Below are 57,671 nucleotides of genomic sequence, written 5' to 3'. Positions count from 1 at the left end.
AAGGATATTGGCTTTAGCGCACTGGCTCTTTCCAATAATCATGCGTTCGATCTTGGGCCCGCAGGAGTGCTTTCGACACTTGAGGAAGTAGACGAGCGTGAGTTTCTGCGTGCAGGAATTGGCGTTGACGCCAGTGACGCGAGCAAAGCCGGCATCAAGCAACTCGGCAAGAGGAAGGTCGCCCTCATCGCGATGGATGCCGGACCAGGGCCAGCCACAATGTACGCTGACAATGCGGCAGGTACCCGTCCCGCTCGACCGGGGGTGAACAAACTCGATGTCTCGCGGGTATTCGAGGTTGACGATGAGAAATTCGCGAACCTGCGTTCCATTCAGGAAACGTTTTTAAGCAACTCTATGGAGCGCGGAACCTACACGCAGCCGGACGATCCTCGCGAACTGACATCGTCCGATGAAATCGACTTTTACGGAACCATTTTTCGCCGATCCTCCGAGAACTGCCGAAGGATCATCTTCAACGAGCAAAGTTTACGAGGTCAGCTCGCCGCAATCCGGAAGGCCTCGTTGGCCGGTGCCTTTGTCATCGCCTATCTTCATCATCATCATTGGGAACCAGATTGGCGCGAGGTTCCCGAATGGGTTCAATTCTTCGCGCGATCCTGCATTGATGCGGGAGCGAATGCGTTCGCCAGCCACGGCGCACCGGTGCTGCAGCCGATCGAAATCTACCGCGGGGCTCCGATCTTCTACGGATTGGGAAATTTCCTGTTTCATCTACCCGAAGGTGAGGACGAATGGAGTTCACCAGATATCTGGAAAAGTATCGTCGCGACGTGCAGCTTCGATGGCAACAACCACTTGGAGTCAATCGACCTCGCTCCAATCGTGATTGGAGGGGAGCAGCGGCTGAGCAGCAACAGGTATCATGAGCGTCTTGTGCCCGTGCCCGCATCAAAAGAGCTGGCTGGTTCAATGCTCGAAGACCTATCTCGACGCTCGCAAAAGTATGGAACCGAAATAGTGCTGGAAGATGCTCGCGTTCTTCTGCCAAAAGCTAATTCCCGCAGCGTCGAGGTCGCCGCCAACAGGTAGCGTCGTCCATGCACGTCAACCTGGCCCGCATCCTGATGATCGTGTCGTATAGTGCCAATGCACTGATGACGGGGCGCCCCCTTACAGCCGAACGGTTCCAAATGCGCATTTGGACAATGAGGAGAACCGAACATGCATAACGATGGGCTGGGCGTCTATGAAATCGCCCGGCGCGTGGACACCAAGAGCGCCGACTACTGTGCGCTCAGCGACCGCATCTGGGCCATGCCGGAACTCGCCTTCGAGGAGCATCGCGCGGTCGCCGAGCAGATCGCCTTGCTGGAGCACGAGGGCTTTCGCATTACCAAAAAGCTCTGCGGCATGGCCACTGCCTTCGTGGCGGAACATGGAAGCGGTAGCCCAACAGTCGGTTTTCTGGGGGAGTTCGATGCGCTGCCGGCTCTCGGGCAAGTTTCGGGCATTACCGAGCGCATGCCTACCACGGAGGGCGCATCTGGGCATGGTTGCGGGCACAATCTTCTCGGTTCCGGATCTGCGCTCGCAGCCGTGGCCTTGAAGGATGCGCTTGCATCGGGCGCCATCGCGGGCACGGTGCGCTATTACGGCTGCCCGGCGGAAGAGAGCGGATCGGGCAAGACTTTCATGGCACGGGCCGGTCTCTTCGATGATCTCGATGCCGCCTTCTGCTGGCATCCAAACGTCGTCAACGAGGTGCAGTCCACCTCGTTTCTCGCGTGCATTCAGGCTAGCTTCCGCTTCACGGGTCAGGCGTCGCATGCGGCGGTTTCTCCCCATCTTGGCCGCAGCGCGCTCGACGCGGTGGAGCTGATGAATGTGGGCGTAAATTACATGCGCGAGCACATGGCCTCGGATGCGCGCGTCCACTATGCCGTTACGAATACGGGTGGCGATGCGCCGAACGTGGTACAGGCTTTTGCGGAATCACTCTACCTGGTGCGTTCGCCGCATTTGCCGGATGCAGAGCACCTGTTCCAGCGCGTCAAGAAGATCGCCGATGGCGCCGCGCTGATGACGGAAACCACCGTTGAGGTGCAGATCATGGATGCAAACTCGAACGTTCTGCCTAACAAAGTGCTGCAGGAGGTTATGTACGAAAACATGAGTCGCCTCGGCGGCCCGGGCTTCGACGATACGGATTATGCCTTCGCCGAACAACTGCGGAAGAACGCGTTTACGAACGAGGAGATTGTGGCGAGCGTTGCGCTCTACGACCGTTCGCTGGCGAGCCAGGTGCTGCATGACGGGCTACTTCCCATTCCTGCGCGCGAAGGGATGATGATGGGCAGCACTGACGTCGGCGACGTGAGCTGGATCGTGCCCACGGTTCAGTGCAGCACTGCCTGCTTCGCTATAGGTACGCCGTTCCACACTTGGCAGCTCGTCACGCAAGGGAATCTGCCAGCAGCCCATAAAGGAATGGTGCTCGCGGCGAAAGCAATGGCGACCACCGCGGCAGATTGCCTGCGCAATCCCGATCTTATCGCCCGGGCAAAAGCGGAATTGAAGGAGCGTACTGGCGGGCGACGCTACATTTGCCCAATTCCGCCCGAGATCACGGTCGACAACTTGCGCGGTAAGGCAGCGGCTTTTGCATAGGTGCAAGAAGACCTTACGCTCGGCGGCCTCGCTTGCAGAGTTTCATTATCTGGCGGACAACGCTCCGTCACAGTTGGGTTCATCAAGTTCCGCGAATGGCGTCGCAATGACATCGACTGTCTGCTGCGCCCCGGGGGTTAGCAGAACAGGGAACCGCAGCGCGTTCAAGCGATGAATGTCCCCAGGCCTTTCCTTCTCTGCGCTCGCGCAAATGGTCCGTATTGAAGTAGCGGTTCGCCTCGGCCACCTCTCATGAATTTCTCACCCCAGCTCTGCGCCAAGCTTCGAGTTTTTGGTTTTCCGCTTGGCGAACCACAGCGCTAGGCTAAGTCGTGCACATGCTATCCGTTGGGGCCGCACTTCCTGAACGCGCCCTGAGGGCCGGATGGCCGTCGGAGACCGCGAACTCGACATTGGCAAGTCCGCGCTGCTTGAGCCCTGTCGTGAACCCGCGCCTGTAATGGTGCTGTCACTCCCGTAGCCAGCTCGACCACCAGCACCTAGCGCAGCCCCCAGTCCATTCTGATCGCCCACAGCACCGCCTGGCTGGATGACCCGGCCAGGCGGGCCCGAAGCGCCGCGTCCATAATGAGGAACAAGCAAGGTGTCGGCAAGCCGTCGCTCAAAGATGCTTGCAGGCTGCTGATCAGGCCTGCCAGGCAGCAGCCCTGCATCGCGGAGCGTCATCCAGCCATTTGCCTGCCTCGTGTGTGTGGCCATATCAGTAAAATTAATAGGGTGTCACAAAAACTTAATAAATTGACGGTTTTGGCGATTCCTCGCATCGTTTCGCATGCAAACAAGCAATAAAAAGCGGTTGGGAAAAACGTCAGAACCTATGTGCGCGTTAACGTCTATTGCGACGGTGCAGAGCAAAAAGGCGGCGTCCCGGGAGGCCTGCTACGAGATCGACCTCGGCGCGATCAGGCACAATTACCGTCAGCTGCGTAGGCATCTTCCCCGGACAGTGAAGATTTTCGCCTGCTTAAAGCGCAATGGATATGGCTGTGGAGCGGGACCTGTCGCCCGCACACTGGCAACAGAGGGGGCTGACGGCTTTGCTGTCGCAACCTTGCCCGATGCTATGGCCATCCGGGAAATGGGCATCGATCTCCCGGTTTTGCTTTATCCCGGTCCCCTACCGACATCGGCGAAAACAATTGAAGCGCTCGGACTCACCGTTACCGTTTCCAGCCTCAATGAGCTGGAGTCCTGGCGCGCCGCCATGAGCGTCACCCGTATTTTCGTCAAGGCGGATCTCGGGTTCTTCAGGGCTGGGGCCACGCCGCAGGAGATAGGCCGGCTTCTCGCAGCCGCGCACGTCTGCAACGACGTTGAAGTACAGGGGCTCTACGCCCATCTCAGCGAGCTGCCCACATCAGTGACTTCGGATGCTAGCGAGCAATTTTCCCGCCTGCAGCGGATTCTACAGGATGCCGAGGCGTCCGGCACCCGTCCCCCGATCATTATGATGTCGAGTACTGCCGGTGTGCTTCGGCATCCCGCGATGGATCTCGATGCCGTCGATCCCGGGGCCCTGTTTATCGGTCTTCCCGAGACGGATCGACCCATGCGGGCCGTCACCCTGCGGCCGGCGCTCAAGGCCATTTCGACATGCCTCGTTTCCGTCAAGCGGATCGACGCTTCTCTCGGTCCTATACCAGACATACCCGGTTTTCGGTCGGGAATGACCATCGGCGTCCTAGGTATGGGGTGGGGGGATGGCCTTCCGCGTCACGTGCCAGCCCAGGCCGAGGCGCTGGTGAGGGGGCAGCGCGCGCGCCTGCTCCCTCCCGCGCATCTCGAGCACCTGCGCATCGATCTGACGGACGTGCCTGATGCAAGATTTGGCGACCAAGTGCTCCTGCTCGGACAGCAAGCGCACCAGACCATCACTCACGAGGAAGTCGCCGCTCAATGGGGCACGGACCTCATCGGTCTCTATGCCCAGCTCCGCGACCACATCCCGCGCGTCTATGTCTGAGACATTGGCGCAGAAATAGAGGAAACGAAATGAAGGCGCTCAGAACAGTGCTGTTGGTCTCGCCCTTTCATGTTGTGCTCGGCGATACAGGCGCACAGCAATGACGGCCACGATCATGGCAATTCCTCGCCACGCGGTGACGGACACGGCCGCGGAGGCGATCCATGTCGAGGACTTGCACAAGAAGTTTGGCGCCCTTCATGTGTTGAAGGGGGTCTCGCTATCTGCGCGCGACGGCGATGTGGTGGCGATTATCGGGGGCAGCGGCTCCGGCAAATCCACTTTACTTCGCTGCATCAACTGCCTGGAAAACCCCACCAGCGGCGTTATCAGGGTGAACGGCGAGGAAATACGTCTCAAGCCTGACGGAAATGGCAGCACCCTCCCGGCGGACCGAAAGCAGATTGAACGTGTACGTTCCCGGCTCGGCATGGTCTTTCAGAGCTTCAATCTCTGGACCCACATGACCTTGATCGAAAATGTGATCGAGGTTCCGGTCCATGTGCTTGGCGTCAAGCGTGAAATGGCGATCATCGAAGCCGAGAAACTGCTTGCGAGAGTGGGGCTTCTGGAAAAACGGCACGTATACCCGGCATTTTTATCCGGCGGACAGCAGCAGCGCGGCGCGATCGCGCGCGCTCTCGCGGTCCAGCCACGCGTGATGCTCTTCGACGAACCGACTTCATCACTCGATCCCGAACTCATCGGTGAGGTTCTGGGCGTAATCGGCGATTTGGCCCGCGAAGGTCGCACCATGATCCTGGTCACGCATGAAATGAAATTTGCCCGCGAGGTCGCGACCCGCGTGGTATTTCTCCACGAGGGCCGCGTCGAGGAAGAAGGGCCACCAGACGCAATCTTCGGATCTCCGAAATCGGAGCGGCTTCAACAATTCATCCGCAGAGTGGGCTAGCGCCTGAAAAACAGACTAAACCATCTGACTTATAGGGGAAAACAATGAGAATACTTTCCAAATTGACGGCCGCAGCGGCAATCTTCTGCGCATCTACTTTGATGGCGCAAGCTGAACAGGTGAAGGTCGGAATCGCGGCCGAGCCCTACCCTCCATTCTCGTCCCTGGACGCCTCTGGAAAATGGGTCGGCTGGGAAATTGAGATCATTGATGCGATCTGCGCCGAGGCAAAACTCGATTGTGTCATCACTCCGGTCGCCTGGGACGGGATCATTCCTTCCCTGACGTCAAAGAAAATCGATGTCATCATGAGTTCGATGTCAATCACAGAGAAGCGCAAGAAGACGATCGATTTCTCCGACAAGTACTATAGCGATAACGGGTACACGATTGCCGGTCCCAAGGGCGTTGCAGTGGATCCTACCCCTGAGGGCCTCAAGGGCAGGATCCTCGGTATTCAGGTCTCGACCAATGCCGAGGTCTATGCCAGCAAGCATTTCAAAGACAGCTTGGCCGAGATGAAGACGTACCAGACACAGGATGAGGCCAACCAGGACTTGGTCGCCGGCAGGATCGACGCCATTCTGGCTAGCCCGCTTACCATTGATCAATTCATGAAGACTGACCAGGGTAAGGCCTGCTGCGAGATAAAGGGCAAGGTTGCCAATGACCCCGAGATTTTCGCGCCGGGCGCGGGCGCGGGTCTGCGCAAGGGAGACACCATGCTCAAGGAAAAGATAAACGCCGCAATCAAGGGGATTCGCGCGAACGGGAAGTACAATGAAATTACGAAAAAGTACTTCTCATTCGACATTTACGGCGAATGACAGACGAAATTCTCCTGTTACGTAGACCCTCGAAATACTTCTGCCTGTTGAGTCGGAGGCAGGCGGCCTCCTTCGTCACGCACCAGTGAACGGCAGGCTCTTGGCGAGGGTCAATCCTCAAGGTGGAGGCGTTCTTGACCGATTCTGTCTTTTTGTCGCTGGCGCAGACCAGCATGTTCGAGTTGCTTGCACCTACGCCGCCTGGCTGGGGCGGAAATCTGGTTCGCGGATTCATTAATTCAATTGGGATCGGTGTCGGCGCATTCGCCTTGGGATTGGTTATTGGCATTGGCGGTGCTTTTGGCAAGCTTTACGGCGGACCTGTGCGCCGCGACTTGCTTCAAGTCTACACCACCCTCATCCGCGCGGTACCGGAACTTGTGCTAATTCTGCTTATCTATTTCGCGGTTCCGGACCTGATCAACCGCCTCCTGGAAACTCTCGGTTACGGACGGATCGACGTCAGCGGGCCGATGGCAGGCATCGTTGCGCTCGGCTTCGTACAGGGCGCGTACGCAACGGAGGTGCTGCGCGGCGCGATCCTCGCGGTGCCGCAAGGCCAAATCGAGGCCGGGCGAGCCTTTGGTATGAACCCAAGGATGCTGATGCGACGCATTACTCTGCCGGCGATGCTGCCCTTCGCGATCCCGGGTCTCGCAAATCTCTGGCTGGTTGCGTTCAAAGGCACAGCACTTCTGGCCGTTGTGGGCTTCAATGAACTGACTCTGGAAACACGGCAGGCTGCGGGCACTACAAAGGCCTATTTCACCTTCTTCATGGCCGCTGGCGTGCTTTATCTACTGCTCACTTTGATCTCCAACGTCCTCATCGGACGGGTCGAGCATTGGGCAAGGCGCGGCCGGCAGCCGATAGCGGAGAGCCGCTGATGGCCTATTTCACGACTGTTGCGGCAAACTGCCGCCCATTCGCACGGTTGGAGCCACACCGCGTCGTATTGATCGTGATCGGCCTTGTCTTGATCACCGCAGCAGCCGTCTTCATGCGTTGGGACTGGTTGGCCGACTACTACATGCTTGCGATTGCTGGTTTATGGCGTTCGATCTGGATCCTCATCGTGACCTGCGTCTTCGGCTTCGTTCTGGCATTGCCACTTGGGCTCGCTCAAGTAGTGGGCCCTAGTTGGCTCAGTCTTCCAGCGAAAGCTTTCTGCACCGTCATTCGAGGCACACCGTTGCTTCTGCAAATTTGGCTGCTCTATTACGGGCTTGGCTCGCTCTTCCCGCAATATCCATGGATTCGCGAATCCGATATCTGGCCTCTCGTTCGCCAGGCGTGGCCATACGCTGTACTGGCTCTAACGCTGTCCTTCGCAGGCTATGTAGGCGAGGTTATGCGCGGTGCTTTTGCCGGCGTGCCGAGCGGCCAGCTCGAGGCGGGACGCGCTTTCGGTATGAACCGCTGGAAGCTTTTTCGCCGGGTCTGGTTGCCGCAGGCAATCCACAAGGCGTTGCCCACGTTGGCCGGTGAAACAGTAATGCAACTCAAATCGACACCGCTCGTCGCTACTATCACGGTTGTCGACCTTTATGCAGTTTCAGCTCGCGTTCGCCAGGATACATTGGTGATATACGAGCCATTGCTTCTGCTTGCATTGACATACATGGTTCTCACGGGATTGCTCGTATGGATTTTCAGCCGTATCGAGGCTCGCATCCCGGTTCGAGTGGGGTGACGCGCCGAACCAGCGCGCTGCCAGCAGCAATAGGGAGCGGCGACATGCTGTGTAGGATCGTTGGCGCGGCGGTCCAGGACGGGGCCGGACGCATGGGCTGTGATATGGGACCGAGCGCGTTGCGCGCCGCGGGACTCGCGCAGGCGCTGACGGAACTCGGCCATGAAGTGGAGGACGCAGGGGCGGTCGCGCCCGGACCGCTTCCGCCCGTGGCGCATGAGAACCTCGGCCTGAAGGCGCTGCCGCAGGTCTCGGCGTGGACCGGAGCGATCGCCGAAGCTGCCTATGCGGCGAGCCGAGAAGCAATGCCGATCTTTCTCGGCGGCGATCACAGTATCTCTGCCGGCACGCTGTCCGGAGTTGCCCGTCGTGCCAAGGAGTTGGGCCGGCCGCTCTTCGTGCTTTGGCTGGATGCCCACCCGGACTTTCACACGCTCGACACTACGGTCAGCGGCAACTTGCACGGCGTCCCGCTCGCCTACGCCAGCGGGCAAAAAGGCTTTCACGGCTATTTCCCAGACCTGCCAGCTGCGGTCGATCCGGCGCGCATCTGCACGCTTGGTGTGCGCAGCGTCGATCCGGCCGAGCGTGAGGCGCTGAAACTCGCCGGGGTGACAGTCCACGACATGCGCATGATCGACGAGCACGGGATCGCTCCTCTGCTACGCGCTTTTCTCCAGCGCATCCTGGCTGAGGACGGCATGCTTCATGTCAGCCTGGACGTCGATTTCCTAGACCCGTCAATCGCCCCGGCCGTGGGCACGACCGTGCCGGGCGGGGCGACCTTCCGCGAGGCGCATCTGGTGATGGAGATGCTGCACGATTCCGGCCTCGTCACCAGCCTCGATCTCGTCGAGCTCAACCCCTTCCTCGACGAGCGCGGCCGCACCGCGATCCTGATGGTCGACCTCACCGCCAGTCTAATGGGCCGCCGCATCATGGACCGCCCGACAAGGAACCACTGAACCATGCCCGAGAAGCTAAACATCGTTCCCTTCGTGAGCGTGGACAATATGATGAAGCTGGTTCTGACGATCGGCGTGGAGCGCTTCCTGACCGACCTCGCCGGCTATATCGAGGAAGACTTCGGCCGCTGGGAGCTGTTCGACAAGACGCCGCGTGTGGCGTCCCACAGCGTGGACGGCGTCATCGAGCTGATGCCGACGAGCGACGGCGAAACCTACGGCTTCAAATATGTCAACGGCCATCCCAAGAACACGCGCTCCGGCCGCCAGACCGTCACCGCCTTCGGCGTTCTGGCCGATGTCGGAAGCGGCTATCCAATGCTGCTCACGGAGATGACCATCCTCACCGCGCTCCGCACCGCGGCCATGTCGGCGGTCGCGGCGAAGCATCTCGCGCCGAAGGGCGTTCGCACCATGGCGATCATCGGCAACGGCGCACAGTCCGAGTTCCAGGCGATCGCCTTCAAGGCCATCGTCGGCGTCGATCGACTGCGCCTCTACGACGTCGATCCTGCTGCCACGCGCCGCTGCGCGAAGAACCTCGCCGGCATCGGCCTGGACATCACCGCCTGCGCCTCCTCGCAGGAGGCCGTGGAAGGCGCCGATATCATTACCACCGTCACCGCCGACAAGCAGTGTGCCACCATCCTTACAGACAACATGGTTGGCCCCGGCGTCCACATCAACGCGGTCGGCGGCGACTGTCCAGGCAAGACCGAACTGCACCGCGACATTCTTCTGCGCTCCGACATCTTCGTGGAATACGCCCCACAGACCCGCATCGAAGGCGAAATCCAACAGCTCGCGCCCGAGCACTTGGTGGTCGAGCTCTGGCAGGTGATCGCCGGCAACGAGCCCGGCCGCCGCGACGAGCGCCAAATCACTTTGTTCGATTCCGTGGGCTTCGCGATCGAGGATTTTTCGGCCCTGCGCTATGTGCGCGACCGCCTCAAGGACACCGGACTCTACGAAGAACTCGATCTCCTCGCCGACCCGGATGAACCCCGCGACTTGTACGGCATGATCCTGCGCGCCGCCCAACCGGCTCCAGTGCGGCTGAGCGGTGCATTGGGATGAGCAAAGTATCCATGCAGGCGCCGAGGGCCGTCGTGATGATCCGCCCTCATCACTTCACGCCGAATCCGGTCACTGCGGCAGACAATACGTTCCAGGTGCGCGATGAAACGCGGAAGCCGGATGATCTGGTCGCTCTGGCATATCAAGAAGCCACGCGTATGGCGGACGGCCTCGCTGAGGCCGGGATCACTGTCCACCTCTATGAGGATGAGTCGGCCGCAACACCCGACTCCGTCTTTCCGAACAACTGGTTTTCGACCCATTCTGGCGGGCATGTCGCGATCTATCCGATGTACTCGGAGAATCGAAGGCAAGAGCGCCGGACCGACATCATCGAGATGCTCAAGGCTGAGTACCGGGTTCAGGATGTCATCGATTATTCCGGCCTCGAGAAGGACGGGGTCTTCCTCGAAGGGACCGGTGCGATGGTGCTCGACCACATTGCCCGTGTCGCCTACGTGGTGCGTTCCAACAGGGCAAACGAGGTTGCGCTCGAACGGTTCTGCACGCACTTCAATTTCGAGCCAATGATCTTTGACGCAGTCGATCGCAGCGGCAAGGCGGTCTATCACACCAATGTCCTGATGTGCGTCGGCACCGATTTCGCGTTGTTAGGGGCGCAGTCGATCCCTGATCCCTGGCGGCGGCGGGAAGTCGTCGCGAGGTTGGAGGAAACCGGTCGTCAGATCGTGGAGCTTTCGATCGAGCAGATCGAAGACTTCGCCGGCAATGCCATTGAACTGGAGGGCACGGATGGTCGCATTGTTGCCATTTCCGGGCGAGCACATGCGGCGCTGCAGGCGAAGCAGATATCGGCAATCGAGCAGTCCGCGCGACTATTGCCGTTCGATGTCTCGACAATCGAACTCGCGGGTGGATCGGTCCGGTGCATGCTTGCAGGGATTCACCTGTCGAAGCGCAGGGCGCAGCCCGCACAGACGTCATTCACCGCCCAAGCAAGCCGCACAGCGAAACACTACTGACAAATAGGATTGGAAATGTCGCAAACCAGATCGGTCTATCAGTTCAACTCGGCAATCGTTCGCGAACCCTCGATCTCGGTCGTCAACGGCCTACGCGCCGATGATCGGGGCGGTCCTACCTATGAAGGCGTCAAGGGCGAGCACGACGCATACGTTGCGGCCTTGCGGCATGCAGGTGTCGAAGTGAGCGTCCTGCCGTCTCTTGAGGCCTTTCCAGACTCCCTGTTTGTCGAAGACCCGGCGCTCGTTTTCACCGGGGGCGCCATCCTGCTCCGTCCCGGCACGCCAAGCCGGGTCGCCGAGACCGCGGAGATCGCGCCGATCCTGCGCGATATGTTCGACACCGTGCTAGAACTCCCTACCCCGGGACAAGCGGACGGCGGGGATATCATGTACACCCCAAATAGCGTCCTGATAGGCCTTTCCGATCGCACCGACAAGGCCGGGGCAGAGGCCCTTGTCTCCTGTATCGAGCAACTCGGCGGGAAGGCCCAGATTGCCGAGACTCCGAAAGGCGTTCTGCATTTCAAGACGGCCTCCTCGCTGCTCGACGATGAAACCGTGATTTCGACCGCTGCCCTCGCGAAGGCTTCCGTATTCAAGGAATTCCGCCAGTTCATCGTCCCGGAAGGCGAAGAGCCTGCGGCGAACGTGCTGCGCGTCAACGACATCGTCATGGTCAGCGCGGGCTACCCGCGCACGATTGAGATGCTCGAAAAGGCGAGTTACAAGGTCGTGCCTCTGAAGACCGCCGAGATCGAGAGGATCGATGCCGGGCTTTCCTGTATGTCGCTGCGCTGGTACCGGGATTGCAGGTAGGTCATTCAACCCCCCTTGTTACCCCAGACGTCTAGACGACAAACAGAACTCGTGCTTTCCCCTCGATCGTGATTGTCGCGCCGCCACGCTTTCTCTCCGGGTAAAGCGACGGAGTATTCGGCGACACGCTCGAGGCTCGGGGCGACTACCAGCTAAGGAACTCAGGCCGAAAGATGACCGTGTCGGGGATTCGACAAATCGGCACTGAGTTCAGGTACCCGGCGCATTCCCAAAACTGGTGCAGACTCACGCACTCTTTGTAGGCGACGGAATTGGCAGGCCGGGTCTCTAGCGCTTGCGTGCCTTGGCACCATTCTTGCTGCTTCCCCTTCGCAAGCTGCAACACTCATTCGCTCGTCTCAGAGGATTGACAGGCAGCCCTACAATGCGCGCGACGCCCTCGATCGCTGTTCGCGATGAGATCGTTGGCTTTTATTCACCCACCATAGGGGTTTAGAGGGTATTAAAAATGCACGAAATCCCATCCCGCGCTCACGCAGATTCCCAGGTTCCCAACTGGCATTTCAGAATGATGCGCGACTCCGCACGAAATGCAGCAATAGAGGCGGCCATTGCATCCTGTAATCTCAGAGGAAAGACCGTCGTGGAAATCGGGACCGGGGCTGGCCTTCCGGCGATGCTCTTCGCCAGGCATGGCGCCCGAAAGGTATTCACATGCGAGATGGATGAGCGAATTGCTGAGGCGGCGCGGGAGATTATCCGGAACAACGATTTGCAGGATCGCATCGCGGTGATTGCAAAGTCCTCAAGGCAAGCAATTCTGGACGGCGACCTTCCTTCGGCGCCTGACATAATTTTTACGGAAACATTGGATTCTGGGGTAGTTGGTGAGGGATATGAATCGATAGCGGAAGACATCCGCCAAATCGCCAGTCCTGCTACAGTAGTGATGCCATATCGGATTCAGCAATTCGGGTTCCTCTGCACCGACGTGCAAGCCTTTGAGGAAAATTCCGTCTTTAACCAATGCGGATTTGATCTTTCGGGATTTAACCTGTTTGCTGAACGTTCATATTTCTCGGTGATCCAGACGCTACACGATCCGGTATGTCTCTCGCCAACCGTGCTTTTCAGGAGCTATGATTATCTAGACCCAAGCGCTCTGGACCCGGTAGAACACCAAGTTACCGTTCACAGTTCTGGCCTCTGCCATGGAATGACCTCATATTTTGTCGCCCAATTTGGGAAATTTCTCATCTCTTCTAGGGAGCGGAAGAGTCATTGGCGAACGGCTTTTCACCCTCTACGAGTACCTATGCCGGTCGAATCTGGGCGGAGATATTATTTGAGAGGCGATAAATCTGGGTCGATCGATTTGGTTTCGACATGAAGTTCAGGGCAAGCGACAAGCGGCTCTTGGTTCATGTGTGAAGGTTCTGCTGACAGGGCGGCTGCAGGGGGGCTGGTGATGCTAACGTTACCTGATCCCCCGTGAGCACAGGCCATCACGATCCAGTATTGAATATACGACCTCTGACCGGACCTTTTACCGGGCAGACTCGGCTACCGCTCCGCCTGTTTGGGTCGCATGCTGATAACGGGTCAACATGCTGGGATTGTCGGCGATGCAGGCGCCGGTCGCTTCTCCGGTGTCGAGCTCAATCAGTGCTTCAACGCGGAGGATGCTGACGCGGGAGATCAAAGCGATCACCCCATGTTGGCGACAACGTGATCATTGCCCGGGACCGGCAAGCTCGACCAGGCGATACCGGTCAACGCGTGAGTAACTCATGTGCACATCCAATTTTGAGGTCTGCGGACTAAGTCTAACACTCCTTGCGCAGATTGTTAATTAATGTCCAGAGTGTGTTGTTTCCAAGTCGCGACCTATATTTGATTTTAGCTTAACTTTTACATTAGTACTTATTGTGATGTGATATAACTATGGCGAAGCCGGCCTGCCTCGGATGCGTCTAGTGACGGAGCCATGCGCGAAGTACCGGAGCTGTGCGTCGAACAATTCACTTGGGAAGAGCGGAATGGAACAGCGGGTGGGAGACTTTTTCAAGGACTGCGATAAGGCACCACGATTGAATGAAATGGCCGATTTCTTTTCGGCGACCGCAGCAGGGCGATCAGGAGCCCCGATCAAAGTTCCGAGCGTTGATGCGCGCCTTTTCCAAGGGGATGCGTCGCTGCAAAGCTTCACCGGCGCGCATCGCCAGATCTGGGGCCGCTTCGACCCTCACTATCATGCCAGCATTCCTTATCGTCTTGAGGAGGAGGTTCGAGTTGGCGATGCCTTCTTGCGATATGCAGACGCTATCGCGGATGAGACCCTCCCGGCTCGGTTCTATCTGCTGGGGGCCGCCGAAGGCACACTCGCTCGAACGCTTGCCCAGCTGGGTAACGGCAAGATTCAGACCCTTTCATGCAGTCCCAATAAGGAAAACGAGGAAAGCTTCTTTCTGCACGGACGGCCCGCGCATGCAACATTCTTCCTCGGCCCATTTCATCACTTGACCCGGAGCCGAATGGTTGGGACGTTGGCGCTCAGGCACTTTGCCGACGGATTCGACATCATCTTGGAGGACACCACATTTCAAATGTATTCGCCCAATCGAAAGGCGCAGATTGGCTTTGTGAAACGTCACTTGAAAGACGGTGGGATATTCTTCTTCTTCGAAAAATTTCGGCAAGACGACGACATCTCATACTTGAGCCGGGAGCTCCAGAAAGACTACGGATATAAAGCGCGCTTCTTCACTCAGGATGATATCAAAAAGAAAACTGAATCCATTCTTAAGCAAATGAACCTCAATGAGACGACGCTATCTGAAATGTCAGAGTCGGTGGCCGCGCACTTCAAATACGGATGCGTGACATGGAATTCTGGCAATTTCTACACACTTGCCGCTAGCAACAACGCGGACAATCTTCGGCGTGTAATTTCGGCGATGGCCCCACCCTGCATTCCAAATGAATACGTCTATACAGAAACCCCGGCTTCGCTGCCGGGATTGGCCTTCGAACCCCCGCCGTTCCGCCGCCTGGCAGCGTCCGGAAGCTGAGCGAAGCCGGCCAACGACCAACGCGTCCTAAAATGCCATTGTTACGACCAGTACATTCTTGGCCAGTGGCTTGCCTCCAATATCGGCAGGTACTCGTATTTCATGTCCGCGACATGGCTCGCGCTTCTTGAAACCAACAGCGTACAGACAGTCACCTCATTACTTTGTCGGGAAGGATGATCCAATTGTTACCAGCGGCGCAGTCGGCTTTATTGCGGTTCCCGTCGATCGGCCAGCGCGCATCCAAACCCTTGCAACGGGGTTTGGATTGGTTGTGTATGGTTTGACTGCACTTGCCGGCGATACGCTGTTGCCCTCGGCCGGGCTCCCGTATTTCGGAGTTGTCATCGTCGTGGTTTGGACAGTCGGTATTCTCATCTGTCCACCAAGCAAAACGGTAGCCCAACAGCCCACCGGATGACGTGTTATGAAATCGCCATCTCCAAAACCCGTCGCTGAAGCATTGGTTTGGCTTATGCCACACATCTCGCGTTACTCGACGCTTCCGACACGTGCGTATGCGCATGCCGCTTATGACGCTAAGCCCGCCGCCGCCGATCCTGTCCGTATGCATGCTCTAGAGCAGATGGAGTTACGACTTGCAGATTGTGCCTCTCGTCTGGGCTATGGGCATCAGCAGATTGAAAAACTCGGTGCACAGCTTCGAAGCCGACCGGTCATTCAGACCGGCCCACACTGTTACCTGGCTTTTGAACCCGATGCGTTCTACACGCATATCTTTAGTGCCATGGGGCTGCGCTCCCATAAAGACAGCTGGTATGTGACTCATTCGAGTTCAACTGTAAAATTCCAAGAAAGCGACAAGAAAGGCCCCGGTTGGCTGCGGCTTGGAGGTCAGCACTTCAATCTCTTCGGGCTGTCAAACAGAAAAATGGGTCGACTCAGTGTTTGCGGACGTCATGCGCCGCAGCGCTTTGCTCTGACGAGCGCCAAACAGACGAGGATCGCGAGCCAACTGGCCGCGCAATTGAAAAGAGCCCTGCCCGATGATGAGTTTCTCTCGGCCGCCGATGCTATCAAGACAGCCAATCAGAGCCTCTGGCGCCGTTTCTTCGCATCGGATCTACAGTTGTTGCAGTTCGATGATTTGGACGTGGGCGACCTAGTCGCCCAGCATCTTCGCGACCCGTCATCGTGGCTTTCGTCAACGCTGTTTGGACCAAGCTCTTTTGCGAAGAGGCTGCTCAATCATTTCGTGTCGTTTGATTGCGGCCAATGGGCCGGCTGGGCAAAGACGACAACCGACTTCTTTTGGCATTTTTTAGGGGGGCGCATATTTCCCCTGCGGCTGCGCGATGGCCTGTTTTTGAACGAAAGCGGGACCTTCTCTGTACAGTGCGCACCTGACGCGCTTCTCCAATCGTTGAACGAGCATGAAATCATACCCAGTATGCTCCTGTCATTCTTTGTAACATCGATACTCCCTGGAGTGCGGGTGCTCGGCGGCAGTCGCCAGATCGTTTACTATCCGATTATGCGCTATGCCTTGCTGTCTACTCTCTCTGAGTTTCCGTCACCTGCAAATAGTAGCTTGTCCGTCTCGCTGGGGTCTGACCAAGAGCCGAGTCTGTGGGGGCATCGCACGATCTCGCCGGGTCGAATCGATCCGTTCAGTCTTATGACCCAGCTTGGCTGCGATTTTGGGCGGTTAATCGACTGCTATGGCGAGATACCTTTGAGGGAGGCATGGGGCAGCTTGCCAGCATTCGCCGGCGATCCCCTCTGGCAAACGTTGTGCAAACGGCTTGCAAAGGAAACAGCATTGGAGGATCGCCCCATTTGGCTCGCTGGCGCTCAGCAGCCAGAACAGGATGTAATTGGACCCTCCCGTTGATCTGTGAGCGCGAAGCTGACGCCGTTCAGATTTGGTCATTTCACTGAAGGCATGGACATCGCTGTTGGGCCTTCCATCGCCGATGCGCTTTGAAGACCTGTGCGAGCCATGCGTGCGCATTGGCGATTGCCGACGGCCGAATTATGCTGACAGCACTTTCCGATCGAAGTGGCCTTCGGCGTCAGGTGGTCAAGTGCTTGCAGGAAGCCAGCGAGGTCGTTCGGCGCGCGATCGAGTTGTTAAGGCATCGGAGTTCGTGAGCCGCGCTTGTTCGCTGATGCACGTTCGCGCTTCGCGCTGCTGACTCCTACAGACCATATTGCGAATAGGTAGAACCGATCATAGACTCTTATGCCGCCAAGCTCGCTTGTTCCGCTCACATCAACCTCACGGTCGTTTCAATGAGGCTCTGCCAGGCTTTATCACCCGCCCGGGGGGGGGTTGCCTTACATTAGTTGGAGATAACTCATTTTATAGACCGGTCGTCGCTCGGCGGTAAACAGAGATATGACGTTTGGACTGTTCGGTGAACGCACCTCCTGCCCAATCTCCCCAACGCTCCGCCAGCTTGAGCCCTACGCATTCGGCCATGGTATCGAGTTCCTGATGATAGACGTAACGAACGCGATTGGGCAATCGTTTGACCGACGTACCAGAAAACCAGAGGAGGGTTGAGACCAATTTTTGGGTTAGCGGATCGTGCACATCAGCAGCGATGATCGTATTCTCATGATCCACAACGAGCGTGGAAATTTTCTGGCCGTTGACGAAACCATCCAAGGGCGGCACGCCTACATCTATCACCAAATTCCCTCCATCATCTAACGCCTCCACGGCAGATCGGAGGCAAGCTATTTGCGCTTCGCGCGTGACGGCCTGCGTGAATGTATTCCAAACGCAATACACCAAGTTGTAGCGGTGCTCCGATCTAAATCTTGAAATATCTGCCTTCCAAAACTTAATCAGGCCAGTACGCTTGGCGAGAAGGTTCAACATGCTGTCCGAATTGTCGATACCTTCGACCTTGACGCCTCGCTCGCTCAACGGCACCGCCACGCGTCCGTCGCCAATGCCGAGTTCAAGAGCACTCCCTCCGCTGGAAAATCGCTGAAGAAAGGCGACAGTCTCGCCGACCTCATCATTCTTACCTCGCAGCAATGTAAGTAGCTCATACATTGCCGACCAATTTTCGTCGTAGATGAATTCGTCAGCCATTTCTCCTCCTGTGAGATTGATTTAAAGATTTTAGCAATTACTTCGTATGCAATCGGCTCGGAAATAACGCCGCTCGTTCCGCAACAGGAAATGGTCGAAGGGTGTCGCTCTGGTCGGGCTCCGGACATCGAACGGCTCCGTTGCGGAATGAACGCCGATTCAAAATGCAAGAGCCAAGCCAATTCAAAGAGTCGGTTTAGTTCACTATATTGGCTCTTAGTCTCCGCTTCTGTCTGTTTGCAACGACACGGCTTTGTCAGGGTTCCGACAAAAGATCAGACGATTCTGGTCGCGAAAGGCGCCTCTGAGGGACACCGCGTGCGGGGAGTGGCAACTCTGGCCTGACCTTTACGTCATCACAAACGTTTTGGCCCATAACGAGGCGGTTCCTTTGAAGTCGCCGTGCCGAAGATACATCCATAGTCCCCGGCGGATTCCGATTTCAGCCGTGAGCACTTGCTCAAAAGCTTCGGTTGCACTTTGCGACTGTTCCCCATCGAGGTGCGGATCGCAGGGTTAAATCCTGCTTCCGAGAGCCGGGGGCAAGGACTCGAACCGCGTCCCAGTCTCCTGGCCCGTTCCTGGCTTGGACGAAATCGTTCTGGAGCGGCCGTGCTGCCACGGCCGTAGTGAATTCGGCCCGAGTGTTCTTGCGCCCAGTTTCCCTCTCACGAGGTCGTTTCGACGTATCCCGAATCCACCAGGAATCTCAGGGTGTAGTGATGGACTCCAAGGAAGGGGGGCGGCCTCCGTCATCGTCATGACGCCCTCCGGGTGCGGGGCCTGCGCCGCTGTGACGCGCCTCCAGCCCACGAGCACGGCACCCAGCCCGTGCCTGCCCTCCAGGAGTCCTGCGGGGGGCATTTTCCTGCAACCTCAGCACCACTCCGCTTGAATCGGCGGGTCGGGCCGGCGCAGCGCCGCACGAGATCGTCGAGGTTCGCCTTCATAAAGCGTCTGCTACAATAGACCGCTGTATTGATTGCGCTGCCCGCGAGATTGCAGCAGGCAGGTCCAGCCACCTCCGGCGAGGTCACGGCCGGGATATCAGCGGCCTCTTCGTCTGCTGCGACAGCCAATCCAATGACATGATGCATCAGGAACACGTCCACGAAGTACGCAGCGTCGTCCCGTGAAATCGGCAACATGTCTGCGGTGATTTCATTATGGATATAGGACTCGGCATCCCAAAGGGTGCGAGTCAGCTTCTCGTTGGCGGGCTCAATGCGCTTATGGCTCTTTCGAGCGCGGTGTTGGCGGCCTCGATAAGGACAGTACGGTCGGCCCCGGCGACTGGCAGGGACGCAATAACGGCATGGGAATGCATGACGAACTTTTCATTCTGGAGTGGCGGTCTCTTGCCTCAGCATTTCGGTCGCCATCCCGACGCTGGTTTTTGTGGGGTGGCTCGTCGAAGCGCCGGCGCCACCTTGTGCTCACATGCGCGGCCGCAGGATACGCGAGAATTCGGCAGATTTAATCAAAGAGCACGGCAGCGCCAGGGACAGAACGGTGTCGGCACAGTAGGCGAAAGGGCGATCTCGAGCTTTAGCTCCCCGCACGAAGCGGTCTGGAACCAAGCCTGATCTCCGGAGCCGCCGTCGCGCGTCCCGCCATGCGCAGGCGCGCGCAGTCCGCAAGGGCTTGAGCGGAGCGTCCCTTGCGGACGAGCACGGCTGGGCGAGAGACAGAGCGCGTCGGAGGCAGCGGGTTCAGGCGCCTGATCCTTGGTGAGTCCAGAGCGTCTTCTTTGGTCGACCGCTCGGCCGAAACGCCGTTCCTGGGGTGGCAACCTGGCCCTACCATCTCGAAAGCAGGGAGCTAACGGGATAGGCCTTCCGGTTTAGGCACGCGTTGTCTGGTCGGCGGATAGATGAGTGTTCTGATGTCTGCTAAGATCGAAACCAAGAGTCGAGGGGGCGACAATGGTTGAAGTGTTCCGCGGAAGGGGCGGTAAACTCGAACACGAAGGGGCCGCGCTCGGTAGAATCCATGCGCAGGCAAATCACCGGAAGGCGTTGGGGTACTGGCTCGGGTTCTTGAAGGGCGTGATGGCCAGCGAGCGGGTCGAGAGCGCGGAGATGCCGCCACTCAGGGTCGAAGCTGAGCAGTTCCTGTCCCTTCTTCACGACGACGATGCTGCCGAGCTCATTCGCGATCTGGATGTGTGGGGTAACGCGCCCGAAGAGATCTACGCCATCCTTGAAACAATAGTCGGCATACGCTCGCGGGAGTTTATCGCCGCTGACGAGAAGGACGAAGTCAACGAGTTCTACGGGTTCTGTGCCGGTATCGCCTGCGACAACTCCATCACGCCCGCAGAGGTCGAAAGACTGCTGTCCAGGTTGGACTCGAGTGTGGTCCTGCAGAGAGACAGCCGCGTGGCGTCTCTCGGAGAAACTGCCAGAAGGTCTATTTCTGACCGTCGCATAACCGCCGAGGAGGCAGAAGACATATGCGGGTGGATTGCCCATCTTGTCGGCGACAGCGCGACAGATACGGGGCTGCCTACCTTCGGCAATGTGGGTGTCATTGACGGCGCCTTGGAGGATGCAAGCCGGCTCGTAATTCCGAGTCGGATGTTCGTCCTCACGGGAAAATTCGCCATTGGCCCGCGAAAGGTAATCGCTGAGATGATTTGCGAACGCGGCGGTGATTGGAAGGAAACCGTCTGCGGCCAGACCGACTACCTCGTCGTCGCGGCCGAAGCGTCTCGGGACTGGAAGCACAGCCATGAAGGCACGAAGATCATAAGGGCAATGGAGCTTCGCGAAAAGGGAGGTCGGCCGGATCTGGTTCTTGAACCGATGCTGGCCAAAGCGTTGGATTTCTGACCGCCTCCATCCGGCGAAGGAAAACCTATTATCTTGGAGGTGCGGCTTCAGAGCATGGTCGCGTCGGAGGCGCGGAGCCTGAATACCCGAGCCTTAGTGGATCCTGATACGGGTCTGGGCGCTCGCCACCTTTCTTGACAGTTTTTAAGGCGGGCAGCGGCCGCACCTGCACGAACAATATCTCCCACAGCATCGCGGCACGGTCGTATCTCCCACAGCATCGCGGCACGGTCGTGCTTCACTGGTTCACCCGAAGCAAAAGCGAGGCTCGATGTGCGCCGATGCTATGCTATTTCTCCGTCATGCCGAGATGACCCGTTCGCATCGCGGCCGCTCTCTCGCCTGCACTTGCCCAGATCGACCGCATAGTGACGGAGACAGACGCTCCTTTCACTCAGGTCGTCCGAACGAGCTTCGATGACGTGATGACCACGCTCGCCGCGATCGCCGACGACTGGGGGGTCCCGTCGATGCCGTCACGACGGCGGTAATAGAACTTCGTTCTCCATTGAGATGAGGCTTCAAGGGCTAGATGAATTGTAGTCTTCGTGCTACATAACGGACCAATCTGTAGCGCGAAGGTGACATAATGCCCACTCCACACAACCCTCCGGCTGCGGTGCGGCGCGTGCTGCGCAAGCTTGGGGCTGACATTCATGATGCCCGTCGACGCCGACGGCTGCCGATGGCGGTGGTAGCCGAGCGCGCCTTCACTTCTCGCTCGACTCTGCAAAGGGTCGAAGCCGGGGACACCAACGTCAGCGTCGGCATCTATGCCGGCGTCCTGCAGGCCCTCGGCCTCCTTGAGGGCCTGGGCCAGGTCGCCGACATCAGCAACGACAGCGTCGGTCAGGCGCTCGCCAGTGCCGACCTGCCCAAGCATGTCCACCTCCAGCGGCCAACCGGATCGTCGCGCGATGGCTGACTTCGAGGTCCATATCGATTTGGACGGCCGCACACGCCCGATCGGACTGGCGAGGAGCAATCGCGTCCGGGGAACCGAGACCATCCTCTTCGAGTATGACGGAGCATGGCTTGAGGATCCGGACCGCTTCTCGCTAGAGCCAGCTCTTGCTTTGACCCGCGGAGCCTTCGCCCCCCCTGCAGGTCTTGTGACTTTCGGCTCCATCGGCGACTCAGCGCCGGATACCTGGGGCCGGCGCCTCATGCAGCGCGCCGAACGCCGCCTCGCCGACCAAGAAGGCCGCGCGGTTCGCACGCTTGTAGAAAGCGACTACCTGCTCAGCGTCGCCGACGAGACGCGACTTGGCGCCCTCCGCTTCCGCTGGGTCGGCGAAGAGATTTTCCAAGCGCCGATCCGCACGGGCGTTCCTGCTTTAATCGAGCTTGGCCGTTTGCTCCAGATCACCGAACGATCCTCCGAGACGAGGAAACGGATGAAGACTTGCAGCTCATCTTTGCCCCAGGCTCCTCCCTGGGCGGTGCCCGACCGAAGGCCTCGGTTATCGACCAACATGGTCACCTCTCCATAGCGAAATTCCCGAAGGAGACCGACGACTACAGTATGGAGACCTGGGAACAGATCGCGCTGCGGCTGGCCGGCCAGGCAGGTATTGCCACGCCTCAACACGAGCTGATCGAGGTCGCCGGCAAGCCAGTCATGTTGTCGCGACGCTTCGATCGTGACGGTGCGAGCCGCATCCCGTTCCTGTCGGCGATGGCGATGATGGGCGCCAAGGACGGTGAGCGCGGCAGCTATCCGGAGATCGTCGATGCCCTTGCTCAACACGGCGCCCAGGGGAAGACGGACGCGCATGCCCTCTATCGGCGGGTCGTCTTCAATGTGCTGGTTTCCAATGTCGACGACCACCTCCGCAATCACGGTTTCCTATGGCTGGGAAAGGCGGGGTGGTCTCTCTCGCCGGCATACGACCTCAATCCCGTCCCGACAGATCTCAAGGCCCGGGTGCTGACGACGAACATCGATCTCGATGAGGGCACCTGTTCGCTCGATCTGCTTGAACGCGTCGATATTTTTCGCGCTCACCCTGCCGCAGGCCCGCGCGATTATCAAAGAGGTCGCGACCGTGACAGCGACCTGGCGCGATACAGCCAAGGCGGTCGGCGCTCGATCGGCGGAAATCAGCCGAATGGCCAGCGCTTTCGAGCATGACGATCCCAAGCTGGCGCTGGCGCTATGACGAGGACCTTCCTCCACAATTTCGATCCGCCAACATTCAGCCCTGTCGCGGGCGCGACCGTCGACCTCGACGTCTCGGAGATCGAGGACGCCGGGATTCGCGAAGTGTTGCAGACGCCAGGGGCTGCATATGGCGCGTGGTCTATCCTGGACGCGCTGTTGACGCCAACCGGCGCGGGTACGCCCTTCATCTTCCGGGAACCGCTTGGGCAAGCCCGCGAGGTGAAGGTCGCGCTATCCGGCTTGTTCGGCCGCTTCGTTGCCCGCGCCTATCTGGAACGCTACTTCAACCTTTCGATCTTCGCGCATCTCGGCAGCCGCATCATCGACCTCGATCGCCGCCGGCAGGTCAAAGTCACGCGCTTGTCCCGCGGCGATCTGCCCGACTGGATCGCCTGCGCATCCGACCTGTCCTCCTTGACCGTGGCCGAAGCGAAAGGTTGCCACGATAATGGCGGCCCGGCCAAAGCGTTGAACCGCGCCTGGGCTCAGGCCGGACGGATAGATATCACCGCTGGAGGCCGCAAGATCACAGTGAAGCGCATTGCCATCGCGACCCGCTGGGGGATGGCGGCGCCAAATCCGACGGACGCCCACCTCTCAGTCCGCGATCCGATCGATGAAGGCGAGCCGATCAAGCCGGAGGAGAAAGACGCGCTCTTCATCGGGCTTCTCCGCCTCCATATCGCCAATCTCATCAAGTCGCTTGGGCACGCTGAGCTAGCCAGTGCGCTTCGCGGCCTCACACACCAGCCGTTCGCGCGAAGACTCCAAGGGGATCTCCAACGCGCCCGAGCGCTGCTGGATGCCACGTTGGTGAGAGAGCTGGAAAAGGCCACGACCATGGGCGGACTGATCGGAGGGATCGTCACCCGTGCCGGACCCGTCGCTGACACCGACGTTGCGCCCGCCGATCAGGAGGCGCTCGCTCGCCTCAATCTCCGGCCGGTCTTCGTCGGCATCGAGCGCGATCTCATCCGTGCCGCTATCGACGCGGAGCTGCAAACCGTTCGCATCCGCCTGACGCAGATAGGGGGTCCCGATGATTTTTCTCGGCCTGACCGCGCTGGCGGCTGGATCATCCCGATCGGTGAGGAGCGACGCATCAGAGGAGGCAACTGATCCGGTGACCACCGAACATGAGCATCGTGGGGAAACGGCCGGCGACACCAGACACGGCACGATTAGGCAGAAAGATGGAACGCAGGAGACTGAACGCGGCCACGCCGCGCTGATGCCCACTATCACCACCGACAGGGGACGAAAATTCAGATCGTCTGCCGAAACGTATTCGGCCCCGTCCGGTAGTGTCGTATACCGATACGCTGGGGAAGGCCGCGCCTTGAGGCCAAAATGGCGGCCGCCCGGGTTCAGGCTAGATACGAAGCCTCGGAGGCTGACATCAGTTATCCGAGGAGTTGTATCGCCAGGCCCCGCTCTCTCCGCCATATTATCAATAAAATCAAAAACTTAGAGTAAACTTCCGGAATTTACCCGCCAAAACGCCCATCATGCGGGATGCTATTGATTTAGACGGCATGAGACATCCGGCCGGGGTGTCCCATCGAAAAATACGATTCGGCGCGATCCCACCAATGGCTCAACCTGGATGCAATCCGATTTGGGCTGCTGGGACTAGCCGCTCTTGCCACAAGGACCACGACGATCTGCTGCGCCCCGGTTCGTGTTGTCACCGGCGTAGAGCGGGAGGACAAATTCGGACTCGACCACTCCGGTGAGGTCGCGCAACTCCTTCCCAGGTTTGTTCTCTTGGGCGCTTCTTGAAGACTTTATCGCAGGCACGCCTAGTGAAGATGCGGGTTGCTCCTCGACTACGAACGCCATGCGCTCGCGCCCCGTGTAAATGCTGGGGCGTAAGGGGACCATGAGCGTTTGCGATCAACTTCTGCCCTGCAGAGCCCGAGATTTTCGATCTCAAGCCCTTTCATCGCATCGCCTGTATAGGTCTACGCCGCGGGCTTCTCGATAGGCACCAGGAACGGCCATTGCGGTGGCCAGCGTCCGAGGCGAATTAAACGACGGAACCGGGGTTTGCGCTGCGCCAAAAGCAGGCGTGACGGTCCGCGTGTCAGAATTCCATGGCCTGTCTTGCGTTCTCCGAAACTGGGAACAACTTGAGACTGCCGCTGGCATCTACTGGCCGTTTCAACCGGCGGACATGCCGAAAACGCCAGCCAAAGGCTTCGCCTGGCATAGGGCCAGGCACCATATGCTCCGACCTGAGACGGCTCCAGCTGGCATGGGTGAACAGTTCGACGTTCACCAGCTCGGCCACGCCGACGAACCCACCCAAGTAGCTTGCGTCGATATCGGGATATCGAAACAGGGCTTCCAGCTCCGGCTTCTTGCCGGTGTGCAAGATCAACGGCCCCCGGAAGTCGGTCGGCCAGCTTCTCACTTCGATGGTTTTGCGGCCCAGCAAAATCAGTTCCGCCCAGGGCTGCTTGATGCTGAGTGCTACAAGAAAATTCGGTAGGCCGATAATGGTCATCAAGGCACCGGAAACGTCTCGATCAACTCGCGGGCGAAGCGTTGCTCGATGTCAAAAATCTCTGCCATCGTCAGCTTGCCCTGGGAATGTGTAACCGCCTCTCGCACGATCTGCGGCGCTTCGAACGCGAAGCGCTCGGGTCCATAGGACGATGCGGTGAGCTTTCGTGCCCATGCCAGATAAGCGTCGATATGGATACGCGCATCGCCGTCAGTGAAGTGCGGGTCCTTTTTGGATGTCAGATCGACCGCGTGCGGGACATCTCGGCCGCGCAAAGCGGTTCTGCGCACCGCGCAGGGAATGCAAAGTCCGCATGGTTGACCGATGCGCTTGGTAATGGCGCCGAGCACCTGGCGCGACGCCAGGTTCCAACAGGTCTCGGTTTCGAGGATGGCCTTATCGAACCGCTTGGCACCAAGATGCGCCTTCATCGCCTCGGCGGCTTCGCGTTTGGTTGTGGTCAAAAACGGGTTCTGAACCGACAACGGTTCGCCGAAGAGGTTTGAGAACAGACCGCTCGCCAAGGTGTGCAGCATGGGATGTGCATGGCGGGTCATCCGATAGGTCGCCGCCGGTGGCATCGCGATCGCCAAAGGGCCGTTTTCGAACTGGAGCAACGTCGTGGCGCCATAGGAACGCGCGACCAACGCGCCGAGCGCAAGGAACAGGAAAGAGCGATATTGAAACTGCCCGCCGATGCGTCGTCGTCCATTGGACCACGTGCATCCTACCTGGACATGGCGTTTGAAAGCGAATTGATCGGCCAACTCCGTTTGCCTTGCCTTGGCGCCATAAAAGGAAGCGAGCGCAGCGTCGGTGTCGTTGCGGCGCAGCCAGTCCAGCCCGCTGGTGCTGTCGAGGCCCGCCGAAAACAACGCGGTGGTCTGAACGCGATCTGTGTGTGAGCCATTCAACGAAAGCCGATCGAGCGCGTTCGAGGTCTTTCGCTTGGAGACCGCGAACGTCCATTCAGCGTTGCCCAATAAGCGCAGGATCGCCGTTAGGGCTGCATGGGTTGCGGTCGTCCATGCTGAGGGTTCGCGCACCGAAACAGCCACCTTTACCGATCGAACGCGCTGGCTCGAAATACGCTTGGGAATATAGCGCTCCACTTCCCAGACGAGGCGCGCCACTTCCAGGAGATCAAGCGCTCGGGGATCGAGCCCAAGCGGACCGAGGCCGGCCGCGTTGTGCCACTGGATGCTTGCAAGGTCGAGGTCGATGACCTGTGTCTCCCGCCGCGGCGCCTTGACGATCTCGATATGGGCGGGAATGGTCCGAGGCGTGCTCATCATCCGATTACCAGTTTCGAATAGTTGGCACCTATGGTCGCCAGCAGATCGCCGCTGGCAGCCTTGCGGGTGCGGACGAATTTCTCCTCAAAGCGTTGCTGGATAGCGGCGGCGATCGTATTGGCGGCGCGCTCGACCGACAACTCCGACGCCCCGAGGTCTATGCAGGATTCACCGACAATGCTTTTGGCAATGATTTGCCCGAGAAAGCCGCGACGAATGTCATTCGGGTCGGCGAAGCGGGTCCGATCGAAGGCCACTTCTACCGCTGCCGCATCGCCTCGTTCGGCCACCGCCAGGTTATCGCCCGCAAGGGCGGTTGCAAGAAACGAGCGAAACGCCAGACCGACGCGGTCGATATGCCTTTCATCGACGGCGTCGCCATGCTCGCGCAAAGCTTGGTCAATCGCCACGTCGCAATAGGCGGTGATCGATCCTGAACCTTTGGCAACGCCGCTCTGATCCAAGATGCCAGACCATCTTTGCCCTTGCATTGCCCTGCTGAGTTCTATCAACCTGTCGAGCAGTGTGGTCGCAAAGGGGTCTTGAAATAGCCCCGCCATGAAGCCCGCGCGTCCTCGTTCGCGTAGCAATGCATTGATCTCGCGCGTTAGTCGTGCCTGATCGCCGTCGGCCGTCAGCATTCGTGCGATGTCGCGCAGATACGTGATGGCCCGCAACAGGGAACCGCCCGATCCTGCCGACCCGGCGCCTCCGCCGCCGAGCGAGCCGCTGCCGCCCCCAAATCCCCCCGTTCCCATTCAGATCCTCCCTTGCCAGATTTCTTCGGCGGTCCCCCGCTTCCACGGCTCGGGCACCTTGGCGGCCAGGGGGGATTCTAGAAAAGCGGCCCAAACCGTCCCCCCGGACGCGGTGAGGACATCCAGGCCGGCATGGGTTTTTGCCGCGCGCTGCGCGTCTTCGTCTCCTGTCAGCCCTGGCAGGCGTCTGATGTCGGCCACATTGTCCTTGAGCAGCTCGATCGCGGTCTCGCGATCCGGCGCGCCCCTTGCTGCCAGACAATCCGCGCAATCTATGCGGTTCCTTATGACAACCCGTTGCGCCCAGGCATGCTCGAACAAGCGCAATGTCCGAAGCCTGGCGCGCGCATCGTCCCAACTGAACCGGCGATGACCGGTGCGCATCTCGTTCCAAGCCAACCTGTCCGCCGCGATGGCTGCGAGAAGCGGATAGCGGCGTTGCGCCTCGCCATCGGACAGTCCGGCTAGAATAAGGGCAGCGGTCTGATCGTCATTGGCGGCCTCCGCGATGCGTGCCCTAGTGTAGCGAAGTTCCATTTCCACTTCAGCAAGGTGAAGCGCTCGGGCCACCTCGAGGCCCTGCTGAACAAGTGCTTCGGCGCGGTCGCGGATAACCGGATCGAGCGGACGCATGGCTGGATCGAGAACGCATTCGGCAGCATTGCGGCTGGCCGCCGCAAAGAGGTGCCCGAAGATTGGATTCGCGAAGGCTGAGGGCCCGACCTCCTTGAGGATCGTGTCATAGACCGCAAGCGCGCCATCATAGTCATGATCAAAATACTGGCTGATGCGGGCAAGGTTGTTGCGATACTGTGACAACTGGACGGCGGCATCGGCGATACCAGCGTCGACGGCCGCCTGGGCTTCGGCCACCGCTGCCGCAGCCTCGCGGCGCATCGCTTGTTGCGCTGGCGGTTGCGTGGCGTCAGCCTTGAAACACTCCGACAACATCGCATGTTTTCGCGCCTTTTCGACAGGCGTGGAAAAGTTACGGCCGCTAAGCATGGTGCGGACCAGTGCGAATTGCTGCAAGACAATGGCGGCTTCGCAGATTGAGAACCACGGGGCGGCGGCGAGCTCGTCGACCAAGACGCGGCTTTGCGTTGCTTGATCAAACAGTCGTGCCCGATCCGAGATCGACCAGCCAGCGCCAGCCGCAAGCCAAGCGGCATTGATCGCTTCTGCGGCCTGACTTCCCTCTCTTAGTGAAGCATAGTGACGAACAACTTCGACCAGCGCGCCGAAATCGTGCTCTACCGGCCGATCAAGCAGCATTGTTATGCAGGAGCGATGGGCTGCATCAACTGTTTCGGACGGCAACAATCGCAGCATGGTGCGCCGAACCGTCTCTGCAAGCACCCGTTGTCCTGCAACGCGTACGCAAAAGGGATCGAGCCGGGTAAGTCGGGCTGCTTCCACGCCAGTTATGCGCCCGACATCACCCATGGCCAGCGCCCGCTCGGAGACGCTCAGGATAGCCGACACCAATGGCTCCGCGCGCACCGCGGCTTCGATCTCTTCGTTGGCCATGTCCATCATAAGCTGATCGATCGCCCATTGCCGGGCCGCGTCAGGGACAGCGGAACCTGCGACTACCACCGAACTCAGCGCCGCCGCAGTCACAAGCACGTCCCATGCGACCGCTGAATCGGGAACTTCCCCCAGCAAAACGACAATGTCGGGGATTGCAAGGAGTCGGGCAAGCCCGTTTAGACCTGTGTCCCGAATGGCGGCAATTGCCTGGGCGATCTCGCGATCATGGTGCCGGGGGTCAAGCTGGCGAAAGGCGTCCTCAGCCCACAACCGCAGGCGTTGATCAAAAGTCGCGCCTGAGCGTGGCAAAACCGGAACGACCGGCCGACCTGTATCACGACGCAGGGCTGCGCCAACTGAAAGCAGCCGCGCGCGCGATCCCGGATCGATTGACGCGGAACCGGTTACCGCAAAATATCGACCGGGCCGGGTCCAGGTGCGGGCGAGCGCCGACGACGTCTCATCGATCGGAGCCACCCCGTTTGCAAGCGCGGGAAGTTCGTTGGCGCCTGACAAAAGACGCACTGCCACCCAGGACGCCGGAAACGCTGGCTCGTCACCCCAGCTGACGGCGTCCACGGGCTCGCTAAGCGACCAGACGGCGGGCGCGGCGTAGTCCATCCGGCCGTCAGAGATCACATCGGCGTTGAGAGCCGCAGCACGGCTAACGGCGGCCGCCACCTCCAAAGGCTCTCCCGATGCGAAAGATCCCAAAAGCGCCTCGATCATGATGCGTGCCGCGCGCACGCGGATACGCGAGCGCATGGCGAGGACCGAAATACCCCCGCTTTGGCGCAGCGCTGTTAGCGCCGCACCTCCCTCGACACTTTGGGAGGTCTGCTCATCATGTTCGCCGAGTGAGCAGGCCCAGAAAATCCAGAACGGCGGCGCCGAATGAGGTGTTGGAAACAATCGTTGCGCTAGCGCGGAAACGGCCATCCAGCCGTCGTCGCCATCTGCCGTGCGCAGTTGCGGCGCGGGTGCCCTTTGCCCGATGCCGAAGAAGATGACCACATTCGGCCTCAACGTCCGTGCCAGCGCCACTGCTGCGTCGAGGTCATCAGCGCGAAGCTGGAGCAGGTCGTATTCGTCGATACGGCCGCTCGCGGTAGCGGCTGCCGCAAGGGTTTCAGCAAGGAAATCATGGGCTGCTTGCGGGTCAAAAGCGCGTTCGGGTCCTGGATGCCCGACCAATGCAAGCACTCTCATACGTTCCGGCACCGCCGCGAACCCGAAGCTGCGATCATCATCGACAGTCCGCACGGGCGCGAGCTTGTGGCGGTTGAGCGGACTGATTTCCGCCTGGAACGCTTCCCACGGGACGGCGGATTCCCTGGCGCCCGCGCCGATCCTTAAGAAGAGCGGTTCGCGATCCTCAAACATGCGTTCGTCGAGCGCCGCGGCAATCTCGCCTGCTGGAAAAGCAGACCTGAGTGCCAATCTGGAATCTCGCGACCAAAGGTCGAACGGGCGGTCCAGGAATGGCAGCCGCAACCAGGGAAGCCCAATGTCGCGATCCGGACCTGCACCCGTCAATCGAATGAAGCGCCGAAAAAGGTTTGACGGGGAGGAAGCTTCAGCGAGCTTCACGAACCCCACCAGGTGCGAATCTGGCGTATCAGGCTCGCCTCGTCCGCGCCTCCCAGATGCTTCTCCTCAGTCTGTCCCACGACCTGTGTGAGGAGTGCGAACGAACTGGCTCCGTAGGCCAGCGCTTCCTGAGCGGTTCCGGCATGAGCCGCTATCGACGCGACCGCACCGATGATCGCCAACAACACCACACTGAACCAATAGTAGCTTGATTTGATATATGACGGCGTCGACTCAAAGCGCTTGCGAATGGCCTTGATGATATCCGGCAGAATGCCGCCGACGGCGCCCAGCGCTGCTGTCTCGATGATCCCCATAAGCTCCCTCCCAGCTAAACATCCTCTACTATATCTTCGGCACTCTGACCAGCAATTTAAGTCTCAGTGGCGCTGTGTATTAATGCTGTGTCTTTCCGCGAATAGAAGCGACCGAACCTGACTCCACTATATTCTCACATGGCTCGAAGCGCCGTTTCAGCGTCTTCCGCTGATTAGATCGAGGACAACCACCTCGATCAGTGGCTGGCGCGCCTCGGGAATCGCGGCCTTCAACATTTCTTTCATCTCTTGGGCGCTCGCGGGCGCGGGAAGCCCGTTGGGCCTGGCCTTCAATCGCCTACCGCTCGCCGAGGGCATATTGCCGAACCACAGGACGCAGTAGATGCCGCGTTGTTCGGAGCGCCAGTCGACGAGATATTGAACATCGAGCTGGTCGGTCGCCGCATCCCAGACATTCGGGTGCCACTGACCTTTGACCTCGATGGGCAATTGCATCGTGCCGCGCGCGAAGGCGAGATCCGCCCGCTTGGTCTGAGGCATGTCCGCCTCCGTAATCCGCTGGATATCGTAGCGGGCCAATTCCGGTCCGATCATCGCCGCCAGCCGGTCGCGGCAGCGGTTCTCGTCGCGCGGAACGCCAGCATCCGTCCAGAATTCTACAACCGTATCGAGATCATCACCGGCGAGCTTGCGCCGCGCGATGTCCATCTCTTCCAGCACTATCGCCTTCAAGTCTTCGATATTGCCGGGCGGTCCGTCGTCGAGGAGCGCTGTCAAATCGCTCGGCGCCAGCCCTGAAAAATCCTCTTCCGCCCGCTTCTGCCGCTGTTCTGCTGCCATGTGCCGGATCAGCTCGGCATAGCCGTCATTGGATCCGGCAACGAGGCGCGCCATGGCTTGGCTTGCTTCGACGCTGGTGTCGCCAGCGATCAGACCAAGCAGGGAGCGCAGAAAGTCAGTTGCGTCATAGTCGTTTGTGTCGCCCGAGCCGACGCCGTTGAGCACTGCGTAGGGCCAATGCCCACGAAACTCGGTAATGATCCATTCCGCCTGTGCGACCGACAGCGGCATCATACCGCCGCCCCGCTCGAATTGGATTCGGTTGCGCAGGAACCAGATGAACCTAGGATGACCTGCACCGATCGTGTTGAGATCCGGCCTCACCAACTCAAAACGCACCAGCACATCAATTGCAAGCCACGACAGCATATGATCGAAATTGCGAAACACCATCGCGGCGCGCGCCTCTGCGATATCGCGCAGTGCATCGACCGCGCCAGCCTGGGTCAGGCAGTCGACCAGCCCTACTTCGACCTGCTCGGGAACGTTGGGAAACGCCGTCAGCCATTCAGCGGCCAGCGCAGCTCCGGTCGCCTGCCAGGCAGGATCGTGGGCGAGCTTGTAGAGCCCGCTGACATGATCGCTGCCGGCTGCCAACGCCGGTTCCATCCAGAGCCGCGCGAATGCGATGCGGGATTCGGCAGTGGGGATGACCTCGGCCTCCAGCGCGGCTTGCAGCCGCTCCTGTTCATTCTCAACGCTCCAGCCGTGATCGTCGTAGCTGAGCAGCAGGGCCGCCAGTTTGAGAGAACCCGGAAGGTCGGCCAAGCTCTTCCCGGTGCGCAGACGCTCATAAAGTCCGGCCATGATCGGGCCGCTGTAGTTATAGAACGTCCCATGTGCGAAACCCTCAGCGATTTCAGCGGCGGTGGGCAGATCGGGGCGATGAAGAACGGCCTCGAATCCGGTCAGTGCGTCGTCACCCAGCGCCGGTCCAAGGAGGCTGACCAGACGCTCGGCCGGCGGCAGGTCATTCGGCAAATCGCGGGATGACATGCCAAGATAGGCTTCGGCGGGCTCGAAGATTGCCGTGAGTCCGCCGGAGCGCAGATCGTCGCGCACCTTTTCCAACTGGTGGCGTACCACTTCGAAGGCCGCCTTCTGCTCGCGCACCCAAATGGCTTCCTTCTTGTCGTGACGGACCTTCCAGGCGGGCTTCTTGGGATTTTCGAGCTTGCGCAGGAACCTAGCCAGTTGCTTGTCGCCGCGCCGGAACGCTTCCGCGGCCAGCCGCACATTGGGATCGAGCCCGCTTGGGCCCCTGGCAATCTGCAACAAGTCCTTCCAATCTTCACGCAGGCCAGCGTCTTTTGTGTCGCCTTCGGCCAAGCGAGCGAGCGCGCAGACAATGTCGCCTGGTCGTGTTGTGAGCCCGACCAAACGGTGTTGTAAATGGTGCTCGGTCGCCCACAGGCTATCCTTGCGGCGGTCAGTCGCAAGAACGTGCTCCTGGACCGCGCGTCGCAACGCATCGTGCGTCGACAATCGGTCGGCCAGGCTCTGGTATTCTTCACGATGGGAGCGATGGGACCGTTCAATGATCTTGAGCCAGCGCCACAGCGCAGGAGCTTGGGCCGGTCCGGTAATGCCTTTATCAATTGCCTGGACGATCAGCTGAGCCACGATGTCTGCTACTTCGCCGGCCTGCCGCCAATCGTCGTTGGTCAAGAGTTCCGCATATTCGGCGATCAAATCCAGTATTCCGGCCAGTCGTGCCGTAGCTATCGTGTCGAACAGGCGCCGATATGGGCGGATTGTGTGGACGCGCCGATCCCTGCGGCGTGGCAGCGGACAACTTGTTAAGCCTAATTCGCCGAACAATGTTGCGACCAGCACCGCGTCTGGCACATCGCCCTCAATGGCTTGGATCAGCTTGCGCGCAAGGCGCGAGGTGTCGCCGCCCTGATCAGCCAAAGCTGCCACCGTCGCCTGCCACCAGGCGCGGTCGCGATATGGCATGAGGGCGTCCGCCGCGTCGGCGCGCTCGGCGTAAAAGCGCTCTCTCGACAGGACGATTACTTCGAGCGTGTCGGCCAGCTCGGCGGCCAGGGATGTGCCCTTCAATCCTTCTATCAAGAGCGAACGCAGATGCACACTGCTCGTTGCCGCCGCGATGATATCTTTGATCTTGGGCTTGAGGGCCGCGATCATCAGGCCCGCCGCCGTCTTGATGTCCCAATCGGCCGACCGGAAATACGGATCGTCGTGAGCGAGCCTGCGCAGCGCCTCGAAAAGACAATCGGCCAGATGCGGGGTCAGCGCAGCGGTCTCCCCATAGCGAAGCACACCGTAGGGGTCTTCGGCGATGATCCGCTCGGCCATTGGCGGGCTATGGTAGCCAAGCCAGGCATGAATGCCGCGCAGACTTGCGGAAACGCCGCCGCTGCCCTGCAATTGTGCCAGAACGCGGCGCTGCGTCCGCGGAGTGGTGGCCTGTCGCGAGAGCCAACGTGCGCCGAGATACTCTGCGATGACGCGGTGAATAAGTTTGGCCCGCGAAGGACCAACGCTGTGAAATAGCTTGCAGGAAAAAATCGCCCGCGCGGCCTTGGCGCTCGGCAGCTTTTCCAAATCTGACAGTCGCAGATCACCTTGCTGAACCTGCGATGCGCCCGCAGCGCTCGCAGCTTCAGCGCCCGAAAACAAAAGGCCAGCAGCAATTGCCCCTGCAGCATCAAGCGCTTCATCCTGAGTGAGTTGGGCCAATCCCATATTCTGGCGATCCGGATCGTGCTCAGGCCAGACCAATGTACAGACGCGCTCGAACAAGGCAGCCCGCGTCCCCGGCAATTGCACGTCGGTCTCGGCGACCCGTCCAGTCAGGCCAAGCGTCAAGGGATTTCGATAAAGCTCTTCCAATCCGTGTAAGGCGAGATGGTCGAGCACATGGTTGGGATCCACGGTTGAATACCGCGCAACGAGATAGGCGCGCGCTTCTGAACGGTTGAAGGGTTCGAGCGTCAGCACAATGGGATCGGCACCGTAGAGTTGGCGCAGGTCCGTTATGCTGCGCGCCTGCCATTCGCGCGAGCGGCACGAGAGGATGAACGGCGGCGAACCGGCCTCTTCGAGCTGGGCGAGGATTGCATCGACGGCGTCGCCCTCGCGCTTGGACATGGCCTCGTCGAGGCCATCAATCAAAATCGGCTTGCCCATCGCCACCAGCTTGGCCGGGTTCTTGCTGTTGATGAACCGGATCGCGGTCACCGGTTCAACGATTAACTGCCGTCCGAGCTCGCGCATGAGCTCGCTCTTGCCCATGCCAGGCTCGCCAAGAACGATCTTGTTACCGGCAAGAGCGAGAAGCCCCGGCTCATCAACCCCGGGGTCGAGTTTGGAAGTATCGCTGATCGTCAGCCGGCGCTTGAAATAGGCCGCGGCCGCATCTTTTGCAGAGGGCTGGGGAAAACCGCTTGTCATCTAAAGTTTCCTGCGGAGAAATTTCAGCTTCAAAATCACCATGAGTCGCCCTGACGTCAGTGACGCATAGCAGGCTGCCGTTGTCGACGCTTTCGCGTTAGCAGGCCCTAATGTTGGGCCGCAAAAAGGCCGTTTCCGCAGCTTAATTGTACCATAAATAGGTCGCAAAGTTATTTTTCGTCCTATTTATGAGACTCCGTGACGAGCAATGGCTTGTCAGAGGGATTTTTGCGCTATAAATGGAGCGCAAAGCGGTAAAAAGTACCATTAATGGAACATGATCATGGCTAAGCCCGCATCGAGGTCTTATTCGCGTTATAGCCGCGACGCCGCGCTGCTCCTAGGGCAACTCATCCGGCGCGCACGCATCGAGCGTCGCATAACTGTCGAGGAGCTCGGTGAGCGTGCCGGTCTATCGCGTGGTCTCGTCCACCGTATTGAACGGGGCGACCTCGGCTGCGCTATCGGCGCTGTCTTCGAGGCCGCGGCCGTCGTGGGAGTAAGGCTGTTCGATAGCGACCTGGCAACGTTTGCCCAGCACATAGCGGCGAACACCGCAACGCTGACGCTTCTTCCCCAGGCCGTACGCACGTCAACCGGTCCGGTGAAAGATGACTTCTGAAAACGCACCCCGCGAGGCTTTTGTCTGGATTTGGCTGCCACAAGCGACGGAGCCGGTTGTTGCCGGACTGTTGACGCGTGACGGCGACAAGCTGCTATTCAATTATGGCCGTTCCTACCTGGCCCGCGAAGACGCGATCGCGATCTACGACCCCGAATTGCCGCTGAAGGCAGGCGGATTGCCGCTGTCGCCTGGTCTTTCGATGCCCAACAGCATTCGCGACGCAGCGCCTGATGCCTGGGGCCGGCGCGTCATCATCAACCTTATCCTGGGCAAAAAGGGCAACGCGATCGATCCCGCGGCGCTGGACGAGCTCACTTACCTGTTGGAGTCTGGATCTGACCGCATAGGCGCGCTCGATTTCCAGGCGTCGCCCAGCAGATACGTTCCACGCCAATCGCGAAGCGCATCGCTGGAGGAGCTTTTGAGCGCTGCCGCCCGCGTCGAAGAGGGTGTGCCGCTGACGTCCGAGCTGGACCAGGCCTTGTTTCATGGAAGCTCCATCGGCGGAGCCCGGCCGAAAGCACTGATCGCCGACGCGGATGCAAAATTCATCGCGAAATTCTCCTCTCAAGGCGACGTCTACAGCGTGGTAAAGGCTGAGTTCATCGCCATGCGGCTTGCCGGCATGGTCGGGATCAATGCGGCACCGGTGCGCCTGACACAGACCGTAGGGAAGGATGTCCTGCTCATCACCCGTTTCGACCGGCAAAAGTCAGGCGATCAATGGCGCCGCCGCAGCATGGTTTCTGCACTGACGATGCTCGGCCTCGATGAGATGATGGCGCGCTATGCCAGCTATGAAGATCTGGCGCCGATCATCCGCCATCGCTTTAGCGATCCAAAGAAAACGCTGAAGGAGCTGTATTCGCGGGTAGTCTTCAATATCCTTTGCGGCAACACGGACGACCATGCCCGCAATCATGCCGCATTTTGGAATGGCTCCGAGCTGGAGCTGACCCCTGCCTACGACATCTGCCCGCAGGCGCGCGCCGGCAACGAGGCGGGCCAAGCGATGTTGATCCTCGGCAACAACCGATCAAGCCAGGTTGCGGTCTGCCTTCAGGCACATGCGGTGTTCCAGTTGTCTAAAGAGGACGCCACCGCGATCGCGGCGGCACAGATCACAACGATCCGCGATCAGTGGGATCGCGTCTGCGAGGAAGCCAATCTTAGCGTCATTGATCGTCAGTTGTTTTGGCGAAGGCAGATCCTCAACCCCTTCGCGCTCGAGGGCGCTCCAGAAAGCCTGAGAGCCCTGCTTCAGTAGAGCAAATTCGCCGTCGCGCGGAGTTCGCAAGACCCGCGATCCGATCAGTGTTGACACGACCCCCGCCTTGACTTCTCACAAGCCTAGCGACGATCGGGCGGCGCGGATTTGAATTGGTCCGTTGCGGTTAAGGCAAAATCGGTTGGTAGCTGCAGTCCGAGCGAGGATGTCAATCGCCTCGGCAGCATGGTCCGCCAGAATTCGCTCTGTTGATCGAGCGATGCCGTATCGCGCTCCAGGTGAAGCTTTGGGCAAGCCCCCCAGCACAGCGGCAGAAAGGAGCATGTGCTGCACTTTTCGTTGCGTGTCGGATCGAACCCGTCCCACCATTGTTCCTGCGTGGCTTGTTGTGCGGTGGATTCTCGATCGAGTTGTCCGACAGCGCGGTGCGGTTCGGTAACCTGGAGGCCGCAATTGTACAGGGATCCATCAGCGCCGATGACGATCGAATCCTCGGCAATCGCAGCACACACGGATCTTCTTGGGTGGGGGTAGCGATCCAATGCGGCTGTCTTGTCGAGATAGATTTCTGGGACGATGGCGCGCACGACATCCCTGGCGGCCTCGAATTCCGCATAAGCCAGCTCAGTCTTGCGGATGAAATCGACCTCGGTTGAGTAAGGCGTCAGTTTAGCGATCTGCAGCGTTGCCTTTGACCCCTTCTCGAACCAGCCGTTTGTCATCCCGAATTCGGCGAGCAAAACGAGATCCGCACTGTTCTTCGTACCCAGGTTGAAACGGATATCAACGGTCACATCCCGTTTGAGAGCTTCAATCAGTCTGATAGCGCCCTGAAACTGATCCTCGCCGGAAAATCCGCGACGGTAGCGCCGTACCTTGTTATGGGATTTGCCAAATCCGTCGAAGGTGACCTGAACGCGCTCAATCATGTGGATGCGGGCGAAAGCCAAGGGATCGCCAGGCCACAGTGTGCCGTTGGTCAAGATCGACGCTGAGTACCGCCGTCCCAACTGATTGCAGAGTGCCTGGAGCCGTGACGATGCCTTTTCCAGAAAGGCCCGATTCAACATCGGCTCGCCGCCATACCAATCAATGTGTAGGGCTGGCTTGCCGGAAGCAGTCAGAATGTTTTCAACGCGCTCGACGATCTTATCGACATTGCCAAACTCAAGCGTGGATTCGTCCCGCTTCTGAAAACAGTAGAAGCACCCTAGATTGCAATTGTTGGTCGTAGTGATGGTCACAATGATTGGGGACTCTGCCTTGGTCTGCAGGAAGAGCTCCCGAATTTGCTTTATTTCGTCGAACCCCGGCTCAACAACAAATCCACCGCTCAGCAAGGATTGCGACAGCGCTTCCCCTAGATTGGTGAGATCGATTTTTGCGGGGTGCCTGCAAAGAGCGAAGCCGAGATCGGCAGCATCGCTCCCCGCAAAATGACGCGACGCTCCCGTTCGCGCATTGTAAAGAATGATACTGCCGGTCTTTGTAGGGATCGAGAAATTGTAGCGTGATGTGGAGTACATGGCACGCTGCCAACCGTCAGCTCTGCTCGATCAGGGCCACGCAGTAGGTTGCGTCATAGCCGCAAAGTGTCGCAAGCGGCTTTGAATTGCCCTTTTCGTCGGAAACGCTGACTTCAACCTGCTCTATGGTTACGCCCGGCTTGACCTTGATTGTAGGCTCGCGGTCAGCAGATTCGATGAGAGTAATCTTCGTCATGACTTACGATCCCTCCTCGTGAAGACCCACACCCGCATAGTCTGCCCGAACTGGCGACTTGGCAAGTAAAATCGAGTCGCGCTAATTTCGCGATGCAGAGCCCCGGACGGCTAATGCTTCGTGGATCGTCGAAGATTGTTAGCCGCGGAAGAAATCGGTCACATTGGCTCGGGGTGAGCGAGCCGTTTCCGCGCCAGCGGCCCCCGCAATGACCTTTTGCAGGATTAGCGGGGTCAAGAGCCCGATCTGGAATGCAGTCAATGCTTGCGCCTGACTGCCAAAATTCAACCAAGTGAAAGCGCCGGATACAAATATCATCAGCGCTGTGATAATCCAGTAGAGTGCACTTTTCAGGTATTCTGGAAATCGCGGATTTGTCCTTAGGCCATACCAATGAACAAGCTCAGCGACGAACCCTCCGAAAATACCAACCAGGAAAACGCCGAGCGCAGTGGTCAAAGCTACTCCGCCGCTCATGATCAATCCTCCAGCGATGTGCATCCTTCCGGAAGCGTTTGTAGTATAGCTGCCGATCGCTTTTCCAGCCCTATCTACATGAGTTCACGGTCTCGGCTTCGCTATTCTGTGGAGGGAGCCTCCGCGCTGGCCAATGCGATCGCCGTTCTGGCTTCCAGCGATGCCCCCACAGGGCTTTACGACGAGAACCTTACCCGCAAGTCGCTTGAAGCGATGTTTCGAGAGATTGGCGCGAGTGAAGAAGTCGGAGGCTGCGAACTCATCCTGGTCCTTTCGGGTCATGGTGACCAGAGCACGGACCAGACCTGGTTCTGCACCTATGAGGCTAATCCTGACCAAATAGACCTCACCGGCGCCGGGCTTGCCGATCTTGTCATGCTTGCCAGACCGGCGAAGGTCTCGGCGGTTTTTGACTTTTGCCATGCCGGCGGCGTTGCGAAGGACTTTCGGGCAGCGCTATCGGGTCGACTTGGCGACGACAACATCCTGGTCCTCTCCGGCGCCACTTCGCAGCAATTGGCTTACGAGCACCCTGCTCTCGGCCGAGGCCTGTTCACGATTGCCCTGCACGAAGCGCTCGTAGACAAGCGGCTCTTTGCACTGGCCGCAATGCCCGGGACCGCTACGCAGCCGTCGCCCGGGGGATCGGCGTCGAGCGACCTGGCGCGGCTCTTTGTTTTCGCGAGGGAGCGTACCGAGCAACTTGCCTACCTCTTCGCCGGCGGTCGCAGGCAGTCGCCGGAGCTTTGTGGCTCCGGCCATCTTGCGCTCGAATGGTCCGACAAGACCATTGGGCCGCCCTTAGCCCCCGAACCCAGACGAGCCTTGGCTGGAAGGGTACGGCGCGTTTTCGGTTGGAGTGCAGCGCTTGTAGTCGCCATCTGCATGCTCCTGTACTTCCTGCAATATCACATCGCCGTGCAGCCGAACGGCTGGATCGAGGTACGCCCCGGCCCGCCATGGATGTCCTCATTGCTTCCGAGCGCGATGGGATCGGGAGTGCAGTTGGCGATTGCCGCCGACGATCTCGAACCTGCTTCGCCGCGTTGGGACGAGCAACGCATCAAGGCGCGGACAGCCCTGATGCGCGGCGGTGTAGGTGGGCTTGTCAGTCACCCGATAGGCGACCAGGAAAACTGGGAATTCCGGCTATCGTCCGAATTGTCTAAGGACGCCGGTCGACGGCTGCATTTTGTCTCTTCGCGCAGCGGTGTGATTGACGTCTGTGATTCCAAGGACGTCAAGCGCGACCGATTGTGGGATTACCAGTTTGCGCTCGAAGCTGCGCTGCTTGATCGAGCGCGGTCTTGCCCCGCGACATATTTCCTTTTGAACGGTCCAGAAATCGATGATCTCTACAACGTCGACGACGTGCGAACGGTCGCCGACTATGGCCTATCGGAGCTTTCCGATCAGGCTGTGCGGACTTACCTCGCCGGGCTTGCCCTGGCTTTTGGTGAGCTCCGGGACGAGGACGCGCGGCGACGCTCGTTGGAGGCCGCTATCCTGTTGACCTCCGTTCGGGCAGAACGCGACGTTGTCAGACCATCGGACTGGCTCGCCTTTCTACGGTTCGTCGAGGATGTGGCGGGAAGTCCCAAACTCACCTTGGCGCCGAACGCCGCGGTCTTTCCACGCTTGGCCAGGTGCGCGGCGAGTTGGTGCGAGCTTTCGACAAAAATCGTCGAATACTTCGCTGCTGGCCCGCAAGCGTCGGGCATGGGCAACGGAGCCGGAATGATGATGTGGTTGATGGCAAAGGACTCCGAAAGACAAGCCGCAGAGGGCTCCGCCACCAGCTCCTGGTCACTTCCACCAATATTGCTGCTCGCCCGCCGCGGCGAACTTAACGGACGTGATCTCGATCTGATCATTCGGCGATACGGCTTGCTCGTTATCAACCACGACATGTTCTGGGTGGACCCGACCTGGTTGCCACGTTTCGCGCGCGTGCTTCCGCTAAGCGAGGAGTGGAGCACACCGTTGTGGGGTTGTGTACTTGGCACGTCTGGTAAAAATTCGTCCTGCTTGCCGATTGATGCCAGCCTTGCTGCGCGCGTGCTAGCGGCTCAAGGTCGCTTCCTCAGTGCCGAGGCGTTAGCTCAATTGGTCCTTCGACTGGACAACGGCATCAAGCAAGACCGTGATGTCGCGGCATACGCGTCCGAGATGGTAGACCTAGCATGTTGGACGCCCATGCCAGATCGATGGGTTTCAGGGTTGGAAAAAGGCGTTGAGTACGACATTCAGATAGCACCGCCACGCAGCGCCGATCCGCTTACCGGGGTCCAAATCGTTGAGGTGACGGATGTGTCAGTCGCGCAGGCGCTGTCGGCGGCTTTGAGGAGCGATCATGGGAGTTCGCCAGCAACGATCAACCTCCTCGTAAGGTACGCCTCCAACCACTTCTCTTACGCAGGCCTTGATGTCCTTTATCGCGCGCTGGCGCACAAACTGCGACCGACGGGCGACCCAAGCGGATTCGACCTTGTGCGCTCGCTCCAGGACTTCGCACCGGACGCACAAGCAAGAGCGGTCCTTTTGCGGGCCCTGTCAATTACAAGACCGCGCAGTCTGCTTACCGACGCGCGCATCGCGGATGGATCGGTCTTCTGGCGTCTCGATGCGGTTCTTGCCGCGCGCCGCCAACTTGGCGACTACCAATTTGAAGAAGACCAATATTGCGAGTAGCAACGGCGACGATTTTGGCCGCGCGCCAGCCGAAGGAGCTTCATCCCATAGGGATCTGGCTCGCCCCGGTTTCTCCCAGTCAAAGCGATAATGCATCAGTCATAAGGAACAACGAATGCCATTGCTCTTCTGCAACATTGCATGGATGAACCACTATGCCGGCAGGGATCCGAACGATCCTCCGAAAGGCGGCGGCGGGTTTCCAGTTCTGGAAGGCTTTTGCGGTGAGGAGTTGAACTTCGTTGCCTGTGAAGATGGGTATGTCTACGGCCACTTCGAAACCATCAAGGGCGAAGAGGATCGGCAGGTCAACATCCAGCGCCTTGGGGCCGGTCCCGAGGACGACTTCCTCGATGGCGTCGATATAGTCTGGACGGCTCCGACACAGGGGAGCGATCCGCGCTGTGTGGTCGGTTGGTACCGAAACGCGCGCATCTACCGTCATCGACAAAAATTCAACGGCCAATTCCCATCGGTGCGGCACGTGGAGGATGAAATCACCAGCTTCCGTGTCAAGGCCAGGATCAAGGACGTCAGGCTGTTGCCTTCATCGGAACGACGCATGAAGCTTGAGCGAGGTCCCGGTTGGAGCGGCCAGGTCAGTTGGTGGTACGCGGAAGATACGAAAAACCGCAATGCGCGCGATTTTGTCCGGTCTGTCAGAAAACTTCTTGAGGGCGAGCGTGAAACTAGGCGCCCGTCGTCGGCAACCCGCAGAAAACGACGAGCTGGGGAAGCTGCATCCAATGCGTATTCGCGTTATGTGGAAAAATATGAAGCCGTGGTCCATCCCCGCCACAACAGATTGCAAAGACGGTTCGAAGCCTATCTTAAGGATCGGTTTCCTGGCGTGACCTTCCCGGCCACCTTCTGCGACGACTTAAGGTACGTAGCTGACAAGCGAGATGAGGTCATGGTTGAGATCAAACCAACCGAACCGTCGACCCTTAGGTTCGCGATTCGAACAGCCATTGGGCAACTTCTTGACTATCGGCAGCACCAGCGGTGGAACGGCAAACAGTTGATAGTTGTAGAGACTGAAGTGACGAACGCTGATGATCGAGCGCTGGCGTTCGACAACGGTTTCGGCCTAGCGTGGCCGATCAAGGATGGCGGTTTCGCATTTGCTTGGCCACCCAAGCGTCGGCAGGCTGTCATTTAATCAGCAAGGTTCACGCCGGGGACACTGCCAGCCGCATTTTGGAGTGTGCCGGCGCGGCGACAAGCTGGTTCACGTTTATCACCCCAAACGCAGCAAAAGCGATATCGGGCAAGATGCGAAGGGTTTGTCCAGAAAGAGGCCAGACACGCTGCTTATGCCAAACTCATGGATGCCATCTTGGCGCCAAAGCGGTTGTCATCTCTGGGCAAGCAATCCCAAGCGCCTGCCAAAGCGCCGACGTCAGCGCGGGGTCATCAACGGAACCGCGCTTTCGTCGAGGGACAATGGCGTACAAGACGGAAGCACCGAAATGACCGCGATAGCGACCAAAGGCAGTGCGGTGCTGGAGAAAGTTCGTGACCCTGAGACGGTTTAACAGGGCGGCCGAAGGAGCATCAGCATAGCGCCGACGCAAGGCGGGATGCGGGACCGACAGCCCCCGGCGAGGGGCGCCAAATGAAACGCCGCCAATGCCGACTCGCCGACCCATCTTTGGTTCGACCGAGCAATTCTACATGTGCGCATCGCTCCCATTGGCTTCTGCAAATGACCGCGCTGCTTTCACCAACCATCACACAGCCTGCGCGCACAAGTACGGCAGAGGCCGACTAGGTCGGCCTTAGGGGATAGACCGCACCTTTAGGAGGTTCTGGCTGCCGCGATTGGCGCGCGCTCAAACTTGCACTACATATTCACCCTTGGGCAATTGCGTATCATCAGGAGAATATATTTTGAGCGAGGAAAAAGAAGCTGAGCAAGCCGATCTGGTCGGACTGACCGCGGATATCGTCTCGGCATACGTTGCCAAAAATGCCCTGCCAGTGACCGGTCTCCCAGATCTCATCAGTCTAGTTCATTCGACACTGTCGGGCATCGGTCATCCAACGGCAGCCCAAGAGCCGATCGCGCAGCCTGCGGTCAATCCAAAGAGATCGGTGACGCCTGACTTCATCATTTGCTTGGAGGATGGGAAAAAGTTCAAGTCGCTGAAGCGCCACCTCAGTGTTCATTACGGGCTGACGCCTGAGCAATACCGTGAAAAGTGGGGGCTGGCGCGAGAGTACCCGATGGTCGCGCCGAATTACGCGGCCCAACGCTCTGCATTGGCAAAGTCCAGCGGGCTTGGGCGGAAGCCGGGGGCCAAGGCGACGCAAAAGGCAACGACCAAGCGAACATCACCGCGCCGTTAGCGCTACGCGAACGGTCTTGATAGGCCGCAACGAAAATTTTGCGGCCCGCGGGACCAATCGCTTCAGAAGGTGCGCAGACGTGCAGGTGGCGCTCGCCTGGTGAACGCTTGGGCCCATTTCAGGTCAAATCACAGGCAGCTTCTTTTCGCCCTTGAATATGTCGTGATCGTCCGGTGCCGCCTGGCTCCAACTTGCGTCCGGATCGGCGAAGAACATTTGTCGCTTGTGACACTTGGCATTGTCGTCGGCATAGTAGGCGATGAGCCATTTGCCCGATGGATCAAGTATCCCAACCTTGGCTTCGCCACCCAACTTTTCGATCTTGTTGATGATGTCGCGAGAGTAGAAGTGGCGAAATATCCGGTCAAACTCTGTCAGGTAGATATCAGCGACCCGGGTGTCGCCGCGGATCAACAGCATGTTCTCGTCATTTGCGGTAAGGGAGCCTCCGGAAAAATTCGCCGATCCTGTGCAGATCAGCGGATCCTGAGATAGAGGATCGATCAGCAGGAATTTGGTGTGGATGAAAAAGACGAATCCATCGCCGCTCTGGCGTTCCAGTTCCTCATCGAGAAACCAACTTTCGATCTTGAAATGAGGTATCGGCACGATCTTGGTGACTTTTTTTCCCGTGGCGCTACGCCCAGTCCGCTCTTCAACTTCCATCTTCTCTTTGCCAAGGATGGCGCCGTACGAGAATTGCAGATCGGCTGGATTCTCCTGCTGTGCCTTTTCGATTGCCTCGGTCGGAGGCCGCTCGAGCAAAATGAACCGCATCGACGGCCCTTTCGCGGCCATGGGCGCCAGAATCTTGGGATCGACGGAAAAGGCACCCGTAAACATGGAGGACGTTTTTGCGTCCGCGATACGCGCGCCGTACCAATCGAGCATTCGCGTGCTGGTGCGCGGTGAAAACACAAGCGTGACGCCAGGACCGACAAGATTGGCTGGGTTGGGGGTCAGACCGACAGCTGCAACCGTTGCGTGGTCGTCATCGGGATCGCTGGTGAGACCGGTCCAGAATTTAAAATAGGTTTTTGCAACCCCGGCATCGGTCACCTTATGTCCGACGTTCGTCTGCCCCAGAAAGCCGGAGGGCGTGAAGTTGGTCGAGCCTGTCCAGACCGAGACAGGGTCGGTCCCGCCAGCAAGACGCACGATGAACTTGTTGTGGGGGATTTTGGTTTTCGTGCGCCGAAACAGTATCGTGCGGTTGCCAACCTTCTCCGCTAGCCCAGCCAGTTCTGCGTTCGCGTTGTTGACCTTTGTGTCGTGGAACACTATGCGTACGTCGACGCCACGGTCGATAGCAGCCTTCAACTCCTTCGCGAAGCGCAAATATGTGAACTCATAGGCCGCCACGCGCAGCCCATCGCCCGCGGGTGTCTCCCGAATATGGGCGATACACGCTTCAAGCAGGCCGCGCGACAACCACGCGACCTCCTTGTTTTCCGGATCGTTATACTCGTCGTCGCCGAGCGCCTTGTTGCCGAACTTTTCGGCGAAGGCCTGGCTGGCGATGGCACCACGATTGAACCAGATACCATGTCTGCCGTCGTCTTCTGCCTCGGTGGTAATGTCGATACTTGCGGTATGGCGGGCTTCAAGCGCACCCGGCTCGCCGAACATGGCCGAGACTTCAAATTCATATCTGGTCTGCGGATTGGCCTGATAGTCGCTCCACATAAAGCTTTGAATCGGATGCTCGTTCGTGAAGAACCGCGGTATCTTGCCATCCTCCGCAGCCTTGACGCCCTGCGGGAACAGCTTCTCGAATATCTTCAGTCCTGTCAGCCACGACCATTCACCACCATTGACGCGGCGTCGAAACGCGAAGCCTCTCAACCCCCGCGCATCCGCCTTGGACAGATCCAGCGCCAGCAACACGACGCGTGTCCCCGCAATGGCGTGCACTTTCAACTTGCCGTTATCGGATGCCCCCATTTTCCGCATTCTTCCCTCCTCATGGCAATGCTGAACGGGATTATCTCTCCCAAACCATGACATTGAATTTCAAGTTCTGAATGGAATCAATCATGCTTATGGCAAAAATTTGTGGCATGTGACCACATGTTAGTTAGCCAGATACTTGATGGCGCAGAATATGGCGACACTACAGCGGGCTCACACTTCAACGTCAGCAATAATTGCCGCCGCTCGGCATGGGTGGTGGCGGGCAAATTTTCATTGCGGTTGCGCCGAAACAGGTTTGTGCGTGCGATTGCCGGTTCTTTCCGGAAGGAACGACGATCGATGAAGGCACAGATTCAGGCCAACTATGAAGAGCGCCTCGGGCGCTATGCCGCGCTTGTCCATGGGAACAACCCACCGGGTCTGGTGATCAAGCTGGCAACGTATTCGTCCCTATTGAAACAATGCGAAGAGCACGGGGACAGGCTCTGGCGAATAGAACCACTACTTTACCAGATCATGCGCTCGATCGAAGTCGATCTCCATCTTGCCACTGCCAAGCTGCTTGAAAGTCCAAGGCGCAGCGACCGCAGCTTATTCAGGTTCCTCGAGTTTTGCCTCGACAACCAGATGCACATCGCCTGGAAATCGGGGACACCATCTCCAAGCCTGATCAAGGAACAGCTCAATGAGCTGGAAGCCCACAGGACGACGATTGCGATGATCATGGGCCGGCGGGACAAGTTCTTCGCGCATCTCGATAAGCGCTATTTCAGTGATCCGAATGCCATCTACGCCGACTACCCCTTGGACGAGTCCGCTGTAGTCGCTCTGGTGAATTGCGTGATCGGCATCATTTCATATCACCAACGAAACCTTGATGGTGCCATGGCCTTCCATGTCGGTGAGTTCTACCAGATCGCAGTCGAAAATATCGTGCGCAATCTCGAAGCTGGGCGAAAAGTGAATTTTCCGGGCCAGTTGGACTGAGAGCGATCGGCTCGACGCCAATGACGCCTGGGGCGGATTTCAAGAAGGCGCTCAAAATCATGACATTCGGAAAAGTACCGCACCTATCCGCGTATCTTTGACTACGAGGCAATGGCCAAAATTGCTTCGGAGGTGAACTCCTACCTGGTGGCCGACATCGCCCACATCAGCGGCCTCGTTGTCGCAGGAGTGCACCCCAATCCTGTAGGCCATTGCGATGTGGTCACCAGCACCTCTCACAAATCGATACGCGGTCCCCGCGGTGGCTTCATACTGTCAAGGAATGAAGACCGCTATCAGGCACTCTATCATTCCAAGAGCAAACACAATCTGGCCAAACGCATAGACCGTGCCGTGTTCCCTCTCCTGCAGGGCGGACCGCACATGAATACGATTGCAGCGCTAGCTGTCGCTCTGCACGAAGCAGGGAATCCGTCGTTCCGAGTGTACGGTCAGCAGATCGTCAACAACGCCAAGGCTCTGGCCCAGGCGCTTCTGGAGCGAGGTTATGAACTCGTCACGGGGGGCACTGACAATCACATGCTGATCCTTGATCTACGGGACCGGCCGCTGTCCGGGAAAGCCTATGCCGAGCGCTTGTCGCAAGCAGGTATCATCACGAATTTCAACATGGTGCCGGGCGACCGGCGGCATCCCGCGCTCACCAGCGGCATTCGGTTAGGCACGCCAGCAGTGACGGCCGACTTCTGCGCTGCGTTCGACGTACCTGGCATCTCCGACAGATAAGATGGCCGGATCAGCTGTCACATTTAATTCCAACGTTTGAAGCGAGGATATTCCATGACCAGACAATTCGTGTTCTCCTCCGAATCCGTCGGCGCGGGACATCCCGACAAGATGGCCGACAATATCTCAGATGGCGTCCTCGATGCGATTCTTCGCAAGGATCCTCAGGCTCGCGTTGCTTGTGAAGCGTTGGTGAAGTCAGGGATGGTCGTTCTGGCTGGCGAGATCACCAGCCACGCGCAGATCGACTACAGCCAAGTTGCCCGCGATATCATTTTGGACATTGGATATGACGACGATGCGATCGGCTTTGACGGGCCGTCGTTGCGCGGTGATCTTGGCCCTGACCGAGCAGTCGCCTGACATCAGCCAGGGGGTCGACGAGGGACGAGGGCAGGATCTCGAGCAGGGAGCGGGAGATCAGGGCCTCATGTTCGGGTACGCATGCAACGAGACCGAAACATTAATGCCTTTGCCAATCCAACTTGCTCACGATTTGACGAAAAAACAGGCAGAGGTGCGCCAAACTGGACGCCTTGGCTGGCTCCGCCCGGACGTTAAATCTCAGGTGTCCGTCCGCTATGAAGGTTTGCGACCGGTAGCGCTCGATACCATAGTCCTGTCGACGCAGCATGATGATGAGGTCTCACAGGCCACCGTCCGCGAAGGCGTCATTGAGGAGATCATAAGGCCGGTCTTGCCCCATGACCTGGATACGACGGGAATAAGGTTCCTGGTCAATCCAACCGGCCGGTTCGTGGTCGGCGGGCCGCGAGGCGATTGCGGGCTTACCGGCCGCAAGATCATCGTCGATTCCTACGGCGGCATGGGGCGTCACGGCGGCGGTGCCTTTTCGGGCAAGGACCCGTCCAAGGTTGATCGGTCGGCCGCCTATGCCGCGCGGTACGTCGCAAAAAACGTCGTTGCCAGCGGACTTGCGGAGGTGTGCGAGGTTCAGCTTGCTTACGCGATCGGTGTGGCCGCACCGGTCTCAGTCCTCATCAATACATTCGGAATCGCAAAGATTGATGAAAAACGGATCGAACGCGCCGTCCTTGAGCTTTTCGATCTCCGGCCGAAAGGCATCATCAAGGCGCTGGATCTCTTACGGCCGATTTACCGCAAGACCGCGACATACGGACACTTCGGCCGCGAAGAGCCGGAGTTCACCTGGGAAAAGACGGACAGAGCTGACGACCTGTCGCGTGAGGCAGGACCCGCAGCTGCTTGATGCGTCGGTATTGGATCCTTTCGGCAAAGGACGACCCATTCCACACTCGAAAGAAACACCCCGGGCCGGCGTGGCAAGAAGCCGGCTCGGGTTTTTGGCGGAGATTTTGATGCCGGATTATGACGTGCTTTGCATCGGCAATGCCATTGTCGACATCATTGCCCAGTGCGACGAGGAATTCCTGGAGACCAACGGCATCATCAAGGGCGCGATGAACCTCATCGACACCCACCGCGCCGAACTGCTCTACAGCCGCATGGGCCCGGCGATCGAAGCCTCCGGCGGCAGCGCCGGCAACACGGCGGCCGGCGTCGCCAGCTTTGGCGGCCGCGCCGCCTTCTTCGGCAAGGTCTCCAACGATGCGCTGGGCGAAATCTACGCGCACGACATCCATGCACAGGGCGTCGCCTTCGACACCACGCCGCTCAAGGGCGAGCCGCCGACGGCGCGGTCGATGATCTTCGTCACCCCTGACGGCGAGCGTTCGATGAACACCTATCTCGGCGCCTGCGTCGAGCTTGGGCCGGAGGATGTCGAGGCCGATAAGGCTTCTGGCGCCAAGGTCACCTATTTCGAAGGCTATCTGTGGGACCCGCCGCGCGCCAAGGAAGCGATCCGCCAGACGGCGAAGCTGGCGCACGCGGCAGGCCGCGAAGTGTCGATGACGCTGTCGGATTCGTTCTGCGTCGACCGCTACCGCGACGAATTCCTCGAGCTGATGCGTTCGGGCACGGTCGACATCGTCTTTGCCAACAGCCACGAGATCAAATCGCTCTACCAGACATCCTCGTTCGACGAGGCGCTGGCGCAGATCCGCAAGGATTGCCAGATCGCCGCCGTGACCCGCTCGGAAAAAGGCTCCGTGATCGTGCGCGGCGACGAGACGGTGGTGATCAAGGCGACCGCCATCAAGGAACTGGTCGACACGACGGGCGCCGGCGATCTCTATGCCGCCGGCTTCCTGCATGGCTACACGCAAGGCCGCGACCTGCAGACCTGCGGCGACCTTGGCTCACTGGCGGCCGGCTTGGTGATCCAGCAGATCGGCCCCAGGCCTCGGCAGAATCTGTGCCGCGAGGCTGAGCAGGCGGGGTTGTTGTAGGGGGCATATCGGCAAGGTGCTGCCGGGCATCTCCCCCTCAAGGGACCCTCAAGGGGGGAGATCGGCTGTACCTATGGAAACATTATCTCGGCTGGGCTGTCGAATGCTTCGGCCTCGCTTCTACCGGCGTGGAGGACGCGACCCAAATTCACAGCATATGTGCTACTCGGAGTTCAATGATCATCGATTCTATCGCTGAACTGGACGCGGACGTCATCTCGATCGAGACGTCGCGCTCCAAAATGGAACTGCTAGACGCCTTCACGAAGTCCTAATATCCGAACGAAATCGGTCCTGGCGTCTACGACATTCACTCACCACGTGTCCCAGAAGTCGGCGAGATTTTGCATCTCGCCCAACTTGCCCGCGAGCGACTGTCGGATAGCCAACTGTGGGTCAATCCGGACTGTGGTCTCAAAACAAGGAAATGGGAGGAGATCCGCCCTGCCCTCATCAACATGGTCGCTGCAGCAGGGGCGCTGCGGGAGAAGGCCCAGGCGCAGGCCGCTGGGTCCCTGTGACGGCAAATATGTGACCAGCGGGCTTCGCGGATAATTTGAGGCAGAAAGGACGCCATCGAGAAGCCGCGCGCAGGTCGGTAGACACGAGGGGGGCTCGGCATTGTCGTCCAGCCGAAGGCCCGCTGGACGACTGAGCGGCGGGGCTATCTGGGAAGCCGCTTCTGGTCAGAGGACGGATGATCTAGAGCACGAGGTGGGAGAAGGCGGCTTCGTCCATGAGCTTCTGGCTCTGACACAGCCAGCGGTCAGCAGACACTTCACCGAGGGGCACGTTTGCGGATGCCGCCTGTGCGTCCGCACTATTGAGATATCGCGGTGAGATCGACCATCGAGAGCATCGTGTAGAGTGATTGCGCCGCATGTGGCGGACATCGACAACATAGCCCGAGCCGCAAGCTACTCTCATTCCTCATCGTTTGAATTGAAACTTCGCTGCATCTGGCGCGGCGCTTGCTCGGTTTCCGCTGAGGTTCGCTGGAACTGGATCTTCACGCGCCGCTCGCGGTGGAGTGTTGCTTCGACACCATGGCAGCCTCGACATACCCATCGGTCCAGAAATCTCAGCTGTGCTCTCCGAACCCCACCTTTCCGTTGTGCGGCTACCAGAGGAGAGGCGAGAGTGGAATCAAACCAAGGTGTAAGGAGCATCTGATGTCGAACATGATGAAGGCGCTGGTGAAAGCCAAGGCCGAACCGGGCATCTGGATGGAAGAGGTGCCGGTGCCGGAGATCGGCCCCAACGACGTGCTGATCAAGATCAAAAAGACGGCGATCTGCGGCACAGACGTGCATATCTACAATTGGGACCAGTGGGCGCAAAAGACGGTGCCGGTGCCGATGGTTACCGGCCATGAATTCGTCGGCACCGTCGCCGATTTCGGCGCGGCGGTCACCGAATACAAGCTCGGCCAGCGCGTGTCGGGCGAAGGCCACACCGTCTGCGGTCATTGTCGCAACTGCCGTGCCGGGCGAGGGCATCTCTGCCGCAATACGCTCGGCGTCGGCGTCAACCGGCCGGGTGCCTTCGGCGAGTATCTGGCGATCCCGCAGCACAATGTCGTGCCGATCCCCGATGATGTGCCCTACGAGATCGCCGCGATCTTCGATCCGCTGGGCAATGCCGTTCACACCGCTTTGTCATTCGATCTGGTCGGCGAGGACGTGCTGGTCACCGGCGCCGGGCCGATCGGCATCATGGGCGCGCTCGTCGCCCAATGCGTCGGCGCGCGAAAAGTGGTCATCACCGACATCAATCCGGTGCGGCTGGCGCTTGCCAAAAAACTCGGCGTCCAGCATGTCGTGGATGCTTCGAAGGAAAAGCTGCGCGATGTCATGCCGGCACTCGGCATGACCGAGGGTTTTGATGTCGGCCTCGAAATGTCGGGCGCAGCCCCCGCCTTCCGCGACATGATCGACACCATGAACAATGGTGGCAAGATCGCCATTCTGGGCATCGCGCCGACCGGCTTCGAGATCGACTGGAACAAGGTCATCTTCAAGATGCTGCATCTCAAGGGCATCTACGGCCGCGAGATGTTCGAGACCTGGTACAAGATGATCGCGCTTGTGCAGGGCCCGCTGGATGTTTCCGGCCTGATCACCCACCGCATCGGAATCGACGATTTTCAGGCCGGCTTCGATGCGATGCGCAGCGGTAGTTCGGGCAAGGTGGTGATGGACTGGTGAGGCGATTGGCCGGCCTAATGCTGACGGACAGCGCCCTGGCCTGCCGAAGATCTCCAAGAGCGGGAGCATGGCTGGTGCAAAACCATGGCTCCTGCCATCAACGTGCGACGCTCAATCGCGCCGCGACCTATCACGGCCCAATCGGACGGCAGCGCCTGTGGCAATTCGCCAGATGGGTCAAGGAACGCTCACTGGCTCCGACGCGATCACCTGTTTCGCAATGCCTAGGATCGAGGTCGAGGTGTTGTGGGCGTTTCAGTTGGCAAGACGGGATTTGTGATCTCCGGTCGCTTTCCGGTCACCGAATGAAGGTAGGCACCGATCCGATCGATTTCGATTTGCGCTAGCTCTTGGCCAAGCTGGGTGGTGCCCATGATGGCGACCGCCTCGCTCAGGTCCCAGACCTTGTCCGAATGAAAGTATACCGCGGTGATTGCTACGTTGCGCAGCGATGGCACGCGGAAAACATAGGATCATCTGGTACATTGGTGACGGCAAATCGTCCCTTGTCGTTCTCCGGCAGGATGTCGGCGCCAGGCTACTCTACGAGGCCGAATGGATAATAGCCTTCCCCACCGGAATGGCAGGAGGAGCAGTCCTTTTCCATAAAAAGGGCCAAGCCCTGTTTCGCTTCGGGATCAATGGGGGTGTCATCGCCATTGAGGTAGGCGTCGAAGGGGGCCGGCGCGACCAGTGTCGCCTCGTAGGCTGCGAGTGCAATGGCCACGTTTTCGAGGGTGATGGGATCGGCTTGCTCCGGGAAAGCAGATTGGAACAACTCCACATATTGCGGCATCGATTTGAACGTCTCGACCACTCGATGCGGTGTGTTGGCCATTTCGACACCGGCCTGTATCGGCCCTTTGGCCTGAGCTTTCAGGTCTTCGGCGCGACCGTCCCAAAAATGTGATTTGTTGAAGACAGAGTTAAACACCGTCGGCGCGTCGCGCTGCCCCTTCTGCCAACCATGGCCAATCGAAGTTTCACGATTGTCGTCGCCCCGGTGGCCAGGTTGTGGCACGAAGTGCAGGAGAAAACGCCTGGGGACGAGAGGCGTGGATCGAAGTACAGCGCCTTGCCGAGGGCAACCTTCTCCGGTGTGCTTGGGTTGTTGGTGACTGCCAGTATGGATGGCAAGGGCTTGAAGATGGCCAGTGCCGTTTCCCTGAGGTCTGGCGGAAGGGACTGCTCAGCAAAGCTGTGGCCGCCACAAGCGCAACAGCCACCGCCAGGCAATAGAATTTTCATAGATAGAGTCCGACTATGTGCACGGAAACCATTCTCCACATGCGGCCTGCGAACGCCCTGCGCTAGATCCGTGGATCAAGGGAATGGTGCCTGTCGACCAAGATGATCGAGCGGCGAAAATAGTGACTGCGATTTATCCCCGACGGCCCCCGATACCAACAGTGGCGGGCGCGCAATCGCTATTTGTTCGCTGAGGGCTTGGTCGGTTCTGTTGCCTGTCGCCCCACGCTGGCGCAACGCCGACCTGTTTCGTACGCGCAAGGTCTTCCAGGTGCACGGCTCTTGGTGCTTACAATTTTTCTGCGTCGTCCTCTCGCAACTCAACCGACAAGATCGCGACTGAACGGCGGATACCGGGCGCTTATGGACGGCGATTTCCGAGGAGATCAGCGTCGCGACAGCTTGTAACTGGCGCTATAGACCTCGATGTTGGACGAGCACCGAACAATCCTGTCGCGAGATTTGTTGCGTTCGTCGGAAATCATCACTAGAAGGCCACGCTCCGCAGACCAATCCACTGGAGAGTTTCATGCCAGAAGAAGACTTCGAAAACGCCAACAACCTCATCGACCTTACCGCGGATGTTGTCTCAGCCTATGTTTCCAACAATCCCGTCCCGGTGGGGGAGTTGCCTGCCCTGATCGGCCAAGTGCACGAAGCTTTGAAACGCACGGCGGCCGGTCGCGTCTCCGCACAAGAGCCGACGGCGTTGACGCCGGCCGTCCCGATCAGAAAATCGGTGACGCCGGACTACATTATTTCCCTTGAGGACGGCAAGAAATTCAAATCGCTAAAGCGCCATCTGTCGACCCATTACGGGCTGACACCCGATGAATATCGCGCCAAATGGGGTCTGCCGGCGGACTATCCCATGGTCGCGCCGAACTATGCGGCTGCGCGCTCTGCCCTGGCCAAGACAATGGGACTTGGGCGCAAACCGAAAGAGCCTGAAGTCTCGGCGCCCGAGAAGCGGTCTAGAAAGAAGGTACCAGCGTGACTTCCTCAATCCAGACCCGTTGAGGGGCTGGCAGCTCGATCGGCATGATGCGAGCGAAACATAGAAAGGCGGGATCAAATCCCGCCTTTTCCTTGCAGGGCGTGATTACACGCGCGAAGCGGAATGGAATTGACATAGCGCAGGGACACAGGAGACCGCGGCGGTAAAAGGACCAACTTTTCAGCTTGGGACGGAAACTGTTGCAGACCTCTATCCTGAAAGAATATCGCGAGGCTCTCCTGCCTTGGTACACCATCTATCCGACTGTGCCGGAGTTCACCGCCACCGTCAGGCCCGAAAGCTATCAGGAATGGCTAAGAGGTCTGCCGGCTGACGATCCGGTGTCTCTCTATCTCCACATTCCGTTCTGCCGATCGATTTGCTGGTATTGCGGCTTCCCAACCACGATTGCCCGCAATCAGGGTCCGATCCTCGATTATCTGGCCGTTCTGCGTGACGAGATCCGTTTGGTCTGGCAGCAAGTGCAGCAGGGGCTCGTCGTGAACGACGTGCATTTCGGCGGTGGAACCCCGACCCTGATCGGAGCAGCGGAGTTCTTGGCCATGATCCAACTCCTGCGCCGCCGCTTCGCGTTCAGGGAGTCCGCGACAATCGCCGTCGAAATTGACCCGCGCACCTTCACGGCCGAGATTGCCGAAGCAATGGGAGCAGCCAATGTGAGCCGCGCGAGTCTCGGAGTGCAGAGCTTTGATCCGATTGTTCAAAAAGCGATAAACCGCGTCCAGAGCGAGGCGCAGACGGCCGCTGCCGTCGAAGAGCTGCGCCGGCATGGGGTAAGCGGCATCAACGTCGATCTCATTTTCGGTCTTCCGAATCAGACAGTAGAGTCCTGCGTCCAGACTGCGGCGGCAACTGTCGCCATGCGCCCCAACCGGCTTGCGGTGTTCGGCTACGCGCACATTCCATCGGTGATAAAGAATCAGCGCCTGATCGAGACGACTGCGCTGCCGGACAGCGTCGCCCGCGCCGAACAGGCTGCGGCCGTGGCCGAGACGCTGGTCGCCGCCGGCTACCAAGAGATCGGCCTCGACCATTTCGCCTTGCCGGACGACGAACTTACGCTGGCGCAGACCAGTGGTCGGCTACGGCGTAACTCGCTGGGTTACTCGGCCGACACCTGCAAAACCCTGATCGGTTTCGGCGCGTCGGCTATCGGGCGGGTCGGCGAGGGTTACGTCCAGAACGAGGTAACACGTGAGTCCTACAGCCGGCACATAGCAGCTGGCCGTTTGGCGACGTCAAAAGGCTACCGGCTCACAGACGACGACCGCGTGCGAGCCGTGATCATAGAGCGGCTGATGTGCGATTTGCGGGCCGATGTGCCGGCAATTTGTGCGGCCTTTGGATTCGATCCAACTCGCCTTCTCGATTCGGCTGCTGAACGCTTGGCGAAGCTGGCTGAGGATGGGATAGTGGACATTGAAAACGGTTTCATCCGGGTGCGGCAGGAGCATCGTTTCGTAGTTCGCGCTGTTGCTGCCGCATTCGATGCTTTTCTCGACCGGGTTGTTCCACAGCACAGCCAATCAGCGTGAGGTGCCAAAGCGATAAGCTCGTGCCGAACGGCAAGCTCCTAAAACCGCCGCAGGCCCCGGTCACGGCGCCCCCTGCGCGGATTGAAGTGTTTGACGGTCCCGAATGGACGAGCGTGTCGCCGATAACGCGACACAGTCATCGATGGTGACTTGTTTTGCGAGATGCCCGGCCGGTCGACGTCTTGTGCTTATGAATACTACTTTCGCAGGCAAGAAAACTGAGCGAAAACGACAAGATCGTCGGCGCGATGATCTCGTGGACGCGCGGCACGGTCGTGTCTTCTCATCAGTGATGAGGATCAACAGTTTTGGAGTTATGGGCAGAAACTACCCTAGCCTTAGCTAATAGCAACGTGGGAGGACCCGAGAATTCTAAAGCCATCAATATCCGCCAACGCAGCCAGCGCCGGGTGCGTCAAAACATGGCCAGCGACATCGATGACATATTTATGGGTGTCCAGCCGCTCGCATGTCGGACGCTCATAGACATTGAGAACGGCTAAATTATCCTTCGAGAACATGTTCAGGACACAACTGAGATTGCTCTGAAACGCGGAGGTGAAGTGTCGTCCGGTCAAATCCTGTCGGCGCAGGGGTCCTGCCCCCGAGCACCCACCACCGCTTAACGTTATGCAGCCCTTCTTCAATTCCTGTTCGCAATATCTGCAGATTGTACAGCTTGGCACCAAGCGCAGGACCAAATGCCGCTGTCGAGGGCGAGGCTTAGCGACTAAAGATGTCGCTCCCTTACGGCTCTCTCGCTCGACATTGGGCATGTTCTCGTCGAGCGACCCGGCCACCTCCTGCAAGGCTACGGCGTGGCCAAGCACCTTAGTGACTCATCGAGAAACTCGCATCCTTGCTGGCCATCAGGCTATAGCTCAAGACCTTCGGGTACTCGGCGATGACCCTGGGAGACCTCAAGCGCAGGACTTGGTCGAGGTAGAGAGTGGTTCCGACCAGAGAGGTCGTAGCTGGAACGCATGCAACGTCGACGCAGCCATTCTCATATGCTTCGAACAATCCGTCGTTGAACGGAACGAGTTCAACTTGGTCGCCAAAGAGGTCTAGCGAGGCTTGATGTGTCCAGGTCCCCTCAGGGCCAATGTACCCTACCCGCTTGATCGCGGAGGTGTCGACCGCTGGAGGCTGGCTGAATTGCTGGTTCATTTCCTCGGCACGCTCGATCGATAATGCGTCAGAGCCCTCATTCATGAAAATCACACGCACGGGTTCATGACCGAAAATATAGCATTGATCGGTGGAAGCGAGCGGACCCACAAGAAGCTCGCAGCTTGGTCTCGTTGTCCAGATTCGTTCTGATGCGCGCGGTCGCCGTCGGCATCTGCTACGTGAGAATCTACAGCAGAAA

General features: G+C 59.0%; 38 protein-coding genes and 5 pseudogenes (1 of these 43 only partly in view). 31 read left to right on the top strand and 12 right to left on the bottom strand.

The features are described from left to right. The 14 genes from LB568_RS21420 to LB568_RS21355 form a co-directional block, all read left to right on the top strand. A protein-coding gene (locus tag LB568_RS21420) for a CapA family protein (RefSeq protein WP_064993323.1) crosses the window boundary here: on the top strand, nt 1-1,053 show its 3' portion. Its footprint begins 219 nt before the window's first position; 1,053 of the gene's 1,272 nt are visible here — the last part of the coding sequence; the start codon falls outside the window, past its left edge; the stop codon is at nt 1,051-1,053. A 132-nt stretch (nt 1,054-1,185) separates the two neighbouring features. Further along, nucleotides 1,186-2,631, top strand: coding sequence for a M20 family metallopeptidase (locus LB568_RS21415; RefSeq protein WP_064993324.1), 1,446 nt, complete (start codon nt 1,186-1,188; stop codon nt 2,629-2,631). A gap of 793 nt (nt 2,632-3,424) precedes the next feature. Further along, nucleotides 3,425-4,615 (top strand): alanine racemase, encoded by a 1,191-nt coding sequence (gene alr, locus LB568_RS21410; protein WP_224655959.1) that lies wholly within the window; start codon nt 3,425-3,427, stop codon nt 4,613-4,615. Nucleotides 4,616-4,715: 100 nt separating this feature from the next. After that, on the top strand, nt 4,716-5,528 hold the full coding sequence (locus tag LB568_RS21405; protein WP_064993326.1) for an ABC transporter ATP-binding protein: 813 nt from the start codon (nt 4,716-4,718) through the stop codon (nt 5,526-5,528). Nucleotides 5,529-5,572: 44 nt separating this feature from the next. Further along, entirely contained in the window at nt 5,573-6,355 is a 783-nt protein-coding gene (locus tag LB568_RS21400) for a transporter substrate-binding domain-containing protein (protein ID WP_064993327.1), read from the top strand. Nucleotides 6,356-6,528: 173 nt separating this feature from the next. After that, nucleotides 6,529-7,242, top strand: coding sequence for an ABC transporter permease (locus tag LB568_RS21395; RefSeq protein ID WP_198327675.1), 714 nt, complete (start codon nt 6,529-6,531; stop codon nt 7,240-7,242). Then, on the top strand, nt 7,242-8,048 hold the full coding sequence (locus LB568_RS21390; protein ID WP_064993358.1) for an ABC transporter permease: 807 nt from the start codon (nt 7,242-7,244) through the stop codon (nt 8,046-8,048). The genes LB568_RS21395 and LB568_RS21390 overlap by 1 nt, the downstream gene beginning before the upstream one ends. Before the next feature lie 44 nt (nt 8,049-8,092). Further along, nucleotides 8,093-9,013 (top strand): arginase, encoded by a 921-nt coding sequence (gene rocF, locus LB568_RS21385; RefSeq protein WP_064993328.1) that lies wholly within the window; start codon nt 8,093-8,095, stop codon nt 9,011-9,013. Between the two features lie 3 nt (nt 9,014-9,016). Next, nucleotides 9,017-10,090, top strand: a complete 1,074-nt coding sequence (locus LB568_RS21380) for an ornithine cyclodeaminase (RefSeq protein ID WP_064993329.1) — start codon at nt 9,017-9,019, stop codon at nt 10,088-10,090. Next, nucleotides 10,087-11,073 (top strand): citrulline utilization hydrolase CtlX, encoded by a 987-nt coding sequence (gene ctlX / locus LB568_RS21375; RefSeq protein WP_064993330.1) that lies wholly within the window; start codon nt 10,087-10,089, stop codon nt 11,071-11,073. The genes LB568_RS21380 and ctlX overlap by 4 nt, the downstream gene beginning before the upstream one ends. 15 nt (nt 11,074-11,088) lie before the next feature. Beyond that, nucleotides 11,089-11,892, top strand: a complete 804-nt coding sequence (locus LB568_RS21370) for a dimethylarginine dimethylaminohydrolase family protein (protein WP_064993331.1) — start codon at nt 11,089-11,091, stop codon at nt 11,890-11,892. A 469-nt stretch (nt 11,893-12,361) separates the two neighbouring features. Beyond that, nucleotides 12,362-13,243 carry a 50S ribosomal protein L11 methyltransferase gene (locus LB568_RS21365; RefSeq protein ID WP_064993332.1) on the top strand — a complete coding sequence of 294 codons (882 nt, stop codon included), beginning with the start codon at nt 12,362-12,364 and terminating at the stop codon, nt 13,241-13,243. A 649-nt stretch (nt 13,244-13,892) separates the two neighbouring features. Beyond that, nucleotides 13,893-14,924, top strand: a complete 1,032-nt coding sequence (locus tag LB568_RS21360; protein ID WP_064993333.1) for a class I SAM-dependent methyltransferase — start codon at nt 13,893-13,895, stop codon at nt 14,922-14,924. A gap of 427 nt (nt 14,925-15,351) precedes the next feature. Further along, nucleotides 15,352-16,779, top strand: a complete 1,428-nt coding sequence (locus LB568_RS21355; RefSeq protein WP_064993334.1) for a hypothetical protein — start codon at nt 15,352-15,354, stop codon at nt 16,777-16,779. A 471-nt stretch (nt 16,780-17,250) separates the two neighbouring features. On the opposite strand, the gene LB568_RS21350 is transcribed toward LB568_RS21355, so the two are convergent. Continuing rightward, a complete protein-coding gene (locus LB568_RS21350) occupies nt 17,251-17,994 on the bottom strand; it encodes a class I SAM-dependent DNA methyltransferase (RefSeq protein WP_064993335.1) in 744 nt (247 codons plus the stop codon). A 1,925-nt stretch (nt 17,995-19,919) separates the two neighbouring features. Between LB568_RS21350 and LB568_RS21345 the strand changes: the two genes are divergently transcribed. The 4 genes and pseudogenes from LB568_RS21345 (at nt 19,920) to LB568_RS21330 (ending at nt 24,111) form a co-directional block, all read left to right on the top strand. After that, nucleotides 19,920-20,828 carry a hypothetical protein gene (locus LB568_RS21345; RefSeq protein ID WP_064993336.1) on the top strand — a complete coding sequence of 303 codons (909 nt, stop codon included), beginning with the start codon at nt 19,920-19,922 and terminating at the stop codon, nt 20,826-20,828. Between the two features lie 589 nt (nt 20,829-21,417). Next, nucleotides 21,418-21,753 (top strand): helix-turn-helix domain-containing protein, encoded by a 336-nt coding sequence (locus LB568_RS21340; RefSeq protein ID WP_013533370.1) that lies wholly within the window; start codon nt 21,418-21,420, stop codon nt 21,751-21,753. Next, nucleotides 21,746-22,990, top strand: a pseudogene (locus tag LB568_RS21335) (type II toxin-antitoxin system HipA family toxin). Before LB568_RS21340 ends, LB568_RS21335 begins: the two are co-directional and overlap by 8 nt. Continuing rightward, complete coding sequence (locus LB568_RS21330; RefSeq protein ID WP_064993337.1) at nt 22,987-24,111, top strand: hypothetical protein; 1,125 nt, start codon at nt 22,987-22,989, stop codon at nt 24,109-24,111. The pseudogene LB568_RS21335 and the gene LB568_RS21330 overlap by 4 nt, the downstream one beginning before the upstream one ends. 967 nt (nt 24,112-25,078) lie before the next feature. Here LB568_RS21330 and LB568_RS21325 read toward each other — a convergent pair. From LB568_RS21325 to LB568_RS21300, 6 genes are all read right to left on the bottom strand, one after another. Then, entirely contained in the window at nt 25,079-25,501 is a 423-nt protein-coding gene (locus LB568_RS21325; protein ID WP_064993338.1) for an ASCH domain-containing protein, read from the bottom strand. Next, complete coding sequence (locus LB568_RS21320; RefSeq protein ID WP_095790672.1) at nt 25,501-26,793, bottom strand: hypothetical protein; 1,293 nt, start codon at nt 26,791-26,793, stop codon at nt 25,501-25,503. Before LB568_RS21320 ends, LB568_RS21325 begins: the two co-directional genes overlap by 1 nt. Continuing rightward, complete coding sequence (locus tag LB568_RS21315; protein WP_064993340.1) at nt 26,793-27,554, bottom strand: hypothetical protein; 762 nt, start codon at nt 27,552-27,554, stop codon at nt 26,793-26,795. Before LB568_RS21315 ends, LB568_RS21320 begins: the two co-directional genes overlap by 1 nt. Continuing rightward, the gene (locus tag LB568_RS21310; protein ID WP_140698298.1) at nt 27,555-30,677 is read right to left on the bottom strand and encodes a hypothetical protein; all 3,123 of its coding nucleotides are present in this window, start codon (nt 30,675-30,677) and stop codon (nt 27,555-27,557) included. Next, nucleotides 30,674-30,994 (bottom strand): hypothetical protein, encoded by a 321-nt coding sequence (locus tag LB568_RS21305; RefSeq protein WP_064993342.1) that lies wholly within the window; start codon nt 30,992-30,994, stop codon nt 30,674-30,676. The genes LB568_RS21310 and LB568_RS21305 overlap by 4 nt, the downstream gene beginning before the upstream one ends. Before the next feature lie 156 nt (nt 30,995-31,150). Next, a complete protein-coding gene (locus tag LB568_RS21300) occupies nt 31,151-35,215 on the bottom strand; it encodes a hypothetical protein (RefSeq protein ID WP_064993343.1) in 4,065 nt (1,354 codons plus the stop codon). Between the two features lie 283 nt (nt 35,216-35,498). Between LB568_RS21300 and LB568_RS21295 the strand changes: the two genes are divergently transcribed. Then, complete coding sequence (locus LB568_RS21295) at nt 35,499-35,837, top strand: helix-turn-helix domain-containing protein (RefSeq protein WP_064993359.1); 339 nt, start codon at nt 35,499-35,501, stop codon at nt 35,835-35,837. Then, nucleotides 35,827-37,107 (top strand): type II toxin-antitoxin system HipA family toxin, encoded by a 1,281-nt coding sequence (locus LB568_RS21290; protein WP_064993344.1) that lies wholly within the window; start codon nt 35,827-35,829, stop codon nt 37,105-37,107. Before LB568_RS21295 ends, LB568_RS21290 begins: the two co-directional genes overlap by 11 nt. Before the next feature lie 83 nt (nt 37,108-37,190). On the opposite strand, the gene LB568_RS21285 is transcribed toward LB568_RS21290, so the two are convergent. Then, the gene (locus tag LB568_RS21285) at nt 37,191-38,594 is read right to left on the bottom strand and encodes a radical SAM/SPASM domain-containing protein (RefSeq protein WP_064993345.1); all 1,404 of its coding nucleotides are present in this window, start codon (nt 38,592-38,594) and stop codon (nt 37,191-37,193) included. 16 nt (nt 38,595-38,610) lie between these two features. Then, nucleotides 38,611-38,790 carry a hypothetical protein gene (locus tag LB568_RS21280; RefSeq protein WP_064993346.1) on the bottom strand — a complete coding sequence of 60 codons (180 nt, stop codon included), beginning with the start codon at nt 38,788-38,790 and terminating at the stop codon, nt 38,611-38,613. A gap of 393 nt (nt 38,791-39,183) precedes the next feature. On the opposite strand from LB568_RS21280, the gene LB568_RS21275 reads away from it, so the two are divergent. From LB568_RS21275 to LB568_RS21265, 3 genes are all read left to right on the top strand, one after another. Continuing rightward, nucleotides 39,184-41,958, top strand: a complete 2,775-nt coding sequence (locus tag LB568_RS21275; protein WP_140698301.1) for a caspase family protein — start codon at nt 39,184-39,186, stop codon at nt 41,956-41,958. A 115-nt stretch (nt 41,959-42,073) separates the two neighbouring features. Then, entirely contained in the window at nt 42,074-43,120 is a 1,047-nt protein-coding gene (locus LB568_RS21270; RefSeq protein WP_064993349.1) for a hypothetical protein, read from the top strand. Nucleotides 43,121-43,851: 731 nt separating this feature from the next. Then, on the top strand, nt 43,852-44,310 hold the full coding sequence (locus tag LB568_RS21265; protein ID WP_064993350.1) for a MucR family transcriptional regulator: 459 nt from the start codon (nt 43,852-43,854) through the stop codon (nt 44,308-44,310). Between the two features lie 123 nt (nt 44,311-44,433). Here LB568_RS21265 and LB568_RS21260 read toward each other — a convergent pair whose 3' ends face one another. Continuing rightward, complete coding sequence (locus tag LB568_RS21260; protein WP_176479562.1) at nt 44,434-46,263, bottom strand: phospholipase D-like domain-containing protein; 1,830 nt, start codon at nt 46,261-46,263, stop codon at nt 44,434-44,436. A gap of 117 nt (nt 46,264-46,380) precedes the next feature. Here LB568_RS21260 and LB568_RS21255 point away from each other — a divergent pair, with 117 nt between their 5' ends. The 6 genes and pseudogenes from LB568_RS21255 to tdh all read left to right on the top strand — a co-directional run bounded on the left by LB568_RS21255 (nt 46,381) and on the right by tdh (nt 52,498). Next, the gene (locus LB568_RS21255) at nt 46,381-47,211 is read left to right on the top strand and encodes a hypothetical protein (RefSeq protein ID WP_198327536.1); all 831 of its coding nucleotides are present in this window, start codon (nt 46,381-46,383) and stop codon (nt 47,209-47,211) included. 84 nt (nt 47,212-47,295) lie between these two features. Beyond that, nucleotides 47,296-47,958, top strand: a pseudogene (gene glyA / locus LB568_RS21250) (serine hydroxymethyltransferase); the annotation flags it as partial. A gap of 54 nt (nt 47,959-48,012) precedes the next feature. Next, nucleotides 48,013-49,189, top strand: a pseudogene (gene metK, locus LB568_RS21245) (methionine adenosyltransferase). Between the two features lie 109 nt (nt 49,190-49,298). After that, a complete protein-coding gene (locus tag LB568_RS21240; RefSeq protein ID WP_086081358.1) occupies nt 49,299-50,291 on the top strand; it encodes an adenosine kinase in 993 nt (330 codons plus the stop codon). Between the two features lie 5 nt (nt 50,292-50,296). Beyond that, nucleotides 50,297-50,812, top strand: a pseudogene (locus LB568_RS21235) (hypothetical protein). 651 nt (nt 50,813-51,463) lie between these two features. Further along, a complete protein-coding gene (gene tdh / locus LB568_RS21230) occupies nt 51,464-52,498 on the top strand; it encodes an L-threonine 3-dehydrogenase (RefSeq protein ID WP_086081359.1) in 1,035 nt (344 codons plus the stop codon). A 538-nt stretch (nt 52,499-53,036) separates the two neighbouring features. Here tdh and LB568_RS21225 read toward each other — a convergent pair. Continuing rightward, nucleotides 53,037-53,746, bottom strand: a pseudogene (locus LB568_RS21225) (cytochrome-c peroxidase). Nucleotides 53,747-54,275: 529 nt separating this feature from the next. Here LB568_RS21225 and LB568_RS21220 point away from each other — a divergent pair. Both LB568_RS21220 and hemN read left to right on the top strand, forming a co-directional pair. Next, entirely contained in the window at nt 54,276-54,743 is a 468-nt protein-coding gene (locus tag LB568_RS21220; RefSeq protein WP_064994187.1) for a MucR family transcriptional regulator, read from the top strand. A gap of 200 nt (nt 54,744-54,943) precedes the next feature. Further along, nucleotides 54,944-56,299, top strand: a complete 1,356-nt coding sequence (hemN, locus tag LB568_RS21215; RefSeq protein ID WP_064994188.1) for an oxygen-independent coproporphyrinogen III oxidase — start codon at nt 54,944-54,946, stop codon at nt 56,297-56,299. 831 nt (nt 56,300-57,130) lie between these two features. Here hemN and LB568_RS21210 read toward each other — a convergent pair. Continuing rightward, complete coding sequence (locus tag LB568_RS21210) at nt 57,131-57,580, bottom strand: prephenate dehydratase domain-containing protein (RefSeq protein WP_140698304.1); 450 nt, start codon at nt 57,578-57,580, stop codon at nt 57,131-57,133. Nucleotides 57,581-57,671: the final 91 nt, after the last annotated feature.

The sequence above is a fragment of the Mesorhizobium sp. B263B2A genome (assembly GCF_020165775.1).
In the GTDB taxonomy this organism is placed as follows: domain Bacteria; phylum Pseudomonadota; class Alphaproteobacteria; order Rhizobiales; family Rhizobiaceae; genus Mesorhizobium; species Mesorhizobium opportunistum.
This window is presented reverse-complemented; position numbering and strand designations above follow the sequence as displayed.

Excerpts from the sequence above, each read along its gene's own strand:
- LB568_RS21415 (WP_064993324.1), top strand. The coding sequence starts at position 1,186 with ATGCATAACGATGGGCTGGGCGTCTATGAAATCGCCCGGCGCGTGGAC.
- alr (WP_224655959.1), top strand. The coding sequence starts at position 3,425 with ATGCAAACAAGCAATAAAAAGCGGTTGGGAAAAACGTCAGAACCTATG.
- LB568_RS21405 (WP_064993326.1), top strand. The coding sequence starts at position 4,716 with ATGACGGCCACGATCATGGCAATTCCTCGCCACGCGGTGACGGACACG.
- LB568_RS21400 (WP_064993327.1), top strand. The coding sequence starts at position 5,573 with ATGAGAATACTTTCCAAATTGACGGCCGCAGCGGCAATCTTCTGCGCA.
- LB568_RS21395 (WP_198327675.1), top strand. The coding sequence starts at position 6,529 with ATGTTCGAGTTGCTTGCACCTACGCCGCCTGGCTGGGGCGGAAATCTG.
- LB568_RS21390 (WP_064993358.1), top strand. The coding sequence starts at position 7,242 with ATGGCCTATTTCACGACTGTTGCGGCAAACTGCCGCCCATTCGCACGG.
- rocF (WP_064993328.1), top strand. The coding sequence starts at position 8,093 with ATGCTGTGTAGGATCGTTGGCGCGGCGGTCCAGGACGGGGCCGGACGC.
- LB568_RS21380 (WP_064993329.1), top strand. The coding sequence starts at position 9,017 with ATGCCCGAGAAGCTAAACATCGTTCCCTTCGTGAGCGTGGACAATATG.
- ctlX (WP_064993330.1), top strand. The coding sequence starts at position 10,087 with ATGAGCAAAGTATCCATGCAGGCGCCGAGGGCCGTCGTGATGATCCGC.
- LB568_RS21370 (WP_064993331.1), top strand. The coding sequence starts at position 11,089 with ATGTCGCAAACCAGATCGGTCTATCAGTTCAACTCGGCAATCGTTCGC.
- LB568_RS21365 (WP_064993332.1), top strand. The coding sequence starts at position 12,362 with ATGCACGAAATCCCATCCCGCGCTCACGCAGATTCCCAGGTTCCCAAC.
- LB568_RS21360 (WP_064993333.1), top strand. The coding sequence starts at position 13,893 with ATGGAACAGCGGGTGGGAGACTTTTTCAAGGACTGCGATAAGGCACCA.
- LB568_RS21355 (WP_064993334.1), top strand. The coding sequence starts at position 15,352 with ATGAAATCGCCATCTCCAAAACCCGTCGCTGAAGCATTGGTTTGGCTT.
- LB568_RS21350 (WP_064993335.1), bottom strand. The coding sequence starts at position 17,994 with ATGGCTGACGAATTCATCTACGACGAAAATTGGTCGGCAATGTATGAG.
- LB568_RS21345 (WP_064993336.1), top strand. The coding sequence starts at position 19,920 with ATGGTTGAAGTGTTCCGCGGAAGGGGCGGTAAACTCGAACACGAAGGG.
- LB568_RS21340 (WP_013533370.1), top strand. The coding sequence starts at position 21,418 with ATGCCCACTCCACACAACCCTCCGGCTGCGGTGCGGCGCGTGCTGCGC.
- LB568_RS21330 (WP_064993337.1), top strand. The coding sequence starts at position 22,987 with ATGACGAGGACCTTCCTCCACAATTTCGATCCGCCAACATTCAGCCCT.
- LB568_RS21325 (WP_064993338.1), bottom strand. The coding sequence starts at position 25,501 with ATGACCATTATCGGCCTACCGAATTTTCTTGTAGCACTCAGCATCAAG.
- LB568_RS21320 (WP_095790672.1), bottom strand. The coding sequence starts at position 26,793 with ATGAGCACGCCTCGGACCATTCCCGCCCATATCGAGATCGTCAAGGCG.
- LB568_RS21315 (WP_064993340.1), bottom strand. The coding sequence starts at position 27,554 with ATGGGAACGGGGGGATTTGGGGGCGGCAGCGGCTCGCTCGGCGGCGGA.
- LB568_RS21305 (WP_064993342.1), bottom strand. The coding sequence starts at position 30,994 with ATGGGGATCATCGAGACAGCAGCGCTGGGCGCCGTCGGCGGCATTCTG.
- LB568_RS21300 (WP_064993343.1), bottom strand. The coding sequence starts at position 35,215 with ATGACAAGCGGTTTTCCCCAGCCCTCTGCAAAAGATGCGGCCGCGGCC.
- LB568_RS21295 (WP_064993359.1), top strand. The coding sequence starts at position 35,499 with ATGGCTAAGCCCGCATCGAGGTCTTATTCGCGTTATAGCCGCGACGCC.
- LB568_RS21290 (WP_064993344.1), top strand. The coding sequence starts at position 35,827 with ATGACTTCTGAAAACGCACCCCGCGAGGCTTTTGTCTGGATTTGGCTG.
- LB568_RS21285 (WP_064993345.1), bottom strand. The coding sequence starts at position 38,594 with ATGTACTCCACATCACGCTACAATTTCTCGATCCCTACAAAGACCGGC.
- LB568_RS21280 (WP_064993346.1), bottom strand. The coding sequence starts at position 38,790 with ATGACGAAGATTACTCTCATCGAATCTGCTGACCGCGAGCCTACAATC.
- LB568_RS21275 (WP_140698301.1), top strand. The coding sequence starts at position 39,184 with ATGAACAAGCTCAGCGACGAACCCTCCGAAAATACCAACCAGGAAAAC.
- LB568_RS21270 (WP_064993349.1), top strand. The coding sequence starts at position 42,074 with ATGCCATTGCTCTTCTGCAACATTGCATGGATGAACCACTATGCCGGC.
- LB568_RS21260 (WP_176479562.1), bottom strand. The coding sequence starts at position 46,263 with ATGCGGAAAATGGGGGCATCCGATAACGGCAAGTTGAAAGTGCACGCC.
- LB568_RS21255 (WP_198327536.1), top strand. The coding sequence starts at position 46,381 with ATGTTAGTTAGCCAGATACTTGATGGCGCAGAATATGGCGACACTACA.
- LB568_RS21240 (WP_086081358.1), top strand. The coding sequence starts at position 49,299 with ATGCCGGATTATGACGTGCTTTGCATCGGCAATGCCATTGTCGACATC.
- tdh (WP_086081359.1), top strand. The coding sequence starts at position 51,464 with ATGTCGAACATGATGAAGGCGCTGGTGAAAGCCAAGGCCGAACCGGGC.
- LB568_RS21220 (WP_064994187.1), top strand. The coding sequence starts at position 54,276 with ATGCCAGAAGAAGACTTCGAAAACGCCAACAACCTCATCGACCTTACC.